Annotated in this window: 49 protein-coding genes and 1 tRNA gene (2 of these 50 running past the window's edge); 27 read left to right on the forward strand and 23 right to left on the reverse strand. The window is 42.2% G+C overall.

Annotated features, from left to right (window positions below; all coding sequences use genetic code 11):
* Window positions 1-480 carry the beginning of a DNA primase gene (dnaG, locus tag GO816_RS15735; RefSeq protein ID WP_157542897.1) on the reverse strand. 1476 nt of this gene lie to the left of the window's left edge, so the window shows 480 of its 1956 coding nt (coding positions 1-480); it begins with the start codon at window positions 478-480; its stop codon lies off the left edge, out of view.
* Between the two features lie 149 nt (window positions 481-629).
* Between dnaG and GO816_RS15740 the strand changes: the two genes are divergently transcribed.
* The 4 genes from GO816_RS15740 (at window position 630) to GO816_RS15755 (ending at window position 6985) form a co-directional block, all read left to right on the forward strand.
* Window positions 630-1109 carry a hypothetical protein gene (locus GO816_RS15740; protein ID WP_157542898.1) on the forward strand — a complete coding sequence of 160 codons (480 nt, stop codon included), beginning with the start codon at window positions 630-632 and terminating at the stop codon, window positions 1107-1109.
* A 98-nt stretch (window positions 1110-1207) separates the two neighbouring features.
* Complete coding sequence (asnS, locus tag GO816_RS15745; RefSeq protein ID WP_157542899.1) at window positions 1208-2644, forward strand: asparagine--tRNA ligase; 1437 nt, start codon at window positions 1208-1210, stop codon at window positions 2642-2644.
* Between the two features lie 194 nt (window positions 2645-2838).
* On the forward strand, window positions 2839-3591 hold the full coding sequence (locus GO816_RS15750) for an SDR family NAD(P)-dependent oxidoreductase (RefSeq protein ID WP_157542900.1): 753 nt from the start codon (window positions 2839-2841) through the stop codon (window positions 3589-3591).
* Window positions 3592-3724: 133 nt separating this feature from the next.
* Window positions 3725-6985: a S41 family peptidase gene (locus GO816_RS15755; RefSeq protein WP_157542901.1), complete on the forward strand. Its 3261-nt coding sequence runs from the start codon at window positions 3725-3727 to the stop codon at window positions 6983-6985.
* A 199-nt stretch (window positions 6986-7184) separates the two neighbouring features.
* Here the strand turns inward: GO816_RS15755 and GO816_RS15760 are convergent, their stop codons facing one another.
* From GO816_RS15760 to secA, 3 genes are all read right to left on the reverse strand, one after another.
* Window positions 7185-8369: a M20 metallopeptidase family protein gene (locus GO816_RS15760; RefSeq protein WP_157542902.1), complete on the reverse strand. Its 1185-nt coding sequence runs from the start codon at window positions 8367-8369 to the stop codon at window positions 7185-7187.
* Window positions 8366-8860, reverse strand: a complete 495-nt coding sequence (locus tag GO816_RS15765) for an SPOR domain-containing protein (protein ID WP_157542903.1) — start codon at window positions 8858-8860, stop codon at window positions 8366-8368. The genes GO816_RS15760 and GO816_RS15765 overlap by 4 nt, the downstream gene beginning before the upstream one ends.
* Window positions 8861-8979: 119 nt before the next feature.
* Entirely contained in the window at window positions 8980-12276 is a 3297-nt protein-coding gene (gene secA, locus GO816_RS15770; RefSeq protein WP_157542904.1) for a preprotein translocase subunit SecA, read from the reverse strand.
* A 295-nt stretch (window positions 12277-12571) separates the two neighbouring features.
* On the opposite strand from secA, the gene purD reads away from it, so the two are divergent.
* Window positions 12572-13846, forward strand: coding sequence for a phosphoribosylamine--glycine ligase (gene purD, locus GO816_RS15775; RefSeq protein ID WP_157542905.1), 1275 nt, complete (start codon window positions 12572-12574; stop codon window positions 13844-13846).
* 267 nt (window positions 13847-14113) lie between these two features.
* Here the strand turns inward: purD and GO816_RS15780 are convergent, their stop codons facing one another.
* Together GO816_RS15780 and GO816_RS15785 are read right to left on the reverse strand one after the other, a co-directional pair.
* Window positions 14114-14572, reverse strand: a complete 459-nt coding sequence (locus GO816_RS15780) for a hypothetical protein (protein WP_157542906.1) — start codon at window positions 14570-14572, stop codon at window positions 14114-14116.
* 134 nt (window positions 14573-14706) lie between these two features.
* Window positions 14707-14783, reverse strand: a tRNA-Met gene (locus GO816_RS15785).
* 138 nt (window positions 14784-14921) lie between these two features.
* Here GO816_RS15785 and GO816_RS15790 point away from each other — a divergent pair.
* The 3 genes from GO816_RS15790 (at window position 14922) to GO816_RS15800 (ending at window position 18164) form a co-directional block, all read left to right on the forward strand.
* Entirely contained in the window at window positions 14922-15302 is a 381-nt protein-coding gene (locus GO816_RS15790) for an START-like domain-containing protein (protein ID WP_157542907.1), read from the forward strand.
* Window positions 15303-15412: 110 nt separating this feature from the next.
* Window positions 15413-16831, forward strand: coding sequence for an LptF/LptG family permease (locus GO816_RS15795; protein ID WP_317163646.1), 1419 nt, complete (start codon window positions 15413-15415; stop codon window positions 16829-16831).
* 127 nt (window positions 16832-16958) lie between these two features.
* Window positions 16959-18164 (forward strand): bifunctional 3,4-dihydroxy-2-butanone-4-phosphate synthase/GTP cyclohydrolase II, encoded by a 1206-nt coding sequence (locus tag GO816_RS15800; RefSeq protein ID WP_157542908.1) that lies wholly within the window; start codon window positions 16959-16961, stop codon window positions 18162-18164.
* 70 nt (window positions 18165-18234) lie between these two features.
* Here the strand turns inward: GO816_RS15800 and GO816_RS15805 are convergent, their stop codons facing one another.
* The gene (locus tag GO816_RS15805) at window positions 18235-22674 is read right to left on the reverse strand and encodes a translocation/assembly module TamB domain-containing protein (RefSeq protein ID WP_157542909.1); all 4440 of its coding nucleotides are present in this window, start codon (window positions 22672-22674) and stop codon (window positions 18235-18237) included.
* 72 nt (window positions 22675-22746) lie between these two features.
* On the opposite strand from GO816_RS15805, the gene tsaD reads away from it, so the two are divergent.
* From tsaD to GO816_RS15820, 3 genes are read left to right on the forward strand one after another with little or no spacing between them, the layout of a single operon-like run.
* Window positions 22747-23748 carry a tRNA (adenosine(37)-N6)-threonylcarbamoyltransferase complex transferase subunit TsaD gene (gene tsaD, locus GO816_RS15810; protein WP_157542910.1) on the forward strand — a complete coding sequence of 334 codons (1002 nt, stop codon included), beginning with the start codon at window positions 22747-22749 and terminating at the stop codon, window positions 23746-23748.
* 10 nt (window positions 23749-23758) lie between these two features.
* The gene (locus GO816_RS15815) at window positions 23759-23929 is read left to right on the forward strand and encodes a hypothetical protein (protein ID WP_157542911.1); all 171 of its coding nucleotides are present in this window, start codon (window positions 23759-23761) and stop codon (window positions 23927-23929) included.
* A gap of 3 nt (window positions 23930-23932) precedes the next feature.
* Window positions 23933-24886 carry an alpha/beta hydrolase gene (locus GO816_RS15820; protein ID WP_157542912.1) on the forward strand — a complete coding sequence of 318 codons (954 nt, stop codon included), beginning with the start codon at window positions 23933-23935 and terminating at the stop codon, window positions 24884-24886.
* A gap of 54 nt (window positions 24887-24940) precedes the next feature.
* Here the strand turns inward: GO816_RS15820 and GO816_RS15825 are convergent, their stop codons facing one another.
* The gene (locus tag GO816_RS15825; protein ID WP_157542913.1) at window positions 24941-26062 is read right to left on the reverse strand and encodes a glycoside hydrolase family 43 protein; all 1122 of its coding nucleotides are present in this window, start codon (window positions 26060-26062) and stop codon (window positions 24941-24943) included.
* Window positions 26063-26338: 276 nt separating this feature from the next.
* Between GO816_RS15825 and GO816_RS15830 the strand changes: the two genes are divergently transcribed.
* The gene (locus GO816_RS15830) at window positions 26339-27394 is read left to right on the forward strand and encodes an endo-1,4-beta-xylanase (RefSeq protein WP_232336595.1); all 1056 of its coding nucleotides are present in this window, start codon (window positions 26339-26341) and stop codon (window positions 27392-27394) included.
* 272 nt (window positions 27395-27666) lie between these two features.
* Window positions 27667-28854 carry a mannonate dehydratase gene (gene uxuA / locus GO816_RS15835; RefSeq protein WP_157542915.1) on the forward strand — a complete coding sequence of 396 codons (1188 nt, stop codon included), beginning with the start codon at window positions 27667-27669 and terminating at the stop codon, window positions 28852-28854.
* A gap of 107 nt (window positions 28855-28961) precedes the next feature.
* Here uxuA and GO816_RS15840 read toward each other — a convergent pair whose 3' ends face one another.
* The 3 genes from GO816_RS15840 to GO816_RS15850 form a co-directional block, all read right to left on the reverse strand.
* Window positions 28962-29849, reverse strand: a complete 888-nt coding sequence (locus GO816_RS15840; protein WP_157542916.1) for a dienelactone hydrolase family protein — start codon at window positions 29847-29849, stop codon at window positions 28962-28964.
* A 76-nt stretch (window positions 29850-29925) separates the two neighbouring features.
* On the reverse strand, window positions 29926-30489 hold the full coding sequence (locus tag GO816_RS15845) for a PhnA domain-containing protein (protein WP_157542917.1): 564 nt from the start codon (window positions 30487-30489) through the stop codon (window positions 29926-29928).
* 63 nt (window positions 30490-30552) lie between these two features.
* A complete protein-coding gene (locus tag GO816_RS15850; RefSeq protein ID WP_317163647.1) occupies window positions 30553-31884 on the reverse strand; it encodes a BamA/TamA family outer membrane protein in 1332 nt (443 codons plus the stop codon).
* Between the two features lie 160 nt (window positions 31885-32044).
* Between GO816_RS15850 and GO816_RS15855 the strand changes: the two genes are divergently transcribed.
* From GO816_RS15855 to GO816_RS15865, 3 genes are all read left to right on the forward strand, one after another.
* A complete protein-coding gene (locus GO816_RS15855; protein WP_157542918.1) occupies window positions 32045-32281 on the forward strand; it encodes a hypothetical protein in 237 nt (78 codons plus the stop codon).
* A gap of 216 nt (window positions 32282-32497) precedes the next feature.
* Window positions 32498-33319, forward strand: coding sequence for a phosphatase PAP2 family protein (locus GO816_RS15860; protein ID WP_157542919.1), 822 nt, complete (start codon window positions 32498-32500; stop codon window positions 33317-33319).
* A 105-nt stretch (window positions 33320-33424) separates the two neighbouring features.
* Complete coding sequence (locus tag GO816_RS15865; RefSeq protein ID WP_157542920.1) at window positions 33425-35422, forward strand: sensor histidine kinase; 1998 nt, start codon at window positions 33425-33427, stop codon at window positions 35420-35422.
* Window positions 35423-35448: 26 nt separating this feature from the next.
* Here the strand turns inward: GO816_RS15865 and GO816_RS15870 are convergent, their stop codons facing one another.
* Window positions 35449-36426, reverse strand: a complete 978-nt coding sequence (locus GO816_RS15870; protein WP_157542921.1) for a GlxA family transcriptional regulator — start codon at window positions 36424-36426, stop codon at window positions 35449-35451.
* A 170-nt stretch (window positions 36427-36596) separates the two neighbouring features.
* Here GO816_RS15870 and GO816_RS15875 point away from each other — a divergent pair, with 170 nt between their 5' ends.
* Both GO816_RS15875 and GO816_RS15880 read left to right on the forward strand, forming a co-directional pair.
* A complete protein-coding gene (locus GO816_RS15875) occupies window positions 36597-37016 on the forward strand; it encodes a VOC family protein (protein WP_157542922.1) in 420 nt (139 codons plus the stop codon).
* Window positions 37017-37055: 39 nt separating this feature from the next.
* Window positions 37056-37490 (forward strand): DoxX family protein, encoded by a 435-nt coding sequence (locus GO816_RS15880; RefSeq protein WP_157542923.1) that lies wholly within the window; start codon window positions 37056-37058, stop codon window positions 37488-37490.
* A 20-nt stretch (window positions 37491-37510) separates the two neighbouring features.
* Here the strand turns inward: GO816_RS15880 and GO816_RS15885 are convergent, their stop codons facing one another.
* From GO816_RS15885 to GO816_RS15910, 6 genes are all read right to left on the reverse strand, one after another.
* Window positions 37511-38119 (reverse strand): SOS response-associated peptidase, encoded by a 609-nt coding sequence (locus GO816_RS15885; protein ID WP_157542924.1) that lies wholly within the window; start codon window positions 38117-38119, stop codon window positions 37511-37513.
* A gap of 89 nt (window positions 38120-38208) precedes the next feature.
* Window positions 38209-39462 (reverse strand): Y-family DNA polymerase, encoded by a 1254-nt coding sequence (locus GO816_RS15890; protein ID WP_157542925.1) that lies wholly within the window; start codon window positions 39460-39462, stop codon window positions 38209-38211.
* Complete coding sequence (locus GO816_RS15895; protein ID WP_157542926.1) at window positions 39446-39880, reverse strand: LexA family protein; 435 nt, start codon at window positions 39878-39880, stop codon at window positions 39446-39448. Before GO816_RS15895 ends, GO816_RS15890 begins: the two co-directional genes overlap by 17 nt.
* A gap of 162 nt (window positions 39881-40042) precedes the next feature.
* Entirely contained in the window at window positions 40043-40549 is a 507-nt protein-coding gene (locus tag GO816_RS15900; RefSeq protein ID WP_157542927.1) for a hypothetical protein, read from the reverse strand.
* Window positions 40550-40817: 268 nt separating this feature from the next.
* Window positions 40818-41000 carry a hypothetical protein gene (locus GO816_RS15905; RefSeq protein WP_157542928.1) on the reverse strand — a complete coding sequence of 61 codons (183 nt, stop codon included), beginning with the start codon at window positions 40998-41000 and terminating at the stop codon, window positions 40818-40820.
* 72 nt (window positions 41001-41072) lie between these two features.
* The gene (locus GO816_RS15910) at window positions 41073-42833 is read right to left on the reverse strand and encodes a M61 family metallopeptidase (RefSeq protein ID WP_157542929.1); all 1761 of its coding nucleotides are present in this window, start codon (window positions 42831-42833) and stop codon (window positions 41073-41075) included.
* A 279-nt stretch (window positions 42834-43112) separates the two neighbouring features.
* Between GO816_RS15910 and GO816_RS15915 the strand changes: the two genes are divergently transcribed.
* From GO816_RS15915 to GO816_RS15950, 8 genes are all read left to right on the forward strand, one after another.
* Window positions 43113-44210, forward strand: a complete 1098-nt coding sequence (locus tag GO816_RS15915) for an efflux RND transporter periplasmic adaptor subunit (RefSeq protein ID WP_157542930.1) — start codon at window positions 43113-43115, stop codon at window positions 44208-44210.
* 28 nt (window positions 44211-44238) lie between these two features.
* Entirely contained in the window at window positions 44239-47358 is a 3120-nt protein-coding gene (locus GO816_RS15920; protein ID WP_157542931.1) for an efflux RND transporter permease subunit, read from the forward strand.
* A gap of 8 nt (window positions 47359-47366) precedes the next feature.
* Window positions 47367-48701, forward strand: a complete 1335-nt coding sequence (locus GO816_RS15925) for a TolC family protein (protein ID WP_157542932.1) — start codon at window positions 47367-47369, stop codon at window positions 48699-48701.
* 74 nt (window positions 48702-48775) lie between these two features.
* Window positions 48776-49135: a response regulator gene (locus GO816_RS15930; protein WP_198171536.1), complete on the forward strand. Its 360-nt coding sequence runs from the start codon at window positions 48776-48778 to the stop codon at window positions 49133-49135.
* A complete protein-coding gene (locus tag GO816_RS15935; protein ID WP_157542934.1) occupies window positions 49132-49992 on the forward strand; it encodes an N-acetylglucosamine kinase in 861 nt (286 codons plus the stop codon). Before GO816_RS15930 ends, GO816_RS15935 begins: the two co-directional genes overlap by 4 nt.
* 61 nt (window positions 49993-50053) lie before the next feature.
* Window positions 50054-50461 (forward strand): HYC_CC_PP family protein, encoded by a 408-nt coding sequence (locus GO816_RS15940; protein WP_157542935.1) that lies wholly within the window; start codon window positions 50054-50056, stop codon window positions 50459-50461.
* Window positions 50462-50552: 91 nt separating this feature from the next.
* Window positions 50553-51050 (forward strand): heavy-metal-associated domain-containing protein, encoded by a 498-nt coding sequence (locus GO816_RS15945; RefSeq protein WP_198171537.1) that lies wholly within the window; start codon window positions 50553-50555, stop codon window positions 51048-51050.
* Between the two features lie 13 nt (window positions 51051-51063).
* Window positions 51064-51867, forward strand: coding sequence for a hypothetical protein (locus GO816_RS15950; RefSeq protein WP_157542937.1), 804 nt, complete (start codon window positions 51064-51066; stop codon window positions 51865-51867).
* Window positions 51868-51948: 81 nt separating this feature from the next.
* On the opposite strand, the gene GO816_RS15955 is transcribed toward GO816_RS15950, so the two are convergent.
* Window positions 51949-52488: a YfiT family bacillithiol transferase gene (locus GO816_RS15955; RefSeq protein ID WP_157542938.1), complete on the reverse strand. Its 540-nt coding sequence runs from the start codon at window positions 52486-52488 to the stop codon at window positions 51949-51951.
* Window positions 52489-52635: 147 nt separating this feature from the next.
* On the opposite strand from GO816_RS15955, the gene GO816_RS15960 reads away from it, so the two are divergent.
* Window positions 52636-54462 (forward strand): FAD-dependent oxidoreductase, encoded by a 1827-nt coding sequence (locus GO816_RS15960; RefSeq protein WP_157542939.1) that lies wholly within the window; start codon window positions 52636-52638, stop codon window positions 54460-54462.
* 38 nt (window positions 54463-54500) lie between these two features.
* Here the strand turns inward: GO816_RS15960 and GO816_RS15965 are convergent, their stop codons facing one another.
* The 4 genes from GO816_RS15965 to GO816_RS15980 all read right to left on the reverse strand — a co-directional run.
* Window positions 54501-55298, reverse strand: a complete 798-nt coding sequence (locus GO816_RS15965; RefSeq protein ID WP_157542940.1) for a M90 family metallopeptidase — start codon at window positions 55296-55298, stop codon at window positions 54501-54503.
* 100 nt (window positions 55299-55398) lie between these two features.
* A complete protein-coding gene (gene rfbB, locus GO816_RS15970) occupies window positions 55399-56451 on the reverse strand; it encodes a dTDP-glucose 4,6-dehydratase (RefSeq protein WP_157542941.1) in 1053 nt (350 codons plus the stop codon).
* A 5-nt stretch (window positions 56452-56456) separates the two neighbouring features.
* A complete protein-coding gene (gene galE, locus GO816_RS15975; RefSeq protein WP_157542942.1) occupies window positions 56457-57479 on the reverse strand; it encodes a UDP-glucose 4-epimerase GalE in 1023 nt (340 codons plus the stop codon).
* 25 nt (window positions 57480-57504) lie between these two features.
* On the reverse strand, window positions 57505-57671 hold the final stretch of the coding sequence (locus GO816_RS15980; protein WP_317163650.1) for a UDP-glucuronic acid decarboxylase family protein. It continues 814 nt past the right edge of the window; 167 of the gene's 981 nt are visible here — the last part of the coding sequence; its start codon lies beyond the right edge, outside the window; the stop codon is at window positions 57505-57507.

Genomic DNA, 57671 nt, shown 5'->3' on the forward strand with positions numbered 1-57671 from the left:
CGAGTAACCCAACTCAAATTTTTTAATAATATCGTTAGTAAACCCTCGTTCCCTGAAATAGCTTAAGCCGATGCTTTTGCCTTCAGGTGTGTCCCACATGGCTTCCTGAAAAAACTTAGCTGCATAGGCGCTTACAACCATCAGGCTTTCACGGCGGTTATCAGCTTCTATGTTCTCGGGCTTATCCTGCAGTTCTTCAACTTCAATTCCGTACTTTTTAGCCAGCCATTTTAAGGCTTCGGGGTACGAAAACTTTTCAAGCTCCATTAAAAAAGTAACCGCCGAACCACCCTTTCCGGTAGAAAAATCTTTAAAAATGCCTTTAGCCGGAGAAACGGTAAATGATGGCGTTTTTTCGTTGGCAAACGGTGAAAGGCCTACATAGTTGGCACCACGTTTTTTTAACTGCACAAACTCACCAACAACCTCAACAATGTCGATGGCTTCCATTATACGGTCAATGGTGGCTTTGGTGATCATGCGTTAATCTTCCAGTCTTAAAAACAAGGTAACAAAAGTATACAATTATGTGCGGAGATACTTACTTAAACCGCTTTAAAATTTATACGCGGTTGTGTAGCATAACGTGTTTTTTAAGCGTATTACTTACAAACTTAAATTAACCAGTTATGAGAAAACTCGCATTAGTAGTTTTTGCGGTACTATCAGTAATTATTGGCTCTTGCAGAAAAGATAGCAAACCAATTGAAAAACAAGATTTTTACTTCACCGCCAATAAGAACAACGAAAGTTGGGTTGCTCAGTTTGTAGCTTTCGGAGAAAATGGTGCTAAAAATTACGTTCTGGTAGGTAACAAATTAGAGGAACATTTTAGGATCAATATAACAACCAATAGTTTGAACCAGTATGTTGTAATTGCTCCTAAAACCGAATTTATTATTACTGTTGGACAGGATGCCGTTGTGGCAAGGTATATACTTGACGAGGATGCCACCAATAAGGTGAATGTAACCAGCTATGATACAACAAAGGTAATTATGAAAGGTAATTTTAATATTTACCTAAAAAAAGTAACCGGTGATAATAATTACCCTGCAACCATTAATTTTTCGAGCGGTAACTTTAAGCTAACTAAGGCTTATGATTAATATTTGTTAAGCTTTAATAACTGCTTTACACAACTTGCCCGCTGCCTCTTGTTTGTTGTATCTAAATTGTATTTTTACCGCTCAATTTTAAAAGATATATGAGTCAGCGAATTAAAATTAAAGCACTGCTGCAAACTACACCGGCAGAACAAGAGGTGAATGTTAAAGGATGGGTACGCACCTTTCGTAATAATCAGTTTATTGCTTTAAATGATGGCTCAACCAATAGCAACATTCAAATTGTTGTTGATTTCCAAAATACCGATGAAGCCCTTTTAAAGCGCATTACTACCGGTGCTGCCCTTAGCGTTACCGGTATTTTGGTAGCAAGCCTGGGCAAAGGCCAGGCAGTTGATGTTAAAGCCACCAACATTGAAATATTAGGAGACAGCGACCCGGAAAAATACCCCTTACAGCCCAAAAAACACAGTTTGGAGTTTTTGCGGGAGATTGCCCACCTGCGCTTCCGCACCAACACTTTTGGTGCCATCTTCAGGGTGCGTAACAGCCTGGCATTTGCAGTACACCGTTTTTTCCAGGAGCAAGGCTTTGTATACCTGCATACCCCGGTAATTACAGCATCAGACGCTGAAGGCGCCGGCGAAGCATTCAAAGTAACCAACCTTGATTTGGATAACCTGCCCCGTACCGAAAACGGCGAAATTGATTATAAACAAGACTTTTTTGGTCGTGCTACCAATTTAACCGTATCTGGCCAGTTAGAAGGTGAGTTGGGTGCTATGGCCCTGAGCGATATTTACACATTCGGCCCTACGTTCCGTGCCGAAAACTCGAACACTACCCGCCACCTGGCCGAGTTTTGGATGATTGAGCCAGAGATGGCATTTTACGACCTGGCCGATAATATGGATTTGGCTGAAGGTTTATTAAAATATGTGATTAACTACGCGCTTGAGCATAACCGCGAAGATATAGAGTTTTTAACCCAGCGTTTACTTGATGAGGAAAAAAGCAAACCTCAGCAAGAACGTTCGGAAATGAGTCTTTTAGAAAAACTTCAGTTTTGTTTAAATAACAATTTTGAACGTTTAACCTACACCCAGGCTATTGAAATTCTGAAAGATTCAACACCTAACAAAAAGAAAAAATTCCAATATTTAATTGAAGGTTGGGGTGCCGATTTACAATCAGAACATGAGCGTTATTTGGTTGAGAAACACTTTAAAAAACCTGTAATCTTAACTGATTACCCTAAAGAGATTAAATCTTTCTACATGCGCCAAAATGACGACGGTAAAACTGTTGCTGCTATGGACATCCTATTCCCTGGCATTGGTGAAATTGTAGGCGGTTCGCAGCGCGAAGAACGTTTGGAAAAACTGGAGCAACGCATGGACGAGATTGGCATTCCGAAAGATGAGCTTTGGTGGTACCTGGATACCCGCCGCTTTGGTGGTTGCCCGCATGCTGGCTTTGGTTTAGGTTTTGAGCGCCTGGTGTTGTTTGTAACCGGTATGGGTAATATTCGTGATGTTATTCCTTTCCCGCGTTTCCCTAAAAATGCAGAGTTTTAAACTTTAATACCATTTAAAAAAAATGCCGTAAGCTAATCATTTAACTTACGGCGTTTTTGTTTATACACCCTTGCAAACCCTGACCTAAAAATGACCTAACAAAAATCAATAGTAGGTGTTCAATTAATACGTGTTACAACATTCACTTGTGATAAATACATGCTGATGTAATTGTTAAATTAAACGTTATTAAAATGAAAAGCTTGGAAAGTAAAGTAGCTCTGGTAACAGGAGCAGGTTCGGGAATTGGGAAAGCTGTTGCTATTGCTTATGCACGCGAAGGGGCAGCGGTAATGGTATCTGATATTAACGAAGAGGCCGGCAAACAAACAGTTGAATTAATTGAGAAAAGTGGCGGCAAGGCATCTTTCTTCAAAGCCGATACGTCGACCCCCGAGGGCAACGAAGCGTTGGTAAACACTACGCTTGAAACGTTTGGAAAACTTGATATTGCCTGTAATAATGCCGGTATTGGCGGTGAAGCTGCTGAAACAGGCAATTACTCACTCGAAGCCTGGAAAAAGGTATTAGATATTAACCTTAACGGCGTTTTTTATGGCTGTAAATACCAGCTAACCGCAATGGAACAAAACGGCGGTGGTGCAATCATTAATATGGCATCAATACACGGCACAGTAGCTGCACCTATGTCAAGCGCTTATACCACTACCAAACACGCAGTGGTTGGTTTAACAAAAAACATTGGTGCTGAATATGCCCAAAAGAACATTCGCTGTAATGCCGTTGGGCCGGGTTATATTGATACCCCTTTACTTGAAAAAAATCTGAAGCCTGAACAACTGGAAGCACTTAAACAAAAACATCCTATAGGCCGTTTAGGTAAAGCAGAGGAAGTTGCTGAACTGGTTGTTTTTTTAAGTTCAGATAAAGCCTCCTTTATTACCGGGGCATACTACCTTATTGATGGTGGTTACACTGCCGTATAGTTTACTACTACTTCTTTTTACATATTAGCGTGAGGCCGGTTATTTAACCGGCCTTTTTTATGATTGTAATTGACTTGCCAACTTTAAACACAATTGCGTAAATTACACCATTAACTCTCACAAAGCGTTTTTCATGAAAAAACTACTACTTCTGCTCTCTGCTTTTGTGTTTGCGCAAAAACCAACCTTTGCTCAACAACAGGAGCATTTATTATGGATGCAACAACCGTCCATATCTCCCGATGGTAAGTGGATAGCCTTTGAATACAAGGGCAATTTGTTTAAAGTTCCATCTACAGGCGGCACAGCCGTTCCCTTAACTATCAACAGTTCATACAACGGCTACCCTGTTTGGAGCCACGATGGGCAGTCTATTGCTTTTGCATCTGACCGTTATGGCAATTTTGATGTTTACATTATGGCAGCCAGCGGCGGTTCGGCCACAAGGTTAACCTTTGCATCAGACCGTGATATTCCTTACGAGTTTTCAACAGACAACCAAAAAGTATACTTTGGTACCGACCGTAATGACCTGGCATCATCAGTGCGTTTCCCCAGCAACGCGCTGTTTATGAAATTGTATAGCGTACCTGCAAAAGGCGGTCGCAGTATTATGGTAAACGCCGCAGGTATGGATAACATGCACCTGAATAAAGCCGGCGATAAAATGATATTTCAAGATCGCAAGGGTTATGAAGATCCTTGGCGCAAGCACCATACATCAGCCGTTACACGCGATATTTGGGTTTATGATAATGCAACCAAAGCTTATACCAAAGTATCGCCATTTGTGGGCGAAGACCGCGAACCTGTTTGGGGCAGCGGCGACTCCTTTTATTACCTGAGCGAACGTAACGGTAATCAAAATTTATTTAAGGCAAGTTTGGCAGCAGCAAATGCTCCATCACAGTTAACTAATTTTACTAAAGATCCGGTGCGCAACTTGTCGCGTGCTGAAGACGGTACTCTTGCCTTTACACAATGTGGTGAGTTGTATACTTTAAAAGATGGCGGTCAGCCTCAAAAAGTGAACATCAGCCTGAGTGCCGATTTTAATGGCACCCAGGTGCAAAACATGCCAGTACGAGGCGACGCTACCGAAATTGCGGTATCACCAAACGGCAAAGAAGTTGCCCTGGTATACCGTGGCGAAATATTTGTAACATCGGTAGATGGTAACATTACCAAACGTGTTACCAATACGCCTTACCAGGAGCGTATGGTGAAGTTTAGCCCTGATGGGCGTTCATTGCTTTATTCGGTTGAAAATTCAGGTTCATGGGATATTTATAAAACCACTTTGGCAAGTGCTACAGAGCCTTATTTCTTTGCATCAACCACACTCAAAACCGAGCCTGTGATTAATACTGATAAAGAAGAATTTCAACCTGTATACTCACCCGACGGCAAGAAGATTGCCTATCTGGAAGAAAGAAATATAGTGAAGGTGTATGATGTAGCCACCAAAAAAACTGTTACTGTATTGCCTCAAGGAATTAATTTCTCTTACTCAGATGGAGACCAGTTCTTTTCATGGTCGCCTGATAGCAAGTATTTGTTAATACAATCAGAAGAAGGAGCTTTTGGCCGCAGTGAAATTGCCTTTGTTAAGGCCGATGGTACTGGCAAGCGCCTTAACTTAACCGAAAGTGGCTTTGATGATGGAAGACCGCGCTGGGGTATGAACGGCAAAATGATGTATTGGCAAAGCGACAGGCTGGGTATGAAAAACTTATCTCGTGGCTCTCAAACGGATGTTTACGCCATGTTTTTTGATCAAACCGCATGGGATAGATTCCGTTTGAGCAAGGAAGACCTGGATATTCGTAAGCAGGAAGAAAAACGCGACTCGACCAATAAAGCTTCCGATAAAACAACCAAATCTACCCCTAAAAATGCCAAAACTCCAGCAGGAGTTGCTCCATATGCTTACGAGCCAAACTTTAAAAACCTGGAAGACCGTACAGTACGCTTAACCGTTGGATCAGCCGATATTGCAGACGACATTATGTCAAAAGACGGTGAGAAACTATTTTATCTTGCTCGTTACGATAAGGGTTATGATTTATGGGTAACCTCTCCGCGCACTAAAGAGACTAAAGTATTGGCGGCTTTAAATTCAGGCGGAGGCTCGCTGGAATTAACTCCTGATGGTAAGAGTTTGTTTGTAATGGCCGGTGGCAACGTTATGAAAGTAAATGTTGATGATGGTAAGGTTACGCCTGTAAAAATAAACAGCAACATGGATTTGGATGCTGCTGCCGAGCGTGCCTACATTTTTGACCATTCATGGAAACAGGTAACTAAAAAGTTCTTCGATCCTAAATTACAGGGCGTTGATTGGAATTATTACCATAATACTTACGGTAAGTTCCTGCCACATATTAACAACAACTATGACTTCCAGGTATTGCTGAGCGAGTTTCTGGGTGAGCTGAACGGTTCGCATACCGGAGGCAGATACTCACCTCAATTTCCTAATGCTGATGTTACTGCTGCCCTGGGCTTGCTGTACGACCAAACTAAAGGCGGCGATGGCTTATTAGTAGCCGATATAATTACCGGCGGCCCGTTTGATGTAGCACGTACCAAGATGAGAAAAGGCTACATAATTGATAAAATTGACGGCGAGGCTATTACTGCTGCTGATGATTGGAGTAAATTATTAAACCGTAAGGTAGATAAATACACCCTTATAAGTTTCCACGACCCTAAAACCAATGTGCGCTATGAGGAGAATGTAAAACCTGTAGCACCGGGCTATGAGCGAAGCGTGTTGCTTTATAACCGCTGGACGCGAATGATGGAGCACTTAGTTGATAGCCTTTCAAAAGGCCAGGTTGGCTATGTACACGTACAAGGCATGAACGACCCAAGCTACCGCGTTACGTTTGATAAAGTGCTGGGTAAAAACTTCAGTAAAAAAGCGCTGATTGTTGATACCCGTTTTAACGGCGGTGGCTGGCTGCACGATGAGTTGGTAACTTTCCTGGGCGGCAAAAAATACATGGAGTTGCGTCCGCAAGGGCACCCAACTGAGGGCGGAGAATCATTAAGCAAATGGAACAAGCCTAGCTGCGTGGTAATGAGCGAAGGCAACTATTCCGATGCGTTTATCTTTCCGTGGGCCTATAAAACACTTAAACTTGGCAAACTGATAGGTATGCCGGTAGCAGGTACAGGCACTGCCGTTTGGTGGGAACGCCAGATTGACGGCACACTGGTGTTTGGTATACCAATGGTATCGACTTGGGGCATTGGCGATAACCACCCTACCGAAAACGCGCAGGTAGAACCTGACATCAAAGTGCTGAACGAATACAGCAAATTCCTTAATGGGCAAGACCAGCAGATGGAAACCGCTGTTAAGGAAATGTTGAGTATAGTAAAGTAGTAGCACTCGCTAATAAATGCAGAAAGCCGCTCAATTGAGCGGCTTTCTGCATTTATTATATTTATATAAGCATCTTGTCATTTCGACGTTAGGAAAAATCTTGTTAATGCATGCAAGCTTCGCAGCTTAAACAGGATTTTCCACTATCGTTCGAGATGACAAGCTTATAAACTTAACTATTCTAACTAAATTCAACCAATCAATTACCCAACTGCTTAACAGCCATGTATGCCATTAAACCGGTACTTATAGCCAGCGCATCTTCATCTACATCAAATGTTGGCGTATGTACGGCAGAGGTTATGCCACGGCTTTCATTGCGGGTACCTAAACGGTAAAAACAGCTGTCGGCGGCTTGTGAAAAGTAAGCAAAGTCTTCGGCGGCCATCCATATGTCGAGGTCGAGTACGTTCTCTTTACCTAAGTAATCTTCGGCATAGCCACGCGCGGCAGCTGTTAGTTTCTCTTCATTAATGAGGAACGGGTAACCATTCCTAATCTCAAAATCACAGCTTCCGCCCATGCTTTCGGCAATGCCTTCGGCCATCTTTTTCATCTTAATGTGTGCTTCTTTACGCCATTGCTCATCCATGGTACGGAAGGTACCCTCAAGGTAAACCTCATTAGGAATGATGTTAGTAGCGCCGTTGGCAATCACCTTACCAAATGATAGCACCGATGGGCTTTTAGGATCGGCAAAGCGGCTTACAACCTGTTGCAGCGCAGTAAGTATGTGAGCCGTGATAATAACCGGATCAATGTTTTGCTGGGGTTGTGCACCGTGGCCACCTTTACCATGCACGGTAACATAAATTTCATCAGTGCTGGCCATGTATTTACCTGCACGGAAACCTACCTTACCGGCGTCTATCAAAGGCATTACGTGCTGACCCAAAACGGCCTGTGGCTTTGGATTTTCAAGCACGCCTTCTTGTATCATGAGGTTGGCGCCGCCGGGTAGTTTCTCTTCGGCAGGTTGAAATATCAGTTTAATGGTGCCGCCAAACTCATCTTTGAGGCTGCTTAAAATGGTAGCAGTACCCAATAACGATGATGTATGCACGTCATGACCGCAAGCATGCATTACGCCTACGTTTTTTGATTTGTATGGAACATCATTAGCCTCTGTAATGGGCAGCGCGTCCATATCGGCGCGTAAGGCGATAACGTTTTCAGATGGCTTATTGCCCTTCAACAAACCCACAACGCCATTATTAGCCAGACGGCTATGCGGAATACCCAGTTCATCTAAACGTGCCTCTACATAAGCAGAAGTTTGCACCTCATCAAATGACAGCTCGGGGTTGGCATGCAGGTGACGGCGGTAGCCAACAATATTGCTGAATATACTTTTGGATAGTTCCTGTATCTTTTCTTTAATCATTGCATATTAGGATTAGCGTCCAGTTTGGGCGGATTAATTTTTTCGGATATAATAAATAACGAAGTAAAAGTGCCCCGTAGCTCCTGCATAAGTTTTGATGCTTCGAGCCGCGTGCGGAAGTCACCTGCCTTCACTTTAAAGTTAGGCTCGGCGTAGTTTATATAAGTGCGTAATTCAGGGTGCATTTGCTGCATTCTGTTTTGCGCATCGAATGCACTTTTGCGGTTAGGACCAATAAAAAATTGCACACGGTAACCATATGAGGATGAAAGACCGGCTCCGCGCACCATACCTTTTGAAAGGTTGCCACGGTGGGCAATAAGCGAATCAATGCGTGAGTCTTTAATTACTTCAAGCTTGCCACGCTCACCTTGCTGATTTTGAGCCTTTGCCGAAAAGGCAAATAAGCAGGCAATAATACAGGTTGCTAATGCAATTCCAAATTTATTATGTACTGAAGTAAAAACTCCTTTTACTCTTTTTGAAAACATCCCTATTAAATAAAAACGCCATTGCAAAGTACGAAACGCTCTGATGATTTCTGTATTACAGCAGAGATTGCTTCGTACCTCGCAATGACGTACTTGTGTTTTATGCTACGGTACGGTAATTAAGCCCCGTGACAGTTTTTGAATTTTTTACCACTGCCGCAAGGACAAGGATCATTTCTGCCTATTTTTTGTTCGGCACGTACCGGCTGCTGTTTTTCCTGTACAAGCTCTTCATCAGGCACACCGTTGGTTTCGTGCACTAATTCGGGCTTACTCATGCGTAACTGGCGCATATCAGTACGTGGTATTGGCTGCGCTTCGTGCACCTCTTCAGGAGCCTGCTGAACCGGAATGCCACCTCTGAACAAGAAGCTAACCAATTCTTTATTTACGTTAGCCAGCATTTGGCGGAACAATTCAAACGCTTCGAATTTGTAAACCAACAACGGATCTTTCTGCTCATAAACAGCGTTTTGTACCGATTGCTTTAACTCATCCATTTCGCGCAGGTGCTCTTTCCAGGCATCATCAATAAGGTATAGCGTTACGTTTTTCTCAAACGATTTAAACACTTCCAAACCATTATTGTCAACTGCCTTTTTCAATGGCACAGCTACCTGTATACCATGTACGCCATCAGTAAACGGCACTACAATGTTTTCAATATACTCGCCGCGGGTTTTGTAAACGTCTTGCAAAACAGGGTTAGCCTGTTCGGCAATACTCTCCATTTTACGGTGGTAGAATGCAGTTACTGTTGCAAACACTGCTTCGGTAATTTTATTAGCGTTACCACCGGCAAACTCTTCCTGCGTAACTTCCGGATCAACCGAGAATAAACGGATAATTTCCAGTTGGAAGCCTTCGTAGTTGTTAGAATCCTTGTACTCCGTTACTACATCTTCAACCACATCATAAATGGTATTGTTGATGTCAACATCCAAACGCTCGCCAAACAAGGCATTTTTACGTTTGGTATAAATTACTGTACGCTGAGAGTTCATTACGTCGTCATACTCCAGCAAGCGCTTACGTATACCAAAGTTGTTCTCTTCTACTTTTTTCTGTGCACGTTCTATAGACTTGGTAATCATAGAGTGCTGAATAACCTCGCCCTCTTCAATACCCATACGTACCATCAGGTTAGAAATACGCTCTGATCCAAATAAACGCATTAGGTTATCCTCTAACGATACAAAGAACTGTGATGAACCCGGGTCGCCCTGACGACCGGCACGACCACGCAACTGGCGATCGACACGGCGCGACTCATGGCGCTCAGTACCCACAATGGCTAAACCTCCGGCTTCCTTAACGCCAGGGCCCAACTTAATATCCGTACCACGGCCAGCCATGTTGGTTGCAATGGTAACAGTACCTGCCTTACCAGCTTCGGCCACAATATCGGCCTCCTTTTGGTGCATTTTGGCGTTGAGTACGTTATGTTTAATGCCGCGCAGTTTAAGCATGCGGCTCAATAACTCTGAAATTTCAACCGAGGTTGTGCCCACCAGTACCGGACGACCAGCCTGTGTTAGTTGTACAATTTCTTCAGCAACGGCATTGTATTTTTCGCGCATGGTACGGTAAACCAAATCCTGGCGGTCATCGCGCTTAGCAACAACGTTGGTTGGTATTTCTACCACATCGAGTTTGTATATTTCCCACAACTCACCAGCTTCGGTTACTGCAGTACCTGTCATACCACAAAGCTTGTGGTACATACGGAAGTAGTTTTGCAGCGTAATGGTAGCAAAGGTTTGCGTAGCATCCTCTACCTTAACATTTTCTTTAGCCTCAATAGCTTGGTGTAAACCGTCAGAGTAACGGCGGCCATCTAAAATACGACCGGTTTGCTCGTCTACAATTTTAACCTTGCCTTCGTCAACAATGTATTCGGTATCCTTTTCAAATAAGGTATAAGCCTTAAGCAATTGATTTATGGAGTGAATACGCTCTGATTTGATTGAGAAATCGCGCATCAGCTCGTCTTTTTGCGCAACTTTCTCTTCGGCGCTTAAGTCTGACTTTTCAATTTTGGCAATCTCGGTACCAACGTCAGGCATAACAAAGAACTTAGCGTCTTCGCCCGATGCTGTAATTAATTCAATACCTTTTTCAGTAAGCTCAACCGAGTTGTTTTTCTCGTCAATAACAAAAAACAATTCAGCATCAACCTTAGGCATTTCCTTGCCTTGGTCCTGCATGTAATAATTCTCTGTTTTTTGAAGCACGGTGCGGTTACCGCCCTCGCTCAAAAACTTAATTAAGGCTTTGCTTTTAGGTAAACCACGGTGTGCACGTATTAAGGCCATACCGCCTTCGTCGCTACCGGTTTTACCTTCGTTTATTTGCTTTTTAGCTTCGTTTAAAGCTTTGTTTACAAAATCTTTTTGTGCGTTTACCAAGCGTTCAATACGTGGTTTAAGCATATAAAACTCATGCTCATCGCCGCGTGGTATTGGGCCCGATATAATTAATGGGGTACGTGCATCATCAACCAATACCGAGTCAACCTCATCCACCATGGCAAAATGCAGCTTGCGTTGCACCAGCTCTTCAGGGGTACGGGTCATGTTATCACGCAGGTAGTCAAAACCAAATTCGTTGTTGGTACCAAAAGTAATATCAGCAAGGTAGGCGTTACGGCGGGCTTCTGAGTTAGGCTCGTGCTTATCAATACAATCAACCGAAAGGCCGTGGAACTCATACAGCGGACCCATCCACTCCGAGTCGCGACGGGCAAGGTAATCGTTCACGGTTACAATGTGTACGCCTTGTCCGGCTAATGCATTTAGGTAAGCAGGCAAAGTAGCTACCAGGGTTTTACCCTCGCCTGTAGCCATCTCGGCAATTTTACCGCTGTGCAATACGCTACCACCTATAAGCTGTACATCGTAATGCACCATGTTCCATTTAACCTCGTTGCCGGCGGCTATCCAGCTGCTGGCGTGCAATGCTTTATCGCCTTGTATAACTACGTTGCCTTTGCGGGCAGCCAATTGGCGGTCAAACTCAGTTGCAGTAACCTCAATGTGAGGGTTGCCAGCCCAGCGGCGTGCAGTTTCTTTAACCACGGCAAAAGCCTGTGGCAATATATCCAACAAGATAACTTCAAGTTCCTTGTTACGGTCCTTTTCTAACTTATCAACCTGGCCGTAAAGCTCAACTTTAGCGTTTACATCCATATCAGGATTAGCGTCAATATCAGCTTTAATAGCTTTTATCTGCTCGTCAATTGAAGCTAAACCTTCAGCAATTTTCTCTTTAAAGTATATGGTTTTACCCCGCAACTCATCGTTGCTCAGGTTTTCGAGCTTGGCAAATTCGCTTTTTATTTTCTCAACCAGTGGCTGAATGCTTTTAACATCGCGTTCTGATTTGCTTCCAAAAAGCTTACTGATAAATCCTAACATAATTTTGATATAATTCGTCTCTTCAACCCAACAATTACGCCAACCCGCCCAATAGTGGCATTATGACAGGCGCGAAGTTACGTTTTAAAAGTTTTACTTCATAGTTTGCAACAGGATAGTTAAGTTGAATGCAATGAGGGCTAATAATTGGCAAACAACCTTAACTTACATAGCCATTTAAATTCGATGATATTACTATGACATATCTTCCTTTGGTGTGGCTTTTTGACAGCTAAACTCAAAAACTAATACCAGCAATCACCTAACTCAACGCTTAAACTCTATCTTTGCAGGCATGAATATCCTGATCATTGGTTCGGGCGGCCGCGAGAGCGCTTTTGCCTGGAAACTATCGCAAAGTACATTGTGTGAGCAGCTTTACATAGCTCCGGGTAATGCCGGTACCGGCCAATACGGCATCAACGTTAACTTAAAGGTTACCGATTTTGAAGGCATCAAAGCTCTTGTGCTCGAAAAAGGCATCAACATGGTTTTGGTTGGACCGGAAGAGCCATTGGTAAAAGGTATTCACGATTTCTTTCTGGCCGATGAACAATTGAAGAATGTGCCTGTAATTGGCCCGCAGCAAGAGGGCGCTCAATTAGAAGGCAGCAAAGATTTTTCAAAGCAGTTTATGCAACGCTATAACATCCCAACTGCTGCATCGCGCACATTTACGCGCGATACATTGCAGGACGGCCTGGAATACCTGGCTACCCAGGGTTTGCCCATTGTTTTGAAGGCTGATGGTTTAGCTGCCGGTAAAGGCGTTTTAATTTGCACCACCTTACAGGAAGCACAGCAGGAACTGGTAGAGATGCTGAACGAAGCCAAGTTTGGCGATGCCAGCTCGAAGGTGGTTATTGAGCAATTTTTGCAAGGCATTGAGCTTTCGGTGTTCATTTTAACCGATGGCAATAGTTACAAAATTTTACCCTCCGCCAAAGATTATAAACGTGTTGGCGAAGGCGACACGGGCTTAAATACAGGCGGCATGGGGTCAGTATCACCTGTTCCATTTGCCGATAAAGACTTTTTAAGCAAAGTAGAGCAGCGCATTGTAATACCAACCGTTGAAGGTTTAAAAGCTGAAGGCATTCCATACAAAGGCTTTATTTTTATAGGCCTGATGAACTGCGATGGTGAGCCCTATACTATTGAATATAACTGCCGCATGGGCGACCCTGAAACCGAAAGTGTATTACCGCGCATTGAATCGGATTTAGTGGACTTGCTGTTGGGCGTTGCGGAAGAAAACTTAATTGAGAAACAATTCACAATATCTCCTAAAGTAGCAGCTACCGTAATGTGCGTAGCAGGCGGCTACCCCGGCGAGTACCTTAAAAACAAAGTAATGAGCGGCCTGGAAAACATCCGTGGTTCTATTGCCTTTCACGCAGGTACCGGCATGCAGGGTGATGATGTTATTACCACAGGTGGCCGTGTTATTGCCGTAACCTCATTACAGGACGATATGTTTACAGCCCTGCAACAAGCCACCCTTGACGCCAGCCGCATTTACTATGACGGTAAATACTTTAGAAAAGACATAGGCTTCGATTTAATTTAATATTAAAGCCTAAAATAAAAATGCCACATAACTGAATGTTATGTGGCATTTTTATTTGATAGCTATTGCTATCAAATTTTCACCAATTACGTATAGCTTTAATTAACCATTAGCAACGTTTTTGCACTAACCATCATGGTTATTAAATAACTGGTTGGTTGGTTTGAGATATGCTTTGCTTCAGAGAAGTTGTCATACAAATATTGATCAAAACTAAGAGGCAAGTAACTGATTTAGACTTTTTTTTGAGGAAACAAACCTATTCTCCTACATAGGAGTATTTGCAGAATCCTTTACCTCAACTAAATTTTCACCAAATTCAATAAATGCTCTTTGGGAAGCAGGCATTAAGGTTTTTAAAACGTCATCCTTTTCGCCGTCCTTTATAATTTTCTCTACTTTTTTAGCATCTGTATAGTAAAATACGTACGTTTCATCATAGCTATCAGTTAGCGCTTCATCCTCGTACATTTTAACTTCAAAGTTAACTTTGATGCTTCCACTTTGTATGTTAACTGCTTTTGGTGAGTAACTCATAGCGCAGCCAGACCCGCAACTTATGACAATAGATTGCCTTACGTTGACCACCGGTTTATCCACCGCCTTTTTTTGTTTCACCTCTGTACTGCCTTGCCCGGCAGTTTCTTTATTTGAATGAGATTTTTTGTTCTCGCATCCAACGATCAATAAGGCTAAAGCAATTAAAAGGCTATTTCTTACTTGCATCTTTAAGTTTACAAGTAATCAATCCGGTAATCTATTTGTTTTAAATAAGGTAATTGAACAAGGATTGCAACAGATAATGAATTTTTGGGACAAAAAAAATGGGCAAACCAAATAAAAATTTGATTTGCCCTAAATGGTAGCGGGGAGCAGGATCGAACTGCCGACCTTAGGGTTATGAATCCTACGCTCTAACCATCTGAGCTACCCCGCCGTATAAGTCCCTGGTTAAGTATCTGCCTGTAGCAGCGTTCCCTAAAAAGGTTTGCAAATATAGGATAATTTACTTTTCTTTAGAAAAAATGTTTAACATTTACACCACAGCCGGCAAAACCCTCTGTAAACCTGATATATGTCCGATAAAAAAAAGTTCAACCTGGAGTATGAAATTAAATCATCTCCGCGCATTTTATATAGTTTTATAAGTGAAGCCAATGGGCTTAATCAATGGTTTGCCGATAAAGTTGTATACCGCGATCAAACTTTCACCTTCACCTGGGATGATGAAGAGCAGAAAGCCAAGCTACTGGCAGCAAAAGAAAATAAGTTTGTTCGCTTTAGGTGGCTTGATGATGAGCCGCAATATTATTTTGAAATGGAAATTGTGCAGGACGAACTTACCAATGATGTTGCCCTGAATATTACCGATTTTGCTACCGAAGATACGATTGCCGAGCGCAAGCTGATTTGGGATAACCAGATTGATTATCTGTTTGGCGTAATCGGAGCGTAAGGCTACCATTCAACAACGCCAATAACCTATATAATATTCATGTAACGTAACCGTTTAAGGTTCTCAGCAGCGCTGTTGGGTACAATGGCGTATTTACGTAACTTTGCTTAGTGAAAAAGATACACCTCTTAATTTTAAAGTCGTTTATAAGGCCGTTTGTTGTTACCTTTTTCATTGTGATGTTTGTGTTGCTGATGTTGTTTTTGTTTAAATACATTGACGACCTCATTGGAAAAGGTTTTCAATGGTACATCATTTTAGAGCTGATGATGTATGCATCCATGACCAACGTGGCTATGGCCCTGCCTTTATCTATCCTGCTGTCTTCTATTATGACGTATGGCAGCCTTGGCGAAAATTATGAGTTGGTGGCTATTAAATCAGCAGGTATATCATTGGGCCGTGCCATGTACCCTATGATGATAGTAGTGACCATGCTAAGCATAGGCGCATTTTTATTTTCTGACTACATGCTGCCTATTGCCAATTTTAAGTATTACTCGCTATTATATGATGTGCGTCAGCAAAAAACTGCATTCTTAATATCTGAGGGTGTATTTAATAACAGCTTCCCGGGTTATTCTATACGTGTAAAAAAGAAAGATGCCGACGGGCAAACCCTGCACGATGTTATGATGTACAAAAAGGAGGAGAACTCAGATAACCTCAGTGTACTGTTTGCAAAGGAAGGTGTTATGTACCGTACGCCTGATGATTTATTCCTGGTGGTAAAGTTTAAAAACGGTGTACAGTATATTGAAGAAAAAGGCAAAAACAGCTTTAACCCAAGGCAGCAATTTACTCGCCGGCGCTTTGCATCTACCGAGCAAAAATTTGACCTTTCGGGCTTCAAAATGAAACGCACTGATGCCAGTGAATGGCGCTCCACCATACAAATGATGAATTTGAAGCAGCTTAGCTTGTCGCAGGATTCGGTGGCAAAAACGCTTGCCAAATCAACAAGCAGCAACATGAGTATGATGGCGCCTTACCTAAAGTATTTTACCATGCTGCACAAGGCGCCTAAGGACGGGACCCTAAAACCTATGCCTGCGGTTGAGCTAAAAGGCAAAGAGCTTGAAAGTGCACTCCCGCAGGCGCAGAGCGAGGCACAGTCATTAAGAGAAATGCTGCGACCTATGGCCGAGCGTTATGCCGAGGAGTCAAAAACCGTACGCAAATACTCTATTGAGTATCAAAAGAAGTTTACCCTATCAGCTGCGTGTCTTGCGCTATTTTTAATAGGTGCACCGCTTGGCGCCATTATACGTAAAGGTGGATTGGGTTTACCAGTTGTGGTATCAGTAATATTCTTCCTGTTGTATTACATTATAGCAACCATAGGCGAAAAATCGGCAAAGGAAGGCAGCATCACACCAGCAATGGGCATGTGGGCAGCCATTATCATCCTTACACCAATAGGGCTATTTTTATCATATAAAGCTGCCAATGATTCGGTACTTTTTGATACCGAAGCTTACAAGCGGTTTTTCAATAAGTTATTTAAACGCAAGGCAGTACAAGCTTAATTGTGTTGATTTTAATTGTGTTGATTTTACACAACGCCGACTTGTTTGCGCTAACATATAATGTAACTTTGTTTACATAAGAGTTAACGGCCGATGCTATTTGCCGGCTGCTAACCAACAACCAACCATGCTAAATACGATACCTGAAGCTATTGAAGCCATAAGAGCCGGTAAAATGATCATTGTTGTAGACGATGACGACCGCGAAAACGAAGGTGACTTTTTAATTGCCGCCCGCCACGCTACCCCCGAAGCCATTAACTTTATGGCTAAACATGGCAGGGGCTTAATTTGTGCTCCCATCACTCAGCAGCGCGCTAAAGCACTTGAACTTGAACCAATGGTTCATCATAATACGGCAACCCTCGAAACCAATTTCACCGTTTCGGTTGACTTGCTTGGGCATGGCTGCACAACCGGCATATCGGCGTCTGACCGTTCAAAAACCAGCCTGGCGCTAATTGACCCGGCTACTAAGCCTGCTGATTTGGGCAGACCAGGACACGTGTTTCCGTTAATTGCCAAAGATGGAGGCGTGTTACGCAGAGCCGGACATACCGAAGCTGCTATTGATTTACCGGTAATGGCCGGCCTTGAACCTGCAGGCGTTATTTGCGAGGTAATGAAGGATGATGGCGAAATGGCCCGCCTTCCCGATTTACTTATAATGGCAAAAGAGCATAATCTGGTTATCATCTCAATTAAAGACCTTATTGCCTACCGTTTACACACAGAAAGCTTAATTGAGCGCGAAGTAGCCGTGAAAATGCCAACGCAATGGGGCGATTTTGAAATGATTGCGTACACGCAAAAGGACACCGGCGAACATCACCTTGCTTTAATTAAAGGAAGCTGGGAGCCTGAAGAGCCTGTGCTTGTACGTGTGCATAGCTCATGCGTAACCGGTGATATATTTGGTTCATGCCGTTGTGATTGTGGCCCACAGTTACATAAAGCAATGGAAATTGTTAGCGAGGAAGGCAAAGGCGTAATTATTTACATGAACCAGGAAGGCCGTGGTATTGGCCTTATCAATAAATTAAAAGCCTATCAGTTGCAGGAAAGCGGTTTGGATACCGTTGAAGCCAACATTCAATTAGGCTTTAAAATGGATCAACGTGATTATGGTATAGGCGCACAAATTATACGTAATTTAGGTATTACTAAAATGCGCTTAATGAGCAATAACCCCAAAAAGCGTACAGGCTTAATGGGCTACGGACTTGAAGTTGTGGAAACGGTTCCGATTGAAATTACGCCTAATCCGCATAATGAAGCTTACCTGCTTACCAAACGCGATAAAATGGAGCACTCGATTCTAAAAAATCACTAATAATTAAGACATCATAAAAAAAGTCATCTTTTACGGGATGACTTTTTTTGTTTAGTGTATATCTACCTAGCTATTCTTTATCCTCGTCCTGTTCATCGATAATTACCGGTGTAAATGAACTATTATCTGCCGGTTGAGATGTGGTTCTCCTACCCCGCCTGAAAAGGTTTCTGAAAAACTCACCAAACGTATCAAAGTCGCGCTGGTAAATTAAGCCTAAACCGTTTACATACTGAGGGCGATACTCGGTTGTTAATGTGTTAAGCGTGGTGGTGTTTAACGTACGATACGAAAACCGTGCACGCAGTTGCCCGTCAGGACGTATCAGGTACTCCGCGTTAAAATCGGCGGTGAGGTTTCTTGAATTAAACAGGTTAGATGAGTTATTGCTGAATAAATCGTTACTTCCGTTAACGTTATAAACACTTCCGTTCAGCAACACCCGATCTTTAAATAATCTTAATGAGGCACTTGCATCATTTTGCGACCGTATGTTTAAATCAAGGCTACGGAAGTTGGTAGACTGCGCTATGTAGCTGTTCAGCTTATTAAAGAAGAATTCACTTGCAGCGGTACTTGCAGTGGTTAACACCTGCTGGTTAATATTTGAGCCGGTACCCGGCGCAAATTGCCGCCTAACAATTAAGCTTAGCGCCTGCTGGTTACGGTTATTTACGTCAGACAGGTAAGTTGCCATATCATCTTTAATTGATGCGTTAAGCGGGAAAGTAAAGTCAAAATCAATGGTGGGTTGTAACAGTGTTCTTGACAAAATGAGCTGTGCCTGCACCAGTTCCTGACGTGTACCCTGCGGAGATTGAAGCCCCGCTGCTGCATAAAGGTTAGCAATGTTAGTACGCAGCTCATAGGTGGCTTTAAGGTTAATTTCAGCGTTTGATGGATTACCCGTCCAGCGCAGCGTACCTCCCTGGTTTACCTGGAAATTTTTACTGATAAAGTTTTTAGCCGTAAATTCAAACTTACCTGAGGAAATCAAAAAGTCACCACGCATCTCAAAATCGCCCAGGCTGTTTATGTTAAGCTTTAGTCCGTTAGCCACACCGCGTCCTTCAAGTAAACCCAGGTCGGTGGTTATGCGTACCACCGTTTTTTCATCAGCCGAAAGATCAAAGTTCAGGGTTACACCCTTAAATGCATTAGCCGTACTTATTACCCTGGTAGAGTCTTTATGACTTACAAAACGTATAAAATCATATTCATTGGCAGTTGCCGATGTATTAAGCGGGATGTTGAACACCGTACCATCACCTGTTTTGGCTTTAATGTCAATCCGCATGTTGTCAATTGGACCCGAAAAGCTAAAATCGCCGCTACCGAAAGCCGTACCGTAATAAAGCCTGTTATCGCGGAAGGTAGTGTTCAACGCCATAAGGTTATTGGCATTTACCTTAATATCAAGCAACGGATTGGCAAAATCAGACAAATCAATTTTACCATTGGCGATACCCTTACCACCGCGCGGATCGGTTATTCGCATATCATCAATTTTAATGATGCTGTTTTCAACCGTTAGCTTATCATTAATTGTGTAAGGTACTTTTAAGTAATCAACTGTTACTCCGGTATTGGCAAGGGTAATTGATCCGTTTAACTTAGGATTTGATGACTTCCCTGTAAGTTTCATATCGGCAGAGATTGTTCCCTTTACGTTTGATACCAGGTTTTTAATAAACGGAGCAAAAATGATTGCCTCGGTTTGATCCATACGTACATCAAAGTCAAGGTTATCTCCCTCACCTTTATCGAAGTAATAGGCACCTGCAATATTTAAAGTCTCTAAGCCACGGTTTAATATGTTTAGTTTTGCATTAGCCCGTTTCTGGTCATTATCAAGGTCAGAAACAATTTTAACGTCACCTACATAGGTTTGGTTCATTGTTAATGAATCTACCCGCAAATTAGCATCAACGCCTGGTTGCTTTAAAATTGAGCTCAGATTTACCTCACCGTTTAAAGCCCCATGTAAAACCACCCCGGCCGATTTGGTGAGCTGATTGAGCGTTGCCATGCTGAATTTGTCAAAGGCAACCTTCAGCTTATCCTCCGGCTTGTCTGATATAAATCCGTCAATGCGTACATGCTGCTCGCCATTTGTTAGTTCAAAATCTTCAATATCTGTTTTACCATTTAGGAGCCTTATACGCACCTGCTCAGTTAACTTCCATGACTGCCGCTCCAAAACAACCTCTGATGGCAATAACTTGAGCTTAGCTGTGGTGTCTCGGCCAAATTCAACCAGGCCGTACAAGTCTAATTGGTTTGTGGCATTTTTATCAGACAGCTTAACGTTGAAATTAAGACTATCGCGCTGCAGAAAGTTTGTGATGTTGATGTCCTTAATATAAAGACTGTCGGTAATATCAACCTTGCTTAATGAAAGGTTGAGTGTAAGTAAACTATCGGCGGTGCTTTCATCCACAATGAAGTCATGAAACACCATTTTACCGTACTTAACAGTTTTTATAAGCCCGCTGAGCGTAGCGGTCCTATCGGCCGAATTAAAGCGCCCAACAAAGGTACCACCGTCCGGAATTTTTAAGTCCGGCATAAAAATCAACAACAACGGATCGAGATTCTTAAGATTAAGCCTGAAATCAAAATTTTGAGGGCCGGGAGTATATATTTTTGTTTTTAACGATGGTATGTATTTTTTAGCTATGGATTTAAAATAAGATGGAAGTGTAGCCAAGTCATAACGTCCTTTTATACTGCCATCAGCCAGGTCAGATCGTAAGCTTATTAACCTGTTATCGCCCAAGCCTTCGGCATTAAGCCTTAACGTGTCAATAACATAATTATCATTTGGCGTAGTTATACGTACAGGGTTCATTTGCACAAAGCCCTGCAAATTATTTATGTTATCGCCCCAAAAGTTAGTTTTAACATCGGCACTAACGGTAAGGGTATCTTTTACAAACCGCAGTTTGTTTAAGTGCGCATCGCGCAGTGTAGCCGCAAAAGCATAGCGCGGCAACTGTGTATTTAAGTTTACGCTGCCATTAAGGTTCAGCTTAATGTTCCTGTCGTTAATTTTGATTTTTGCCTTAGCCAGCTGATTTTTAAAGCTGCCGTCAATATCAATGTTGCGGTAGGTATAGCCATCGTAATCAAAATACTTTACTTGGGCATCTAAAATGGTATTAAGGTTTTTAATATCATCGCCCTTACCATCAACTTTTGCGCTAAGCGTTGTACGTCCGAGGCTTTTGTTATCAAGCAGGGTTTGCAAATTAAAGTTTGTAGCAGCTATTGTGCCTTTGTAAGCAGGCGTTCCCTTAGCATCAAATTTCAAGTTGATGTTTGGGTCGAGCCTGCCAAGCAAAGTTTTAAACGTGCCGGCAATATTAAGGTTGTTTTGAGTACCCGTTAATTTACCGGTGTAGCTGATGTTACCAAACTTGCTGAAAATATCGGGCACCCGCTGGTTGGGCTTACCTGTAAAATGAGTGTAAAGGTAATCCAGATCTCTTTTATTAGACGCCAACTGATTAAAGTTGAGCGTGAGGTAAGTTTTTTCCCAATCGGGTAGTCCTTTTAAGTTAAAGTTACCCCTTATATAGGTAGCCTGGCCGGCAGTTACTGTTAAATTACGTGCCTTTATATTGTTTACCAAACCACTGGCCCGCCCGCTTAAACCCAGCTCAAAATTTGTTTTATCGAGCGAAGGTGTAAAGTATGCAATATCTTTTGACGATAGATGTGAATCTTTAATGTCAGCATCCATGCGAACTTTGTTTACGAAGTCGCTGAAATCTGAAAAAGATTTAAACCGCATTCTGAAGTAATCTTTCAGATGCGAGTAGGGTGTAACCAGTTGCAGGTTTTGCAATAAAATTTGATTAGTATCTACGCGGGCATTAACCGTAAGATTCTTTAATACAAAACCACTGCGCTCTTCATGCAATGTAAGGTTTTGTACATTCCCTTTAAATAAGTGGTTTTTTAAATCCATTCCTGTAACCACTGTACTAAAGCGGTTAACAGCCAGATCTTCGAAGTTTACTACGCCCGGAGTGATAATGGTATCGAGGTAGTTTTTATATCTGAACCGGAAATTGTTGATAACAATACGGCCAAAATTTAGCGTCCAGGGTTTACTTACTTTCTTAACTGTATCAGGCTTGCCACTAAAATAGTCAATAACAAAATCAAGATTGGTAGTACTATCTTTCAGCTGCTTAAGTTTAAACGAACCATTATCAAGCTGAATATGCTCAAAATTAAGTTCACGGCGCTTTATGCTGTTAAAAACCGAAAAGCCTGTTAGCTCAACCATTAAACGCGGAGTTTTAAGCAAGGTGTCCTGCTGCTTGTCAAGCACGTAGAACCCCTCTAGCACCACTGACGAAAACGGCTTTACATAAAGGCTTTTAACATCAACCTTTGTGTGCAGTTCTTCTGATAAATACTTGGTTGCCTTTTTGGCTGCCCACGTTTGTACCGGCTTTAATTGAAACAGTAATAACACTACACTGACAATGAGCAGCACAATGAGCACCAGTATAAGCGTTATTTTGAGTATTTTTTTGATAATTTTGCAGCTTTAAACCCCTGTAAACAAATGCCCGTTATATTAGCAATAGAATCATCATGTGATGAAACCTCTGCAGCGGTATACGCCGATGGCAAGATGCTTAGCAACATCATAGCCAACCAAACTATACACGAGGCCTACGGGGGTGTTGTTCCCGAGCTGGCTTCCAGAGTTCATCAGCAAAACATAATTCCTGCTGTACAACAAGCAATATCTAACGCAAAAGTAAGCAAAAATGATATTGATGCGGTAGCATTTACACGTGGTCCGGGCCTGTTGGGCTCACTATTGGTAGGCGTATCATTTGCGAAAGCGTTTGCGCTGGCCCAAAACCTGCCTCTAATTGAGGTTAACCACATGCAAGCCCACATTTTGGCTCACTTTATTGATGAACCTAAACCAACATTCCCCTTTTTATGTTTGACCGTTTCGGGCGGACATACGCAAATAGTTTTGGTGAAAGATTATTTTGATATGGAGGTAATAGGCCACACTCAGGATGATGCTGCCGGCGAGGCCATGGATAAAACCAGTAAGATACTTGGCCTGCCCTACCCCGGCGGACCACTAATTGATAAATATGCAAGGCAGGGCAACCCTAATGCCTATCAATTTCCCGAACCCCAAATTCCGGGTTACAACTTTAGCTTTAGCGGACTAAAAACTGCCATACTATACTTCATACAAAAAAACGAAGCTGCAACACCTGGCTTTGTTCAAAACAATATGGCTGATATATGTGCTTCGGTTGAAAAGCGCATTGTTACCATTTTGCTTAATAAACTTACTAAAGCTGCGTTAGATTACGGCATAAAAGATGTAGCGCTTGCGGGCGGGGTATCGGCCAATACAGGTTTAAGGCAAGGCTTACAGGAATTAGGCAACAAATACAACTGGAACACTTTTGTACCTAAAATGGAATATTGCACTGATAATGCCGCAATGATTGCCATAGCAGGCTACTATAAATTTTTACAAAAAGATTTTACCGATCAGCATGTGGCGCCACTGGCCCGTATGCCTTTTTAATATAAACACCATGAGTGCACCTTCGCTTATTTTTTGGCTGATATTTGTTTTACCACTGGTAGGACTACTGTTTTGGGTAATGAAACAGGATAAACGGAAAGGTATCACCGGGCTGATAGTTTTGGCTTTAACCGTAATTATTGCCATTGTTTACATGTATGTACGTACAGGCGGAAAGTAACTGATGTACCGGCTTATAGTAACCGTTTGCCTTATTTTAGTGGCCAAAGGCGGCTTTTGTCAATTTATGCAGGGCCTTACACATAAGCCCGATACCTCTTTCTCAAATAACAGTGCGTACCGCAACGCCGTTAAAAAGTATCCTGCCATAAAACTGGCGCCCGATAGCTTACCTGAAGATGTAGAGGCCATCAAGAACATCAGCTACTCTACCGTAAACAAACAATTACTTTTGCTTGATGTATTTGCTCCCAAGAGGCAACAAAAACGCTTACCTGCAATTATTATCATACATGGCGGTGGTTGGCGTTCGGGCAACCGTACACAGCATTACGCATTGGCACAGCAGCTGGCAAGGCAAGGTTTTGTTTGCTTTACACCGGCGTACCATTTATCTACCGATGCGCTTTATCCTGCTGCTGTTAACGATTTAAAAGCTGCAATTGCCTGGGTAAAATCTCATGCTAAAAAGTACAATGTTGATGCAAAGAAATTAAGTGTGCTGGGCTTTTCGGCTGGCGGACAACTGGCTACCTTATTAGGAACAACTGAAAAAAACCTGATGGCCATTGTAGATATTGACGGAACGTTGGCCTTGATACACCCCGAATCGGGCGAGGGCGATGACAGCAAATCAATATCGGCAGCCACCTATTGGTTTGGCTACAACAAAACCCAAAGGCCCGACTTATGGAAAGAAGCTGCAGCGCTAACGCACGTTGGCCCGCTAACACCACCTACGCTCTTCATCAACAGCTCGGTTGACCGTATGCATGCCGGCCGTACAGATTATATTGACACGCTGAACAAATATAAGATCTACAGCGAGGTACATACTTTCCCTGATTCGCCGCATACATTTTGCTTGTTTGAGCCGTGGTTTACACCAACAGTAAAGTACATAACCAGCTTTTTAAACAAATTGCATCTGAAAATTAAGATCTGCAATAATCTGTAAAGCAGTATAATAGCTTTCCTAAACCTTAAATTACAAGAACGAATAGCCATAAGCTCACTGCTTATTTTTGTTAGGATATATCATTGCGATATGTCCATCGGCCTCGTGTTTTAGTTCGGTTACCTTTACATTACGCAAATGTGTTTTTCCCGAAAGCTGCGTATCGTGATAGAAGATATACCACTTACCTTTAAACTCAACAATGGAATGATGGGTTGTCCACCCATCAACAGGCTGCATAAAAGTACCTGAGTAAACAAACGGCCCGGTAGGTTTGCTGCCAATGGCGTAGGCTAAGAGGTGTGTATCGCCGGTTGAATAGGTGAAGTAATACTTACCATTATACTTATGCATCCACGAACCTTCAAAAAAACGACGATCGTGGTCTTTACCTAACAACGGTTTTCCTGCACTATCAATAATAGCTGCATCTTTCACCTCACCATCAAACTCTTTCATGTTGGCGTTAAGCTTAGCTACCTTACAGTTTATTGCCGGTGCATCATCCTGCTGCAAATCGGTTTTTGAGCCATTGGCATCATACTTCCCATTTTTCCAACGTTGTAGCTGGCCGCCCCATATACCACCAAAATACATGTACGTGCTGCCATCTTCATCAGTAAAAACAGCAGGATCAATACTAAAACTACCTGCAATAGGTTTTGGCTCCGCTTTAAACGGACCGGCAGGCGATTTGGATGTAGCCACGCCTATAGCAAACACATCGTTTTTATCTTTTAAAGGAAAGTATAAATAGTATGTTCCGTTTTTAAATGCAGCATCTGGTGCCCATAGTTGCCGCCCGGCCCAAGGTATATCTTTTAAACTAAGCGCCACCCCATGGTCGGTAACGTTGCCGCCAACGCTATCCATTGATAAGATGTGATAATCACGCATGTCAAAATGGTCGCCATTATCATTTTCGGCTACGCCGGCTTCTACATCATGAGATGGGTAAACGTAAATTTTTCCTTCAAAAACATGGGCAGATGGGTCGGCCGTGTATATGTTCCTAATTATTGGCTGCGAAAGATATTGCTTAACTCCTGCTGTATCAACATTTGCAGCTAGCATTTTGTCATTATTTTTTGCCTGTTGTTGGCATGATGTGAGCCCTGCTGCAATAGCAGTTGCTGATAGTAAAACTAAATTTAAATAGTGTTTTCTTCTGATCATACTTGGTTAGGTAATGGTTGTTTAGTTCGAATTTTATTCTCTTTAGTAAAAGATAAATTCAGTTCTACACTGCAATTGATTTACAAAATAGCAGGTTTATGCAATCGATTGTAATTATAAATAACTTTGTATACATTTACAACATAAACCGATTATAAACTTAAGTGTAAGGTATGGCCAAGGGTCATACATCAGCACAAACATCATTTACACCTAAATTTCAAACAACACAATTTTATGACGATTAAGATTTCATGCATATGCTTCGTCTGTTTTATGTCTGCCCTGTCAGCATTAGGACAGGTGAACAACACAACTACTAATCAAAGTAAAACACTAAAAGAAAGCTATAAAAATTATTTTTCTATAGGTGTTGCGGTAGGTTTAAAAGAGATTAATGGTGAACAAGCCGATTTAATATGCAGGCAATTTAGCAGCATAACCGCTGAGAATGCCATGAAAATGGGCCCTATACACCCAAAGGAGGGCGTTTACTACTGGAGAGATGCTGACTCCATTGTGAATTTTGCTCAAAAGAATAATTTGCTGGTAAGAGGACATAATCTTTGCTGGCACGAACAAGTACCCTACTGGATATTTAAAGATAGCAGCGGTAATCAGGTAAGTAAGCAGGTATTACTGAAACGCCTGCACGATCACATTTTTGAGGTAGTTAAACGTTACAAAGGAAAGATTTATGCGTGGGATGTAGTAAATGAAGCTATTGATGATAACCCGGGAAATTTTCTGCGCAACTCTCTATGGTATCAAATATGTGGCGAGGAATTCATAGCAAAAGCCTTTGAATATGCCCATGAGGCCGACCCTAAAGCAATTTTATTTTACAATGATTATAACTCCGAGCGGCCCGAAAAAGCAGAGCGGGTATATAAGCTGTTAAAAAAACTGATCGAGGCAAAGGTTCCGGTACATGCAGTTGGCTTGCAGGGGCATTGGTCACTCAATGAACCATCTGCCGCAGAGCTCAATCAAACCATTAAAAAATTTGCTTCGCTGGGTTTAAAAGTTCAGGTTACTGAACTTGATGTTTCAATATATCCGTGGGAAAAAGAACACCGCAATTTACGGCCCGGCGAAAAAGGTAAATACCCTCCAGTAATTGAACAAAAGCACATGGCCAAGTACAAGGAAATTTTTGAAGTGCTACGGGCAAATAAAAAGTATATTACCGGCGTAACTTTCTGGAACCTGTCTGACCGTTATACCTGGCTGGACGAGTACCCCGTTAAAGGTCGAAAGAATTTCCCGCTGCTTTTTGATGCCAACCTGCAACCCAAAAAAGCATTTTACGAAGTGGTCAATTTCAAATAATTAAGCACTAAAGCAGTTTGGCTTAAACATATTAATAACTAAAACTCGGCACAAACACTGTAAACAGTTCCATGTTGAGCTTGGCATCGTAGTTCAGCGCCTGGTGTTAAATATAAATGGTGGTTTAAAACCTTTATATCTGGAACTTGCCTGGAAGCAAATTAATTAAGTAATGACATGTGTGCATACATTATTAACTTACTAATATTGCAAGCGTACTTATATAACTAATCTAAGCATCACTTCAATAAAAACTTAAAGATTTTCTCCTCATGATTCCAGATTTAGAACAAACTTTCAGATGGTTTGGCCCAAACGACCCTGTTACATTGCAGGCCATTAAACAAACAGGCGCTACCGGAATTGTATCGGCGTTGCACCACGTACCCTGCGGCAACGTTTGGAGCATTGAGGAGATAGAAATAAGAAAAGAAACGATAGAAAAAGCCGGTTTCAGGTGGTCGGTTGTGGAGAGTGTAAACATACATGAATCCATAAAAATTGGTTTGCCCGAACGTGACACTTACATTGACAATTATAAACAGACGCTGGAAAACCTGGCGGCATGTGGCATAACAACAGTTTGCTATAACTTTATGCCGGTGCTTGACTGGACGCGCACCCATTTAGATTACCGGTTGAGCAACGGTGCTTCTGCCTTAAGATACCATGCACCAGCACTGGCGGCTTTTGACTTGTATATACTCCAGAGAGAAGGTGCGCTAACTGACTTTAGTGCAGATGAGCAACTTGCGGCCCGCCAATATCTTGATAGCTTAACACAACCTGATATTGAATTACTCACTAATACCATATTAGCTGGCCTACCCGGTACTGATGAGGTTTTTACCATACCCGAGTTCAAAGTATATCTTGAAAAATACGCACAGGTTAATCAGCAAACGCTAAAGGAAAACCTGGCTTACTTTCTGCAACATATTATACCTGTTGCAGAAGAAACGGGCATTAGAATGTGTATCCACCCCGACGATCCGCCAATCCCAGTTTTGGGTTTGCCAAGGGTGGTTTGTACGGAGCAAGACCTTGTTGATGTAGTCAATGCCTACCCTTCACCATCAAACGGAATTACTTTGTGCACAGGCTCATTGGGAGCTAATGCGTTGAATGACATTCCGGGCATAATTGAGCGCATTGGAGCTCATATTCATTTTTTGCATTTGCGTAATGTACGCCGCGAACTTGATGGCAGCTTTTATGAAGATGAACACCTTACTGGAAGTACTGACATGTATGCTGTAATGAAAGCAGTAGTAAATGAACAAATTAAACGTAAGAGTACAGGCAGAAGTGACTTGTCAATCCCCATGCGGCCAGATCATGGCCACAAAATATTGGACGATTACAACTATGATACTTACCCGGGCTATTCAGTAATTGGCCGCTTAAAAGGCTTGGCCGAACTGCGCGGATTGGAGCTTGGGGTAAAAAGAAGCTTATAGAATCACTTGACGCCACTAAATCAGAGTAGAAAATGTAACGCCCGACCATTAAGTCGAGCGTTATGTTTTACATTGTTATTTAATTAACTTGAACTTGATTAAGCTGATTATTTCAAATTCTCATTAAAGAAATCAATGGTACGCTTCCAGGCAAGTTCGGCAGCTGTTTTATCATAGCGCGGCGTTGTATCATTATGAAAGCCATGGTTAGCGCCTTCGTAAATAAAACCCTGGTATTTTTTGTTATTCTCTTTTAAGGCAGCTTCATATGCCGGCCAGCCAGCGGTAATGCGGGTATCTAATGATGCATAGTGCAGCATAAGCGGTGCCTTTATTTTGGGCACATCGGCAAGTGCGGGTTGTGCACCGTAAAACGGCACTGCGGCAGCCAAATCAGGTACACGTACGGCCATCATGTTGGCAATACCTCCTCCATAACAAAAACCTACTACACCTACTTTGCCGTTGCAATCTTTATGGTTTTTCAGGTACTCGTACGCAGCAATAAAATCTTCTTCCATCTGGCCCTTATCGCGCTTGGCTTGCATGGTACGTCCTTCATCGTCATTTCCCGGGTAGCCACCCAGTGGGGTAAGCGCATCAGGCGCAAGCGATATAAAGCCGGCCACTGCCGCACGCCTGCCAACATCTTCAATGTAAGGGTTTAACCCGCGGTTTTCATGTACAACAATAATGCCTCCCAATTTCTTTTTGGCATTGGCCGGTTTTGATAACAGCCCTTTGATAGTACCGCCACCTTTGGGCGATGAGTAATTGATATATTCTGATTTTAAACGCGGGTCATCGGCCTTTACCTGTATGTTATTTTGATAATCAGGCATCAAAAAACTCATTAACGAAGGCACGGTTAAACCGCCAACGGCATATAACGACAGCTTTTGCATAAAGCCGCGCCTGTCTAAACGGTTGTGTGCATAATCGTCATACAAATCATACACCTCCTGTTTAATGTCTTCTTTCTTTATATCGCTCATAGTTTAGTGTTTTATCAAATGTAACAAATTGACTTATAACACAAACGCAACAAATAAGCGACAACCCTCAACGCGTTTAGCTTTTTTGCTTACGCAGATACTTGGTAAGTATAACTATCATCTGCCCATCAATTTTTCCTTCTATCTGCTCGGTATTATCGGCCACTAAACGAATATTTTTGACAACAGTGCCCATCTTGGCGTTCAGTTGGCTGCCTTTTACATCTAACGAACGTGTAAGCACTACGGTGTCTCCGTTCTCAAGCACTGCGCCCAAACTATCCTTATGCACTTCGGCTGGCGCTGCATCTTCAATTGCAGCCTGTTTGGCCCACTCCAGCGTGTTTTCATCAAGGTAAAGCATGTCTAAACTGTCGGCGGCCCAGGTTTCATTTTTAAGGCGGGTAAGTAAGCGCCATGCTAAAACTTGTACAGCCGGCACCTCGCTCCACATGGCATCAGGCAGAAAGCGCCAGTATTGCGGGTCAGTTGTACCGCTGTTTAGTTCTAACAAGCACGATTCGCATACTACAATTTGGTTGTTGGGATGCTCTGCCGGCGGTACAGTGTAAACCGATAAGCTGTTTTCTGCGTTGCATAATTCACAGCGGTTGCCGCTTCTGGCTAATAGTAATTCCATGTTTGTGTATCAAAGCCGCAAAGCTAAAAGATTTGGCAGGCTTTACAGCACAACCCATAGTTTTTAAAAAGCTTCATTTAAACCCAAAAAGAAACCTCTTGAGCCATAGCGCCCCCAGGCATAATCTAAACATAAATTGGTGCGTGTTGCTTTGTTAAACAGTACACGCAAGCCCCCACCATAGCCCGGCTGCCATTTTTCAAATAATTTGGTACCGGCAGCATCGTTAGCAGTTTGGAGGTTAAAGAAAGTTACTCCGCTGATGAATTTATTACGTAAAAGTGGAAAGCGATATTCAACTTCTGAGTAGTTGTATTGCGTACCCTTGAAGTAGCCTACGGTATACCCGCGCGCACTACGAAAGGCCGGGTCTTTACCCGAACCCGGTAACTCAAGGTATGGTAAAGCACCTGTGGCAAGATAGGAGCCCCAATTCCATAAAGCTACCACGTGCTCGGGGTTACGTTTGGAGAGACTGAAATATTTACGCAGGTCTGTAGTAAAAACCATGGCATTTTTTGAACTGCCCATCCATGATTGATTCAAACGCACGCCGGCATCAACATAAAAACCTTTGTATGCCCGGTTTAAATTATCGCGCGTGGTGTACTGCACATTAAACAGCAATCCATTGGCCGAGTAGTTGCCTCGGTCAAACCCATAACGGTCGGCATAAATATTATAGGGCGTTAAGTCGGTGGTTGATATACGATCTTCAATACTCCGCCTTATATCAAATGATACGCCCGCACCCACAAACAGGTTTGGCTTAATTTCCTTGTAAATCTTCTCCCTAAAGTTAAAGAAGATGGAATGGAACACATACCCTTTACGTTCAGCATTAGCAAGTGCCTGGTCTTCGGTACTGCCATTATTTGCTTGGCCAATGCCGTAGCCAAAATCGGGCGTAACGGTTTTGGCAGCTACCAAACTGCCCTGAAGGTTCCAGTGGTTGGCGTTAGTAAATACGTTGTGGTTTATGTAAAAGTAAATAATGCCCTTGGTGGTAATTGAGGCCGAAGTAGCAGCAACAGACATTAAGGTTTTAGGATCGGCCCCTAACTTACGACCGGCTACCGCCTTTATACCTATTTGTGAACCTATACTGGGGTTTGATGCCACGTTAGGTATAATAGTAATGCCCGACGGTTTCTTTTTTACAGAATCCTTTCTGCCGTTGGGATGGAATATCAGGTTAAAAAGATCGCCTACATCAAACTGCCTTGAAAAATCTTCGACAGGGGGTTTAACTTGCTGCTGCTTTATGCGCAACGAGTCGGCCTTGACTGAATCAACAGGTACGGTTTGCCCTACTGCAAGAGCAGGTATGCATAGCAATGCAAACAGAACCATTTTTTTTAAATAGTCCTGTATATAGTTTAATGGGAGGTGCACTGTATAAGAGATAGATGTAAATGAAAAGACGGCCAAAACCATCATTTGTTTTAATTAGGGGAGCAGTATTTGAACGCTTTAATATGCCCTATGTTGTACAAATACAGGCCTAAACAATAAAATTGCTTACGCGTTTATATTAAGTAAAGCCTTTGGCAATATGGAGAAAACAGTAATTGATATAAAAGCTGGTAAGCATACTCATCACTTTGAAATTGCAGAATACCCACACCACAGCCACGAACGCTGTAAGATAAATGTGTATGAAGAAGGCAAGTTGGTAGCAGGCTTTGAGCCCTGCAATAATGAGTACCTTAAACTTTGTAGTAACCTCGGCAACGTAAGTGAAAAAGTGCTGCACTTGTTAGCCGACCGTATTGAAGCTTATGGAATTTAGCTCATGGTTTACACTCAGCACTGACACATGATTTTAAGTTGATTAAACTAAAACTTCAGCTAAAGCAACCAGGTAGAATTTGATAAATCATCACGGGTTAACTGCAGGTAGCGTATAAACACGCAAAAGGTTATATAAAATTTTGTTTTACAAAAACATATTAACCGCTTTGTAAATTATATGGTACAAAAGTATTAACACCAAGTTAACAGGCACATGATGCGCAAAACTTTACCGCTACATAAATTTATATTTACTGCGTTTGCAGTATTATGTATTACTAATTATTCATTTGCGCAAATTACCCTAGACACAGTCCGTAAAGATTCAACCGATCATATTTTACAGGTGCCCGATACGGTTAAACACCTGGAAAGTAAGTTCACGTCGTTACTTCCGCCGGCTGTTTTTATAACTTATGGTTTCTTATCGTTAGGTGTAAAGCCAATACGGGATGTTGACTATCACGTTTATAACAATGTGCAAACTAAAAACCCCAATTTTCATACGCCAATAGACGATTATTTTCAGTTTGTACCCGTAATTACCGTTTATGGTTTAAATGCTTTTGGATTGGCTGGTAAAAACAGGTTTATTGACCGTACCATACTTTACGCCATGTCTGAAGCTATCAGGCTCGGAACTGTTACGCTGATTAAAAAAACGGCAGACAGGCTGCGCCCAAATCAGTTTGACAGGCAATCATTCCCATCAGGCCATACCAGTACAGCCTTTGCGGCCGCCGAATTTATGGCACAGGAATATGGCGAGGTTTCACCTTGGTTTGGTGTTTATGCTTACTCGTTTGCAACCGCAACCGCTATTTTAAGGGTTTATAACAACGACCACTGGTTTAGTGATATTATTGCCGGAGCTGGGTTTGGTATCTTGTCAACAAAGGCAGCCTACCTCTTATACCCCTACATTCGTAATACATTTTTCAGAAACGACAAAAATAAGGATGATAAGAAAGCCACTTTATTCATCCCAACCTTTAACAACGGTTACGCCGGATTCTCGTTCGTAAAAACATTTTAGTTTATAGCTCCTTCCTAAGCTGGTAGCTTTAGATATTTTGAAAGGTAACGCATGTTCATAAAATTGGCTACCTTTATTACATTATTAGCCGCTGTATAAAATTTAATGCAAGAAGCTCCAACTCCGCGTAATGAGCAAAAACGTATTGCTGCATTGCAGGCATACAATATACTCGATACTGCATCTGAACAGGATTTTGATGAGCTTACGCAACTGGCATCAGCTATATGCGGTACGCCTATAGCGCTTATTAGCCTGGTTGATAAAAACCGTCAATGGTTTAAATCGCGCTACGGCACAGATGTAACAGAAACCGATAGAGCCCTATCATTTTGTGCTCATGCTATAAATAAGCCCAACGACATTCTTGAAGTTGAAGACGCCCGTGCAGACGAGCGTTTCAAAAACAATGCTTTAGTAACGGGCGACCCAAACATTGTTTTTTACGCGGGCATGCCATTGGTTGATGAAGAGGGTTATGCCTTAGGTTCGTTATGTGTAATTGACCATAAACGCAAGCAACTTAACGAACAACAACAATTGGCACTCAAAATTTTAGCAGGTCAGGTTATATCAAAGTTAAAGCTGCGCAAAAAGTTATTAGAGCTTGAAAACGCAGGCAAGCGAATACAAAAGTTAAACACACTCCTTACGCTTAAAGAGCGCGAGGCCATGCAGATTATTGAGCATACACCCATGTCAATGGCGTTGCATACCGGCGAAGACATGAAGATCATTTTTGCGAACAAAATGATGCTCAAGGCATGGGGTAAAGACAGTACCGTATTTGGAATGCCTTTTAATGTTGCATTACCCGAACTGGCTGCCCTTGACTTTCCCAAAACCATGCGCCAGGTTTATCGCAAGGGTATCCCCTATGAACAGTCAGAGGCGCACATGTCATACCTGCATGAGGGACAGATTAAAGAATTTTACTACACTTATAGCTTTACACCATTAAAGCTCGAAGACGGAACCGTTTGGGGACTGCTAAATACTGCTTACGATGTTACGCAAAATGTAAAAAGCCGCGAGAGTGTTGAGCTTGCCGAAGAAAGGCTTCGTTTGGCAGTGCAATCGGCAGAGTTAGGTACGTTTTACCTTGATTCGGCAACACATGAGTTTGTGTCTTCGCCACGCTTAAAAGAATTGTTTGGCTTTGATCCCGAAGAAGAGTTGTCCCTATCGGCCGCATTGGCACAGATAGCAGAAAGTCATCGCTATAAAGTAGCCAGCGCAGTAAATGCATCATTAACGCAAGGCTCTGCCTTTGATATTGAATACCCTGTTATTGGTTATCATGATAATGTGCAAAGATGGGTACGTGCTACAGGTAAGGTTTACGCCTCAGCTGAGCAGGGTAAGGCACCATTTTTTTCAGGTACTATTTTAGATATTACCGAACGCAAGCAAGATGAGCAGCGCAAAAATGATTTCATAGGCATGGTAAGCCATGAATTGCGTTCACCGCTTACCTCAATAAGCGGCTACATACAAATGCTTAAAATAAAAGCCGCTAAAAGTAACGAGCCTACAATTACCGATATTGCTGAGAAAGCTAAACGCCAGGTTGACCGCATGTCGGGCTTAATAAGCGGCTTTTTAGATGTCGCCCGTTTGGGTGAAGGTAAAATTAAGCTGAATTGCGAACGCTTTAACATTGCCCGTTTGTTAACAGATGCCGAAGAAGAAGTTTTAGCTACAGTTAGTACTCACGTTGTTAACTTTGCCAACGTTGAAGATGTTATTGTAAACGCCGATATTGAAAAAATAGGACAAGTATTAACCAACTTTATCAATAATGCAGTTAAGTATTCTCCCTTCAACAGCACCATTGTAGTTTCATGCACAACATCGGGGCAGGTAGCCAAAATATCGGTAACTGACGAGGGAATGGGTATACCAGTTGAAGATCAAGCACACGTTTTTGAGCGCTTTTACCGGGTAGAAAGCGAACAAATGAAAGTTGTGAAAGGCTTTGGTATAGGCTTATACATTTGTAAAGAAATAATTGAAAGCCATGGCGGCAAAATTGGTGTTAATAGCAAGTTAGATTACGGCAGCACCTTTTGGTTTGAACTACCGGTTGATCAAACTGAATAATAGTAACACAAATCTATACCTCCTAATTAATTCACAAGCTCGCGCTTATACTTATTTTTATATTCAACCGGTGATAGGCCGGTTATGCGCTTAAACGTACTCCTGAATGCTTTGGTATCGGTGTAACCTACGTTATACATCACTTCGTTCACACTGTTTCGCGTGTTTTCAAGATTCATCTTTGCAGCTTCAATTTTCACACGCTGAATATATTCTATCACGGTATTTGAAGTTGCCTTTTTAAAGCGGCGTTCAAGGTTGCGCCTGCCCAGGGCAAACATTGATGCAAGCTGCTCAACCGTTATTTTTTCCTGGTAGTTTTGCTCAATGTATTCCTGTGCTTTCTTTACAGAATGATCGGCATGATCTTTTTGCCCTTGAAAAATAATAAACGGCGACTGGCTGCTCCTCTCCATTTCAATAGCAAAAACTTTGGAGCTAAGAATAGCCATTTCGCGGCCGGTAAATTTTTCAATGAGATACAGAATGAGGTTTAAGTAAGAAAATGCACCTCCGCTTGAATATATCCCCTGCTCATCGGTTATAATTTTTTCTGTTACTAACTCCACTTCCGGAAACATCTGCTGAAATGCATTAGCAGCCATCCAATGTGTGGCGCATTTACGGCCCTTAAGCAAACCTGTTGAAGCCAACAGAAATGCACCCAAACACAGGCTTGCCACTTCTGCACCTGCACTATGCTGCTTAATTATCCAGGGTATGAAGTCTCTGTTACTTTCAATGGCCTGGGTTAAATCACCATCAAGAGCGGGTATAATAATAAGATCTGTTTTATGCACATTATCAATTACAGCATCGGTATTTACGGTAAACAAGCCACCAGTAACAGGTGTATGGGCTGATAGCCCTACCAATTGCACGTCAAATGCCGGAGCTTCACCTTTGGCTGCAAAAAAATGATTCACCTGGGTAAGCAATTGTCTTGAGCCTTCCAAACTACCCAGAATTGCTCCCTTAGGTACTAAGATTGATATGTGCTTCATAAATCAAATTTAACGGAAAGTATTGTCGCAATCAACCCCTCAAATTGGCGTAAATACACTCATCTTTATATGGTTATCCAAATAGCTTTGCAATACTTTTTGAATTTAGTTATTGTATATTCAAACATGTTGAATGCAGCAATAAGGAATTTTACACTATAAAACTTAAAATGATGAAAAGACTAGATGCTTACCTCTTTTTTGACGGCAACTGCCGCGAGGCCATGAACTTTTACAAGGACACCTTTGGAGGTGAATTGAATTTAATGACCATAGGCGAATCACCTGCCAAAAATCAGTTTCCAGAATCAATGGTGGATACTGTACTACATGCCGGTTTAATAATCGGCGATTTTACCATAATGGCATCAGACAATTGCATGGGAGGAGATTTGCCCAAAGGAAAAGACGTAAGCTTACACCTGAGTTGTGAAAGTACTGAAGAAGTTGACTTATTGTTTGATAAACTGAGCGCAGGTGGCCAGCCGCTGATGCCGCCTAAGGAAGAGTTTTGGGGCGATTATTTTTGCTCAGTTACCGATAAGTATGGTTTTAACTGGATGTTGTCATTTTCGGCTCAAAGGCAGTAACAAAATCTTTATCTTTATTAAACACTAAACTTATCAATTATGAAAAAAATCAAAATTATTTATTGGATAGTTACCGGTCTGTTCTTATTTGTAATGGTAGGCAGCGCCATACCCGATGTACTGGTGATGGATATGGCCGTACAAGGTTTTAAAGAAATGCAAATGCCTGCTTATCTGTTACCCTTTGTAGGCGTGGCTAAACTATTAGGTACTATCGCTATTTTGGTTCCGGGCTACCCCCGTATTAAAGAATGGGCTTACGCTGGGTTAATTTTTGATTTAATAGGTGCGATATATTCTGTGGCCGCCTCGGGCAAATCGGTTGAAAACTGGGCTCCTATGTTATTATTTGTAGCCTTGGGTTTTGCTTCATATTATTACTATCACAAACTGCAAAAAGCAAAGGAGTTAAACACTTTAAATGCTAACCTTAGCCATAATATAGCAAGCAGTACACTACAAACTACACTGTAGCGTTGGTTATAATTGCCGCTTTATGATATTTGTTTATGTATGGTTATTTTAAGGTTTTCGGGCGGGCAGGGTTTGCTGCGTAAAAATGCAACGCGCTGCTCTCCGGTATAATTACCATTTATCCAGGTTTTAATATCGTTACGCTCCAAAATGGCGGGCATACGATCATGAATTTGCGCCATCGCTGCGTTAGGCTCCATGGTAATCATGGTAAAGGTTGGCAGCAAAATGCCGGTTTTAATATCAAACCATACATCCCACAAACCGGCAATGTAAAATGGCTGACCATCGATGCGTTCAACACGATACGTGCGCTCCTGCTCTTTATTATACTCAAAGAAAGCTTGTATACGTACCACGCAATGCTTTTTACCTACAAGCTCTCGCCACAAGGGTACTAAAAACAACGATTCGATGCGGGCATGCTTGTGTTTACTGTGCACACGGTTGTCATCAAGCGACAGTAAGCCCCAACGGTATTGCTGCACTTTATCAGGAACGGCATCGGTAACAACAGGAAGCATTGAACCCGGGTTGCCGCCACCGTTGTTTTTGGGTGTGTAAGAGCCGCCATCGCGGGTTATGATCTTAATATCTTTTTGTTCGCCTATCTCAACATGTCCGCACATACATTAAAACATTAATTTACAAAGCTAATAATATTAGCATTATATTACAAACGTTAACCACTTGAAGAATAGTATTATCGATGAAATCTTCAGCGCGTTACTACGATATCATTCCATTTGGTAGTGTATTGCTTACTTAATGATTCCTGTTTCATGATCCACTTGCGGTCAAAACCCTCAATGGCCAGCTTTAAAGTACCCCTTCCGTAACGGTTGTTCAGGTCGTCCATTAACCCGGCAAGTTTTTGTTCGCGGCTGTGTTCGTAATTTGCAAACATGTTATACTGAACTTCGCCGGCAGGTATAATGCCTGTAGCCCGTAAGCCGGTTTTTAAATAATTGTAACCTGGTTGCCATATAGCCCTTATAGCCTGTACAGCTACACGGGTAAACTGGTGCGTACTATTGGCAGCAAACGGAACCTTCACGGTGATGCTTGGATAATGCTGATCGTGCTTTACATTATGCTTATTTGTACGCAGGTATATGGTAAGCGTAAGAGCCATGCTTTTTTGCTGCCTAAGCTTAAGCGCAACTGTTGCTGCGTGCATGGCAATGGCTTCCTCAATAGGTTCAAGCCGAGTTTGATAGGTATTAAAACTTTGGCTGCTCTCAATACCCTTTGATCTTTCGGCAACATCCCTTATAACGTTGCATGGTATGCCCCAAAGCTCCTGGTGCAGGCGCCAACCTTGCACTGTCATTTGCTGGCGTACAAAATCGGCCTTTAGCTGCCTGAAATCATGAGCTGTATTTATTTTATGCTCCAGCAATTTTTGAAAATAGGCCAACCCAACGCCCCATACATCCTCAATAGGAAAATTTTTTACGGCTTTGCTGATCTTCTCTTCCGTATCAAGCACCATAAAAGCTTTCTTTTGCTTCTTTGCTGCTTTATTTGCCAGCTTAGCTAGTGATAGTGTTGGTCCAATGCCCAGGGTAATTGGTAGGCCGGTATCGTGCATTACGTTAGTGCTAATTGTTTCAGCGTGCTTCTCCAGGTCAAGGCTGTGTATATTTCCGAGAGCCATAAACGCCTCGTCGATACTGTAAACCATTAGCGTATAGGTATAGCGGGCAAGGTTGTTCATTAAGCGGGCGCTCATATCGGCATAAAGCGGATAATTGCTGCTGAATATTACGGCATCGTTCTTTTGCAGGTTTTGCCTTACCATAAATTCGGCATCGGCCATTTTAATGCCTATTTCTTTGGCTTCATTGCTGCGTGCAATTACGCAACCATCGTTGTTGCTTAACACTACAACTACACGGCCTTCCAGTTCGGGCTTGAATAGCCTTTCGCAACTTACGTAGCAATTATTAATATCAACATGCGCAAACACGACTATACCTCCCTACTCTGTGCCGCGGATGTAAAACCGGGTTTAATGTAACGGTAACCACACCCCAGCAAGTCCAGTGTTCACCGGCGCCAATGGTTATGCTATCAGATGGCTTATCAGCCTTTAACACCAACTGGTTACCTTCGGGTGCATACTCTCTTGTAAAAAAATCACCGTTATAAAAAAAAACTACAATACTGCCCGGCACAGGTTTAAGCGTTCGGTCAATTACCAGCACATGATCTTTAAGAATATGATAGGTTCGCATGGCATCACTGCCCATACGCATGTAAAAGGTATTGTCAGGGTCTATTACAATAATCTCTGACACGTCAAGCTCAGGCTCCTCATGCGTTAGCATAGGCAACCTAAACCCAAGCACATCCCGCTTCTCCCTATGTTGCCTCAATTTTAGCATGGCCCAAAAATAAAAAGTTCAAAAATAAATACTAAATTTTTTAGCATTTACTTTTGAACAAGTAATTAACATTGGGGAATTAAAGTAACTGGGATTAGTTATATAAATATTAATTCAAACTTCGATCTTTTAAAAATGGTAGACACGTTTGCAATTAGATTATCAATGCACCGGTTTGTACAAACTAATCATCACAGGTTTTAAGTTGAAAGACAGCTTATGCATGCTATGACCATTAAATAGCAGGTAATTTTCGCTTAAATACCCTATTGGTTCAAAAGTATTGGTACAATAATCAGATGCGTAAACATAAAAGATGGGCATTATAATATTACAGCTCTTTAGTTTATTAACCGCAATAATGGACTTGAGCGCAGATGTGTCAAGGCTACCTTTCATAAGATTGAAAGCATTTTTAAAGCTGTCGCTCGCGCTATCTGAAATCAACATATCCTCCACCTGTCCCTTTGATGAAACACTTATGAGTAAGTTAGTAAATGTTGGTGTACACGCACTTCTCAATTCATCAGGGTAGTTAAAACTTTGGATGAAAGACTTTTGAAAATCAAAGCTTTGCTTTTGAGCAAATCCTGCGTTAACTTGTATTACTAATGCCAGCGTTAACATAACACAAAACATTAGTCCTTTACTAACACTTTTGTTCTTCATCCTTTTAGCATTTAGTATTGATTGTACTGCACAAAATCGTTAGCTCTTTAAATAAACGATCACAATCATGGTTTTCATTAGCTTAAAGCTAGCTAAAATTTGTTATTTGAACTGTAACAATACTTAAAACTTTCCTCAATATTTTGAGGGAAAGATAACCTGGATTTTGTAAGGCACCTTTGTAGGTAACTTCTCGGTTTGGATTTCCACAAAAAAATAACGCCCGGCACATTGCGCCAGGCGTTATTTATAAATATAGCTCTTTCGCTTAAAACAGCTCGGGTTTTGATACTGGGCCATGCTGCTCGCTACCCATCATGCCCATTACCACAAATATGGCGGCAAAGGCCAGCAGCGAATGGATTAAGTCCGTTGCATTATATACAAACACGCATACTGCCCAACCTACTATACAAATCAACGCGGTTAAAAAAAATAATATTTTCATCATGCCAACTCCTATTCTTTAAATCGTTTACGTGCTTGTACGCAAACAACTATTTAATAGTTATGGCACAGATGATTAATTAAAGTTTAACCATTTTTTTCTTACAACTTGTTGTTGAGGTGTAAGATCTGTGCGGCTTTGTATGCTGTATTTCTTTTGCGTTGTTTGCTTTAAAGTAACCGGAATAGTTAGCTCACGTCCATCACGTATAACAACAATATCAAGCTTATCGCCTACATTTTTATCCTTCATTAAGGTTTTAGGATCTGTTGCTGCAACGCCGTTTATGCTCACCAGTTCATCGTTCACGTTTATGCCATCAACCCAGGCAGCTGTACCGCGCAATACTCCGGCTACCTTAATACGACCTGCCGGGTTTGCCGGTGGAAGCATACGTATACCTAAATCGGCAATGCTATGGCCTTCATACTCATTAAATGCACGGTAACCTGCATAAGCTAAGTATTTGTTATAGTCCATATCGTCGGTACCGTTAATGTACTTGGCGTAAAAATCATCAAGTTTTTTACCGGCAAATTTTTCAAATGCAGCTTTAAACTCAGCATCGGTATAACCACGTTTTTTTACTTTGTAGTACTCATTGTACATGTAACGCATAACATCATCTAACGACTGCTTGCCTTGCGTAGCATTAATAATTTCCAAATCAAGCATCATACCCACAACAGCACCTTTGTTATAGTAAGAAATGCCGGTGTTAATGGTATTTTCGTCAGGACGGTAGCTTTTAATCCAGGCGTCGAAGCTTGATTGAGATACCGGCTGAACCTTGGTTCCGGGGGTATTGTCAATTGTATTGAAATCAGCCGCAAGCGCGGTTAAGTAATGCTCAACAGGAAACAGGTTAGTACGACGCACGGTTAAGTTATCATAATAAGCTGTAAAGCCTTCTGCTATCCACAGGTTGGTGGTATAGTTTTCATTATCATAATCAAACGGACCTAAAGCGATAGGGCGTAAACGCTTTACATTCCACAAGTGAAAATGCTCGTGTGCTACCAGGCTTAAAAATCCTTCGTAGGTCGACTCCTTGGTATAACCATCGCGGGTTGCACCCAAAACGGTAGAACTCAGGTGCTCAAGGCCACCGCCACCTTTTACATAGTTATGCACAATAAATACATAACGCTTGTTCGGATTTTCGCCAAAAATTTTCACCTCTTCTTCAATCACCTTGGCCATATCCTTTTTAAGGCGTTCTTTATCGTAATTACCTCCGCCGTACATACATACTTCGTAATTGGTGTTTCCAACTTTGAAATCAAAAATATCCTGTGTACCTACCTCAATTGGCGAATCATAAAGGATATCATAGTTTGGCGATTTTACGGTAAACGGATCATTGCCAACCATTTCTAAACTGGTTGAAACCTTGTTCCAGTTTTTGTAAGGAATAATTTTTATGGTTGATGGCAGGTTAAGCCCCCCCTCAGGATAAAAGAACATGCCTGAGGTTGATAAAAACGCATGCGTAACATCAATAAATGCGGTACGCACCGAAATTTCAAAAGCATAAAAGCGGTACTTAACTTTTACAGAGCTTACCCCCTGCGTATTTAACTGCCACACGTTTTTACGCACTTTAGTCACATCCACGGCTTTACCGCCACTTTGCGCCGAAAACGATTCCACGTTTTTGGCAAACTCACGCACCAGGTATGAACCTGGTGTCCACACCGGCATCTTTAAATTAAGTTTGCTTTGAGCAATGCCTTTAATGTCCATTTCAATATCGGCATAGTGGGCCTGCGCCTCAGGAAAACTAACAGTATAAGATATTTGCAGCGCACCCGCTGCTTCACTGGTAAAACTCATCAGTAAAAAATAAAATAAAACAAGAATTTTTAAGTGCCACTTTTTCATCCGGCTAAAATAAAATTTTTTACCGGGCAAACCGTCTGCTAATTAGCCATGTATAGTTGTAAAATGGTTGATACATAGATTTGACGTGAATAATTAGCCCTTATTTTGCTTGTTAGTTTAACAGTGTAGTAACGCTGCTTTATTTTAACACCATAAGTGTTAATTTTATAGCTGCCCCTACGCTGCCAATCTATATACAAACCACTTTAACAAACGCACTTTTTAAATTCCATGAAGATAAGATACATTGTTTTTATAGCGATAGCATTGATTATCGGCTACCTTATATTTAACAAACTTCGTGGCGATGGAAACAAGGAGGGCGGTCCTGCCGCCGGAGCGCAGGCCGGAGGAAAAGGTGGTAAAGACGGCAAAAGAAAAGGCGGGCCCATACCTGTCACTGTGCAGATAATAAAAGACACTGTATTCAACAACACCATAAACATTACCGGAACAATTGACCCTAATGAAAGGGTAAACCTTACCAGCCAAACCGCGGGCAACATTACCGGCATTTACTTTACCGAAGGCAGCCGCGTTAAAAAAGGCCAGGTGCTGGTACGCGTTTATGATCAGGACTTACAGGCAACGCTCAAGCAAACCGACTATCAAATTCAACTTGCTAAAGAGAACGAATACCGCAACCGCGTTTTACTGCAAAAGGAAGCAGTAAGCAAGCAAGAGTATGACACCTCACTATCATCATACAATACGCTTAAGGCTCAGGCCGACGGTATAAGAGCCCAAATTGCACGTACGGTTGTACGCGCTCCGTTTAGCGGTACAATTGGCTTGCGCAATATAAGCCCGGGCGGATACCTTACACCGCAAACCAACATTGCTACACTGGTAAATACCGACCCTATGAAAGTTACTTTTTCGGTTCCCGAAAGGTACCGTTCACTGGTAAAGCAAGGCACTAAAATATCTTTCAATATTGCCAGTTCGCGTAAAAACTTTAGTGCTACGGTATATGCTATTGATCCGGAAGTTGATGCCTTATCACGTACGGTAACCGTACGCGCCCGCGCTGCAAACCCAGGTAATGAAATTACGGCAGGCGGCTTTGCAAAAATAAGCCTGGTGCTTGAGCAAAACCCGCGTACTATTATGGTTCCTACACAGTGTGTAGTGCCTGATTTAAAATCGAGCAAGGTATTTATTGCCCGTAATGATACCGCCTACGCACGCCCTGTAAAAACCGACGTACGTACCGATACCCAAATTGAAATTATTGAAGGCCTTAAACCGGGCGACAGTGTAATTGTATCGGGCATTATACAAATGCGGCCAAAGGTTCCTTTAAAAATTGTAAAAGTTATTAAGTAATAAGCAGGCACTTACAAATAAAGCATAAATGAGTTTATCCTCAGTTAGTATAAAGCGGCCTGTTTTGGCCACGGTAATGTCGGTTGTTATTGTAGTTTTCGGCGTTATTGGTTACAAATTTTTAGGCATTCGCGATTTTCCCTCGGTCGATCCGCCCATTATAAGTGTAAGTACCAGTTATTCGGGTGCTAACGCCGATGTAATCGAATCACAAATAACCGAACCGTTAGAGAAAGCAATAAACGGCGTACAGGGCATTCGAAATATTTCGTCAACAAGTTCGGTTGGCTCGAGCAATATTACGGTTGAGTTTAACCTCGATGCCGATTTGGAAACCGCAGCGAACGACGTTCGCGACAAGGTATCGCAAGCACAACGGCAGTTACCACAAGATATTAACGCACCACCGGTAGTAAGCAAAGCCGACGCCAACGCCGATAATATTATAACCCTTACCGTAAGCAGCAATACCCGAAACATTACCCAGGTAAATGATTACGCCGAAAATGTATTGCAGGAGGCTTTGCAAACTATTCCGGGTGTAAGCCAAATTAACCTGCAGGGCCAGCGCCAGTATGCAATGCGCTTGTGGATTGACCCTAATAAGCTTTCGGCGTTAAACCTCGCAGCAACAGATATTAGCGCTGCCCTTGCGCGTGAAAACGTGGAACTCCCGGCCGGTAAAATATCCGGTAACAGTACCGAAGTTACCGTAAGAGCACTGGGTAAACTGGTCACCGAGAAAGACTTTAACAACCTTATTATCAGAGCTGACAGCAACCGTGTTATACGCCTTAGCGATATTGGCTATGCAGTTTTAGGTTCGGCAAATGAGGAAACTGCCTTTAAAGAATCGCTGGTGCCGCAGGTGGGTTTGGCGGTTGTGCCACAGCCGGGTGCCAATTATGTTCAAATTGCTAAAGACTTTTACATTCGTTTAGCTCAGGTACAAAAAGATTTACCGCCCGATATACAACTTCAGGTAGCTCTTGATAATACACGCTTCATCAACCAATCTATTGAAGAAGTGGAAGAGACCCTTATTATCTCCTTCATCCTGGTTGTAATTATTATCTACCTCTTCTTCCGCGATTGGCTTATAGCTTTCCGCCCGCTAATTGATATTCCGGTGTCGCTTATTGGTGCATTTTTTATTATGTACATATGCGGCTTCTCTATCAATATTTTAACTCTGCTTGGAATAGTTTTGGCAACCGGCCTTGTGGTTGATGATGGTATTGTAGTAACTGAAAATATATATAAAAAGGTTGAAGAAGGCATGCCTATCCGCAAGGCCGCGTTTGAGGGCTCGGCCGAAATTTTCTTCGCCGTAATATCTACATCGGTAACGCTGGCGGCCGTGTTCTTACCCATCGTTTTCTTACAGGGCTTTACCGGCCGGCTGTTTCGGGAATTTGCCGTGGTTGTAGCCGGTGCAGTATTAATTTCAGCATTTGTATCATTATCGTTAACGCCTATGCTTAACGTGGTTTTAGTTCGCAAAAACCATAAAAAATCGGCTTTTTATGAGAAAACTGAGCCGTTCTTCGTACGCATGAACAAGGCATATACCGATACCCTCGTGTCGTTTATGAAACTGAAATGGGTATCGGTAGTCATACTGGCTGTTTCGGTTTTGCTGATAGGCATTTTAATTAAAGTCATACCATCAGAGCTTGCTCCGTTAGATGACCGTAGCTTACTGCGTTACACGGTAACCGGTTCAGAGGGTGCCAATTACGAGTTCATGACCAAATACATGGACCGTGTTGCGCAACTTGTTGAAGACTCCATCCCCGAAGCAAAGGTTAATATTGAAATTGTTTCTCCCGGTTTTGGTAGTGCATCAACCAACTCGGGTTTTGGCAGGCTGGGGCTTGTACCGCCAAATGAACGTACCCGCACGCAAGCGCAAATTGCCGACTGGCTTAACGGAAAACTTAAACGCTTTCCAGATGCGCGGGCGCTGGTTGTACAGGAGCAAACCATAAGCGGCGGCGGTAGCGGTGCACGTACCTCTTTGCCGGTACAATTCGTTATTCAAAACCAGGATTTTGAAAAAATTCGCAAAGTTTTGCCTGACTTTTTTAGCGAGGTAAGCAAAAGTCCTATTTTCTCAAGCTCTGACGTTAACCTTAAATTTACCAAGCCTGAGCTGCGCATAACAACCGACCGTGACCGCGCACGCGACTTAGGAGTTTCTGTTGCCGATATTTCTCAAACACTTCAACTGTATTATAGTGCCGGCCGTTTAGATTACTTTTTAATGAGCGGCAAGCAATACCAGGTAATAGCCCAGGTTGACCGCGCCAACCGCGATCAGCCGCTTGACCTCAAATCTGTTTATGTGCGTAGTAGCAAAGGCACCCTGGTGCAGTTAGATAACGTAGTTAAGGTTGAAGAAAGCTCTGCACCGCCATCTATTTACCACTTTAACCGCTACAAATCAGCCACGGTTCAGGCTGGCTTAGCTGAGGGTTATACCATTGGCGATGGTATTAATGAAATGCAGCGCATATCTAACAAAATGCTCGACCCAAGTTTCAGTACTGCGCTTAGCGGCCCCTCACGAGATTATGCCGAAAGCTCATCTAACATTTTGTTTGCCTTTGGTTTTGCCCTTTTGTTGATTTACCTGGTATTGGCCGCACAGTTTGAAAGCTTTATGGACCCGGTAATTGTAATGCTTACCGTTCCGCTGGCAATTGCAGGTGCCTTTGTATCATTATGGTTCTTTAACCAAACACTAAACATTTTTAGCCAGATTGGTATGATTACTCTTGTAGGTTTGGTTACCAAAAACGGTATTTTGATTGTTGAGTTTGCCAACCAGCGCATGGAACACGGCCTGCCTAAGTATGAAGCCGTTGTTGAAGCCGCCACTGCACGCTTACGCCCCATATTAATGACCAGTTTAGCTGTAGTATTAGGTGCCGTGCCTATTGCGCTGGCTTTGGGGGCGGGCGCTAAAAGCCGGGTATCATTAGGTATAGTAATTATGGGTGGGATGATGTTTTCGCTGGTTCTTACGCTGTATGTAATTCCAATGATGTACGTGTTGCTGGCATCTAAAACCCGCCGCAACCCGGACGAAGAACCTGAGGACGAAGCAACCAGAAAAGAACCTTTATTAATTGAAAACCTGTAAGCTAAGCAATGAAGATAATTAAATTCACCTGTATTGTATTTGGTTTGCTTGCACTGGCTAACGCTTTACATGCACAGGAAACAAAGGTTCCAAACGTGCCACAACTTACTTTGAAAGAAGCGTTGGAGATAGCTTTGCAGAACAACTATGACATTAAGCTATCAAAAAATTCCTCTGCCATTGCTAAAAATAATGTAACCATCGGCAATGCAGGCATACTGCCTAATGTTGCCGGCACTTTTACACAAAGCAACAGTATTCAAACAACAACCCAAACACGCAGTGATAACACCGTTAACCGTATAAATAACGCCAACAACACGGGTACCAACTACGGCGTAAACCTCAACTGGACCATTTTTGACGGCTTTAACATGTTTGCTAATTACGATCAGTTTAAACAGCAGGATAAACTGGCGCAAATGCGTCTTCGTGATACCATACAGCGCACTACTGCTAACGTTATTATAAGCTACTTTGATTTGGTTAACCAGCAAAAGCAAATTAAGGCGTTGCAGGGAGTAATTGAAGTATCGCGTAAACAGATACGCTTTGCAACTGACCGTTTTGAGGCGGGCCGGGTAGCACGCCTTGATGTTTATAATGCGCAGGTAGCACTTAATACCGATACTGCAACCCTGTTAACACAACAACAACTTTTTAAAGCCAGCAAGGTTGATTTAAACCGCATTTTGGCCCGTAACCCTCAAACTGAATTTAACGTTGCCGATACAATTATAGTTGATGAGAAACTATTGCTAGGCAACATCATAAACGAGGCCCAGGCGCAAAACCCTACCCTGCTTTCGGCATCTATTGAGCAACGTTTATCTGAAATTAATTTAAGGCAGGTAAAATCAACCCGTTACCCGCAGGTAGCTGTAAGCAGTGGCTACATTTGGAATAACAGCCGTAACCCCGCAGGCTTTGCACGCGTGCAAAACTCACGTGGTTTTAACTATGGCCTTTCGGCCAGCATCAACATATTTGATGGCTTTAACCAATGGAGACGTGAACGCAATGCCAAGCTGCAAATTGAAAATTCACAAATTAATATTGACCGCGCCCGCACAAACCTCGAAGCACAAATTGGGCAATTATACAGCTCATACCTTTCGGGTTTACAACTGATAAAGGTTGGGCAGGCCAATGTTGAACTGGCCCGTAAGAGTTTGGAAATATCTCTTGAAAAATACAGACTAGGTTCAATTTCACCTTTAGAAATACGTGAAGCGCAACGTAACTACCTCAACGCCACCGCTGTTTTTTACGATGCCGAATATCAAACCAAAGCTGCAGAAACCACACTAAAACAAATTACAGGCAACATTAGCATACAGTAAATGCTTACTTCTATTTTTTTTATGAAGTTAAAAGCCTAAATTTGAAAGTGATGTATAGTGGCTATAAAACATGCTTGCTTATCGACGATAATTACATCGATAACTTTGTTACGCGCAGGATACTGGAGAGCAGTAACTTTGCACAAAATATTGTAGTAAAGCAATCGGCCACAGAAGCTATTGAAGAAATTCGTGATGGCAGCATCAAACCCGATGTAATTTTTTTGGACCTGCGAATGCCCCTGATGAACGGATTTGAGTTTTTACAAGAGTACGAAAAACTTGACGGCCATGATAAAGACGGCACTAAAATTTTCATGCTTTCATCATCACTTGACCCGGTTGATGTAAAGCGCTCAGGCCAGAATAAGTACATTACCCAATTTATACATAAACCTCTTACCCAAAAAATTCTGGAAGAACTGAGTGCATGATTATTGTAGCCGATAGCGGATCTTCGAAAACCGACTGGGTGCTTACAGCAAACAAGCAGGCCCCGGTTAAATTTACCACCGGAGGATTAAACCCCTTTTTTCTGTCTGAAAAAGAAATGATCAAATTAATACAGGATCAGGCTCCTGTAATGGTTAATCATTTCCCGTTGGTTGAAGAAATATACTTTTTTGGAGCAGGTTGCTCAAGTCCTGATAAACGAGAAATTGTATCTAACGCCTTAACCCACATTTTTCCACGTGCATTTGTAAGTGTTGATAGTGATTTGCTGGGTTCGGCCTATGCTACCTGCGGGGCCCGCAAAGGCCTCGTATGCGTTTTAGGCACAGGCTCAAACATATCTTTTTTTGACGGGGATGATGTGACCACTGGTAAGCATGGCTTAGGATACGTTTTGGGCGATGAGGGCTCGGGTACATGGTTTGGAAAAGCGCTAATTACTGATTTTATGTATGGCATTATGCCTGCTGAGATACATAAACAGTTTGAGGAAGAGTTTCATGTTACCAAAGATGACATCATAAACAACGTTTACCTTAAGCGTGGTGCAAACTCCTATCTGGCTTCGTTTACCAAATTCCTGTCGGCTATCAAAGAAACTGCTTACGGCAATGAACTCATCAAACGCGGCTTACAGGAGTTTATAAACACAAACGTAAAATCATACGCCGATTACCAGGAATATACCTGCCACTTCGTAGGTTCAATTGCATGGTTTTTTTCCAATCAGTTAAAAGAGCTTTGCACGCAAAACAACATATCGGCAGGCAAAATTATTCGTCATCCAATTGATGAGCTGGTTGATTTCATTGTTAACCGTAACCAGGTACATGCTTAGTACCAGGGCATAATCAAAACTTTAATTTGCTTTAAATTATAAAGCTCCGTACTTTTGCATTATGTTTAAAAGAACAGGTGCATTTAGCTTGGCTATACTGTACACCATTACGGTGTTAGGCTTTGCCCTGAACTTACATTATTGCGGCAACAAAGTAGCCAAGGTTAAATTATCAGCTGCTACGGCTCCCGTAACCGAGAAAAAAGCTGATATGAACTGCGGCATGAAAATGGATTGCTGCAAAAATCACAAAGTTGATGTTAAAGTTAAAGATACGCATCAACAAGCTGAGCAAATCTCTTTCTTAGCTAAAATCTTTGCCTTTGAAATGCCTAAGCTGCCTTTCGAAGATTTCATTTTCTCGGCACAAAAAGCCTTGCTCGAAAAATTTTATGACCGTGGCCCGCCCGAGGATGAACCCAAGAGTAAAGTTGCCACCTTTATTCAAAACTGCAATTTCCGTATTTGATTGGTAAATAATTGTTTCCTGTTACAGTATGGCTATATGCCCATGCTGTAAGCTTTATTATTCAATTATTTTATTTCCAATTAAATACATCATGAAATCTATTAAAATTTTTGTAGCCCTGCTGGCTATCTCTATAAGCGTTGCTAAAGCTCAATTTGTTAAAGCTGAATTACAGGTAAGCGGTCTTACCTGCTCTATGTGTTCAAAAGCAACAGAAAAATCATTACGTACCCTTCCTTTTATTGGCGACATTAAAACTGATTTGAACCGCAACCTTTTTACGGTTACATTCAAAAACACATCACCTGTTGATTTTGAACAGATGAGCAAAAAAGTACAGGGAGCAGGTTTTTCTATAAATCAATTAAAAGCTTTTGTTGACTTTGATAAGCTGAAAGTAACCAACAACAAGTTCAATTACTCAGGCGACACTTTTCATATTCTTAATGCTCCTGCAAAAGGTCTTGACGGCGAAGTAGCTATTACTGTAGTGAACAAGGGCTTTGCTCCGGCTGCTACCGTTAAAAAATACAGCCCGGCCATAGAGAGTAAATCAGGCAACGGTAAATCATATCACGTAGTAATATAAGCTGCCAACAGATATGACTAAATACATTTGGCTTACCCTTGCGGGTATGCTCACCGCGCTGTTTCAGGCATCGGCACAGGAGCTCTATGTGAATTCGGAGCCCGCCAGCAACATGGCTGCAAAATCTTTAGGAATAAGGCTTGAAAATCAGGGCTACTTTAAACCCGATTATCGTAACCGTACAACGCTTGAGGCCATGCTGGGCATTAATAAGTATATAATGGTACATGGAACGGCCTATATGTCTGACTTTTATCAAGACAAACAACGGTTTGAGGGTGTTAGCGCCTATGCTAAGTACCGTTTTTACTCGGCCGATAGCGTTCAGCGGCATTTCAGAATGGCAGCATTTGCAAAGGCTTCTTCTATACGTAACGTTCAATACAACCAGGAAATATCACTTGAAGGTGATAACACCGGCTTGCAAGGCGGCTTGGTAGCCACTCAGCTTGTGCATAAACTGGCGGTGTCGGGCTCTTTAAGTTACTTACGGGCTTTTGAAAACAGGGGCGGCTACGAGCCGGTAAACCGCAACAGTATTGCCTACACGCTATCAGCAGGGTATTTACTATTCCCTAAAAAGTATACTAATTACGAGCAAACTAATATTAACCTTTACGCAGAACTGCTTGGCAAAAGCAACCCGGGCAAAGCGCAGTACTATGTTGATATTGCTCCAGCTATTCAGTTCATTTTCAACAGCGTATTAAGGGTTGATTTATCATACCGCACACCGTTAACTAACCGCATGCTGCGCAACACGCAAAACATGTACCTGGTAAGGGTTGAGTATAATCTATTCAATATATTTAATTGATAGAATATTAAATGTCATTCCAATTGTCAGACAACTGCTTAAGATTATTGCTGACGTTTGGAATGACATTTTGCTTTCTTTCTATTCACTCCATAATTTCATAGTTTGCGTAATATGTGCGAGGTGATGATTGCTGTGCCACGCATACATAGCGGCAGACAAAGCTATAGTATAAACCACTCCTCTTTCAGGGTGTAAAAAGCTACGGTTCCACTGTGCTTCATCAAGGCTATCAAATAAAGCTACCATGTGCTGATGAATACCTTCCAGCATTTTAAGCGAGCTTTCAACCGGCAGGCGGTAATCAGTTTGCATGGCCCAGCCAGCTTCATTGTAAGGCTTGATGGTTGGATGATCTTCTGTTAAGGCCAGCTTAATGCGCATCAAAGCGTTCATATGGCTATCGGCCAGGTGATGTACTACTTGTTTCAGTGTCCAGCCGCCCTCACGGTACGGTGTGTTTAGCTGCGCATCAGTAAGTTTAATAACCTCAGCACGCAAACGCGCCGGAAGAGTTTTTATAGTTTCAATTGATTGAGCAAGCAACTCAGCATTGTACTCATTTGGTTTGGCAAAACGGCCTATTGGATAACGCAGATGTTCGTCGGGTAGGGTTGTCATATTCAAATTAAATACTAAAAATTTAAAGGCACGTGCTTTTTATTGAAATTGCCTGTACAATTAAGCGTTAAGCTACTTTGTTACATAAAATTTCATTGATAGTAAAAGCTTTGCCCTACTTTAGCATTTTAAACCTGTATTTTCCTCATGTTGAAAAAGTTACTTATTGCCCTGCTTTGCCTGGCTTACATACATACCTATGCCGATACTATTAAAACTGATGTACTGATAATTGGCGGCAGTGCAAGTGGTACAGCCGCTGCGCTGCAATGCGCGCGTAGCAAGGTAAAAACCATTTTGGTAGAAACCGGCCCATGGCTTGGCGGCGAGCTAACTTCCGGCGCAATGTGCATAGTTGATGCCAACCGTAACTTACCTACCGGTATTTGGGGAGAATTCAGAAAACATGTACGCGAGTTCTATAAAAAAACGCCGGGCTATGATACTACCGCCAACGCTGTACTACGCTTTGAACCTTATACAGGTGCCGCTATCTTTAAGCGCATGACTGATACAGTAAAAAACCTTACGGTTAAGCTAAACACTCCATGGAACTCAGTTAAAAAGAACGGCACAGGTTGGGATGTAACCATTACCGAAAAGGGTAAGGTGAATACTGTAAAAGCCCAGGTACTAATAGATGCAACCGGTACAGGCGATGTTGCCGCCCTTGCCGGAGTACAATTCAACACAGGCTTTGACAGCAAAAAGGAAACCGGAGAACAGCTTGCACCCGAAGAAGCGCTACCTGTTATTCAAGATATTACATGGTGTGCTATTTTGAAAGATTTTGGTGCAGCTGCTAATAAAACCATTGCACGCCCTGAGGGTTATGACGCCGCAAAATATGCACATTTTAAAGACAAGGATCTGCTTAAAATGATACAGGGAGGACGTTTGCCAAACAACAAATACATGCTTAAGTGGAGCGATCCGGGCATATCATTTAAATCAACAGTGGAAGAGCTTGACCCCCAAAACCGTTTAAAGTTTTACAAGGGGTGCCGTTTACACGTTTTAGGGTTGATATATTACATTCAAACCGAACGCGGTTTAAAAAACTTTGGCACTACAGATGAATTTGGCACACCTGACGGACTTCCGCCTATACCTTACATGCGCGAGTACCGCCGGGCCAAAGGCCGTATGCGTATGGTGTTGGATGATGTTTTTACGCCCTATGACCGTGTATCCAAGCTTTACCGCACATCTATAGCGGTTGGTGATGCATCGCCCGGGCAACATTACGTAGATAAACGCGGACTACAAACCCCATACCCACCGTTTCCGGCTTATAGCATACCTTTAGGCGTTGTTGTGGTAAAAGACCTTGATAATTTACTGGTAACTGAAAAAGCTATGTCAACCACTCACTTGGTAAATGCAAGTACGTTTTACCCATCGGTACAGGTAGCTGTGGGGCAAGGTGCCGGTTGTATTGCTGCTTACTGTGCTTTTTTTAAAACCACTACCAAAAACCTTAACGTGCGCACCATACAAGGCGAGTTACTTGATTACAAAGGCTACCTTATGCCTTTTTCAGATGTGACGATAAGCGACCCTAACTTCAGGGCCATACAACAGGTAAGTGCAACCGGTATGCTTAAAGGCATACAAAAGGTTAATGGGAAAACAGCTGCGGTATTGTTTAACGCCGACAGCCTGGTAACTACTGCCGAGGTTGAGCCGGCCATAAGAGAAATTTACACCAGGGCATTTATATGGTTTAATAAAGAAAAGCCGGGTAAGCAATTCACCGTAGGTAATCTGTTATCTTTCATAAGCGAAATAACGCTTACCGACCCTAAAGTTTTAAATGCCAATATGGAAAAGCAATGGAAAGACAACTTCAAATTTTCATTGCCGTTTGACATGAACCGCACGCTTACGCGCCGCGAGTTTGCCGTATTAACCAATAAGTATCTTAACCCCTTTGCCCGCACAGTTGACCTTAGTGGCAAACTAATAAATTAAATATATAAATGCAATCAGCAGATAACTCTTAAACCATCCTACTCTGCAGCCGGGTTCTGTGCAAACATGCGGCTTAGCTGTGCATACAGTTCGGGGTGCTTATCTTTTAACTGATCGGGCTTTTCAAAAAAGTATTCTGATACAACGGCTAAAAACTCAGCCTCGTTGGTAGCGGCGTAAGCATCAATATCTGATTTACCGCGTTCAATACGGTCAATCTCCTGATGCATCATTTTTAGCCACGGAGTTGCATATTCATGGGGCAAAAAGTTTTCCGGTACACCGTCAGTAGCACCGTCGCTTTTATCAAGCAGGTGTACAAATTCATGTATCCCTGTATTGTGCTTACCTGATGATTTTGAAAACCCGCGTATCAGCGCCGCTCTTGACAATAGCATTTGTCCGTTCATGTAACCCGAACCTACCATACCCATAATGTTACGGTTTTCATCACCTTCAAACTGAAAGTCATTATTAAAGGTGTCTGGATATAAAATAACGTTGGTAAGGTTATTATACCTCCACTCATCAAACCCAAAAACCGGAATTACAGCGCTTGATGCAACAAGCACCCGGTCAAGATCATCAACCTCCAGGCCTACCCCCTCTATATGTACTTCCTCCAAAAAGGCAGTAATTTTATGCTCAAAGCGCAGCTTATCTGCGCTATTCAGCGCTTCATAAAATGATACATTATCAAGCAATAGCTGCTTAAGGCTTGCTGTAATACTTTTATCGGCTGCGGCAGCAGCTTTTGGTTTGCGTAGGAACAGGAAATAACCTAAAATACACAACGAGAAAACTATAGCAACAGCAATTAAAATAAATGTATTCATATGAGCTGTTAACAAGGCAACTCCCTTTTGGTTAACGTAAAAATCACTCAAAACAAAAAATGCAGCCCGAAAGCTGCATTCAATTTATAACTGTTAACTATTAGCGGTTAGTGTACTGCTCGTCGTAATACTGCTGATAATGGCCTGAGGTTACATCATTCAGCCACTCTTCGTTAGCAAGGTACCATTCCACCGTTTTTTCCAGGCCTTCTTCAAAGGTGATGCTTGGTGTCCAGCCCAACTCATTTTTAAGTTTGGTAGCGTCAATAGCGTAGCGTAAATCGTGCCCAGCCCTATCAGTTACATAAGTAATCAATTGTGCCGATGTACCTGCTTCCCTACCTAATTTCTTGTCCATAATTTCGCAAAGCAGCTTAATAAGCTCAATGTTTTGCCACTCGTTATGTCCGCCAATATTATAAGTATCTCCCGATTTAGCATTATGGAAAATAACATCAATAGCGCGGGCATGATCTTCAACCCATAACCAATCGCGCACGTTTTCACCTTTACCGTAAATTGGTATAGGCTTATTTTGCTTAATGTTGTGAATTGATAACGGAATCAACTTCTCAGGGAAATGATATGAGCCATAGTTATTTGAGCAGTTTGAAATAACAGCGTTCATACCGTAAGTATCCTGGTAAGCACGCACCATATGATCTGAGCTTGCTTTTGAGGCCGAGTATGGTGAATGCGGGTCATAAGGTGTTTCTTCGGTAAACATACCGTCTTCACCTAAAGTTCCGTAAACTTCATCGGTTGATACATGGTAAAAGCGCGTTTCATCATAACGGCCTTTCCAGTGATAGCGGGCTGCGTTGAGCAGGTTAACCGTTCCAACAACATTGGTCATTACAAACTCCAGCGGATTGGCAATTGAACGGTCAACGTGCGACTCTGCTGCTAAATGAATAACCGCATCAGGTTGTTCGGCACCAAACAACTCATCAATAAACTGAGCATCAACAATATCACCTTTTACAAACTTATAATTAGGCTCGTTTTCGATATCCTTTAAGTTTGCCAGGTTACCTGCATAAGTCAGTTTATCAAGGTTGATAATTTGATATTCAGGGTGAGACTTCACAAACCTGCGCACCACGTGCGAACCAATAAAACCGGCTCCACCGGTAATGATTATTTTCTTCATAAACCTTATAATGGTTTGTTTGCAATAGCTTTCTCCCACTCCCATGCCGATGCCATCATGGTATCAACATCAAGCTCGGCTTTCCACTTTAACACTTCGGTTGATTTGGTTACATCGCCCCAAACCTGCTCTACGTCACCATCACGACGCGGACCAATGCTCCAGGCAAACTTAACACCGGTAGTGCGTTCAAAAGCATTTACAACCTCTAATACCGATGTACCTTTGCCAGTGCCAATGTTAAACACGTCATAGCCTTTAAAGCTTTCCTCTTCCATATATTTCAAAGCTGCTACGTGTGCCTTAGCTAAATCAACTACATGAATATAATCACGTATACAGCTTCCATCAGGCGTATTGTAATCATTACCAAAAACGGTAACTTTTTCGCGTTTGCCAATAGCTGTTTGCGTTATAAATGGAACCAGGTTTTGCGGCACACCAATTGGTAGTTCACCAATAAGGGCCGACTTATGTGCACCAACAGGGTTAAAGTAACGTAATGATACCACCTTGTAATTAGCACCTGAGGCAATCATGTCCTGTAAGATTTCTTCGGCAATCTGCTTGGTGTTTCCATACGGTGATTGCGCAGCTTTAACAGGTGCATCTTCGGTAACCGGTAAATTATCAGGCTGACCATAAACGGTACAGCTTGACGAAAACACAAAGTTCAGTGGTTTACCGTAGTATGCGTTGAGCAGGTTAATAAGCGAGTAAAAGTTGTTACGATAGTATTTCAATGGATGAGCAACCGATTCACCTACTGCTTTAAAAGCTGCAAAATGTATAATGCCGGTTACATCAGCTATTGATGTTGCCAGGTTTTTTACGGCAGCCTCATCGCACAGGTCAACCTGATGAAATTGAGGCTTAAACCCTAAAATTGTAGTCAACTGATCTAATATGCTGATATGCGAGTTAGACAAATCATCAATGATAACAGGTTCGTAACCAGCCTGCACCAGTTCAACAACCGTGTGCGAGCCAATAAAGCCCAGGCCACCGGTTACCAATATTTTTTTCATAGAAATACTTTTCGCAATTATAATACTATTTATTGTATTGAGAGAATTCCTTGTGCTCGATAACGTGCTGAGGAAGTGACTTAAAATACTCGTAAGTAATTTTCAAACCTTCCTGGCGGCTTACCTTTGGTTCCCAGCCCAAAATGGCTTTTGCCTTGGTAATGTCGGGTCTTCTTTGCTTAGGATCGTCTG

Origin of the sequence: Mucilaginibacter aquatilis (genome assembly GCF_009755275.1) — a bacterium.
In the GTDB taxonomy this organism is placed as follows: Bacteria; Bacteroidota; Bacteroidia; order Sphingobacteriales; family Sphingobacteriaceae; genus Mucilaginibacter; species Mucilaginibacter aquatilis.

Excerpts from the sequence above, each read along its gene's own strand:
- GO816_RS15950 (WP_157542937.1), top strand. The coding sequence starts at position 51,064 with ATGACTAAATACATTTGGCTTACCCTTGCGGGTATGCTCACCGCGCTG.
- GO816_RS15840 (WP_157542916.1), bottom strand. The coding sequence starts at position 29,849 with ATGAGCGATATAAAGAAAGAAGACATTAAACAGGAGGTGTATGATTTG.
- GO816_RS15740 (WP_157542898.1), top strand. The coding sequence starts at position 630 with ATGAGAAAACTCGCATTAGTAGTTTTTGCGGTACTATCAGTAATTATT.
- GO816_RS15780 (WP_157542906.1), bottom strand. The coding sequence starts at position 14,572 with ATGCAAGTAAGAAATAGCCTTTTAATTGCTTTAGCCTTATTGATCGTT.
- GO816_RS15895 (WP_157542926.1), bottom strand. The coding sequence starts at position 39,880 with ATGCTAAAATTGAGGCAACATAGGGAGAAGCGGGATGTGCTTGGGTTT.
- GO816_RS15960 (WP_157542939.1), top strand. The coding sequence starts at position 52,636 with ATGTTGAAAAAGTTACTTATTGCCCTGCTTTGCCTGGCTTACATACAT.
- GO816_RS15765 (WP_157542903.1), bottom strand. The coding sequence starts at position 8,860 with ATGTTTTCAAAAAGAGTAAAAGGAGTTTTTACTTCAGTACATAATAAA.
- GO816_RS15830 (WP_232336595.1), top strand. The coding sequence starts at position 26,339 with ATGTCTGCCCTGTCAGCATTAGGACAGGTGAACAACACAACTACTAAT.
- GO816_RS15920 (WP_157542931.1), top strand. The coding sequence starts at position 44,239 with ATGAGTTTATCCTCAGTTAGTATAAAGCGGCCTGTTTTGGCCACGGTA.
- GO816_RS15865 (WP_157542920.1), top strand. The coding sequence starts at position 33,425 with ATGCAAGAAGCTCCAACTCCGCGTAATGAGCAAAAACGTATTGCTGCA.
- GO816_RS15820 (WP_157542912.1), top strand. The coding sequence starts at position 23,933 with ATGTACCGGCTTATAGTAACCGTTTGCCTTATTTTAGTGGCCAAAGGC.
- tsaD (WP_157542910.1), top strand. The coding sequence starts at position 22,747 with ATGCCCGTTATATTAGCAATAGAATCATCATGTGATGAAACCTCTGCA.
- asnS (WP_157542899.1), top strand. The coding sequence starts at position 1,208 with ATGAGTCAGCGAATTAAAATTAAAGCACTGCTGCAAACTACACCGGCA.
- GO816_RS15935 (WP_157542934.1), top strand. The coding sequence starts at position 49,132 with ATGATTATTGTAGCCGATAGCGGATCTTCGAAAACCGACTGGGTGCTT.
- GO816_RS15965 (WP_157542940.1), bottom strand. The coding sequence starts at position 55,298 with ATGAATACATTTATTTTAATTGCTGTTGCTATAGTTTTCTCGTTGTGT.
- GO816_RS15815 (WP_157542911.1), top strand. The coding sequence starts at position 23,759 with ATGAGTGCACCTTCGCTTATTTTTTGGCTGATATTTGTTTTACCACTG.
- GO816_RS15875 (WP_157542922.1), top strand. The coding sequence starts at position 36,597 with ATGATGAAAAGACTAGATGCTTACCTCTTTTTTGACGGCAACTGCCGC.
- purD (WP_157542905.1), top strand. The coding sequence starts at position 12,572 with ATGAATATCCTGATCATTGGTTCGGGCGGCCGCGAGAGCGCTTTTGCC.
- GO816_RS15880 (WP_157542923.1), top strand. The coding sequence starts at position 37,056 with ATGAAAAAAATCAAAATTATTTATTGGATAGTTACCGGTCTGTTCTTA.
- GO816_RS15825 (WP_157542913.1), bottom strand. The coding sequence starts at position 26,062 with ATGATCAGAAGAAAACACTATTTAAATTTAGTTTTACTATCAGCAACT.
- rfbB (WP_157542941.1), bottom strand. The coding sequence starts at position 56,451 with ATGAAGAAAATAATCATTACCGGTGGAGCCGGTTTTATTGGTTCGCAC.
- GO816_RS15800 (WP_157542908.1), top strand. The coding sequence starts at position 16,959 with ATGCTAAATACGATACCTGAAGCTATTGAAGCCATAAGAGCCGGTAAA.
- GO816_RS15760 (WP_157542902.1), bottom strand. The coding sequence starts at position 8,369 with ATGATTAAAGAAAAGATACAGGAACTATCCAAAAGTATATTCAGCAAT.
- GO816_RS15900 (WP_157542927.1), bottom strand. The coding sequence starts at position 40,549 with ATGAAGAACAAAAGTGTTAGTAAAGGACTAATGTTTTGTGTTATGTTA.
- GO816_RS15870 (WP_157542921.1), bottom strand. The coding sequence starts at position 36,426 with ATGAAGCACATATCAATCTTAGTACCTAAGGGAGCAATTCTGGGTAGT.
- GO816_RS15915 (WP_157542930.1), top strand. The coding sequence starts at position 43,113 with ATGAAGATAAGATACATTGTTTTTATAGCGATAGCATTGATTATCGGC.
- GO816_RS15905 (WP_157542928.1), bottom strand. The coding sequence starts at position 41,000 with ATGATGAAAATATTATTTTTTTTAACCGCGTTGATTTGTATAGTAGGT.
- GO816_RS15885 (WP_157542924.1), bottom strand. The coding sequence starts at position 38,119 with ATGTGCGGACATGTTGAGATAGGCGAACAAAAAGATATTAAGATCATA.
- secA (WP_157542904.1), bottom strand. The coding sequence starts at position 12,276 with ATGTTAGGATTTATCAGTAAGCTTTTTGGAAGCAAATCAGAACGCGAT.
- GO816_RS15790 (WP_157542907.1), top strand. The coding sequence starts at position 14,922 with ATGTCCGATAAAAAAAAGTTCAACCTGGAGTATGAAATTAAATCATCT.
- GO816_RS15910 (WP_157542929.1), bottom strand. The coding sequence starts at position 42,833 with ATGAGTTTTACCAGTGAAGCAGCGGGTGCGCTGCAAATATCTTATACT.
- GO816_RS15955 (WP_157542938.1), bottom strand. The coding sequence starts at position 52,488 with ATGACAACCCTACCCGACGAACATCTGCGTTATCCAATAGGCCGTTTT.
- GO816_RS15845 (WP_157542917.1), bottom strand. The coding sequence starts at position 30,489 with ATGGAATTACTATTAGCCAGAAGCGGCAACCGCTGTGAATTATGCAAC.
- GO816_RS15940 (WP_157542935.1), top strand. The coding sequence starts at position 50,054 with ATGTTTAAAAGAACAGGTGCATTTAGCTTGGCTATACTGTACACCATT.
- GO816_RS15925 (WP_157542932.1), top strand. The coding sequence starts at position 47,367 with ATGAAGATAATTAAATTCACCTGTATTGTATTTGGTTTGCTTGCACTG.
- GO816_RS15945 (WP_198171537.1), top strand. The coding sequence starts at position 50,553 with ATGAAATCTATTAAAATTTTTGTAGCCCTGCTGGCTATCTCTATAAGC.
- GO816_RS15860 (WP_157542919.1), top strand. The coding sequence starts at position 32,498 with ATGATGCGCAAAACTTTACCGCTACATAAATTTATATTTACTGCGTTT.
- uxuA (WP_157542915.1), top strand. The coding sequence starts at position 27,667 with ATGATTCCAGATTTAGAACAAACTTTCAGATGGTTTGGCCCAAACGAC.
- GO816_RS15750 (WP_157542900.1), top strand. The coding sequence starts at position 2,839 with ATGAAAAGCTTGGAAAGTAAAGTAGCTCTGGTAACAGGAGCAGGTTCG.
- GO816_RS15855 (WP_157542918.1), top strand. The coding sequence starts at position 32,045 with ATGGAGAAAACAGTAATTGATATAAAAGCTGGTAAGCATACTCATCAC.
- GO816_RS15755 (WP_157542901.1), top strand. The coding sequence starts at position 3,725 with ATGAAAAAACTACTACTTCTGCTCTCTGCTTTTGTGTTTGCGCAAAAA.
- galE (WP_157542942.1), bottom strand. The coding sequence starts at position 57,479 with ATGAAAAAAATATTGGTAACCGGTGGCCTGGGCTTTATTGGCTCGCAC.